The 55,363-nt window shown below is 74.2% G+C and carries 57 protein-coding genes (1 of these 57 only partly in view); 34 read left to right on the top strand and 23 right to left on the bottom strand.

Annotation, left to right across the window (positions count from 1 at the left end):
• The 5 genes from Q1A09_RS02735 to Q1A09_RS02715 all read left to right on the top strand — a co-directional run.
• A protein-coding gene (locus Q1A09_RS02735; RefSeq protein WP_299951803.1) for an AraC family transcriptional regulator crosses the window boundary here: on the top strand, positions 1-306 show its end. Its footprint begins 492 nt before the window's first position; 306 of the gene's 798 nt are visible here — the last part of the coding sequence; the start codon falls outside the window, past its left edge; the stop codon is at positions 304-306.
• A gap of 159 nt (positions 307-465) precedes the next feature.
• On the top strand, positions 466-1,488 hold the full coding sequence (locus Q1A09_RS02730) for an iron-siderophore ABC transporter substrate-binding protein (protein WP_299951801.1): 1,023 nt from the start codon (positions 466-468) through the stop codon (positions 1,486-1,488).
• Between the two features lie 13 nt (positions 1,489-1,501).
• A complete protein-coding gene (locus Q1A09_RS02725) occupies positions 1,502-2,548 on the top strand; it encodes an iron ABC transporter permease (protein ID WP_299951799.1) in 1,047 nt (348 codons plus the stop codon).
• Complete coding sequence (locus Q1A09_RS02720) at positions 2,545-3,597, top strand: iron chelate uptake ABC transporter family permease subunit (protein WP_299951798.1); 1,053 nt, start codon at positions 2,545-2,547, stop codon at positions 3,595-3,597. Before Q1A09_RS02725 ends, Q1A09_RS02720 begins: the two co-directional genes overlap by 4 nt.
• Before the next feature lie 34 nt (positions 3,598-3,631).
• Entirely contained in the window at positions 3,632-4,567 is a 936-nt protein-coding gene (locus Q1A09_RS02715) for an ABC transporter ATP-binding protein (protein ID WP_299951797.1), read from the top strand.
• On the opposite strand, the gene Q1A09_RS02710 is transcribed toward Q1A09_RS02715, so the two are convergent.
• Positions 4,560-4,847, bottom strand: a complete 288-nt coding sequence (locus tag Q1A09_RS02710) for a hypothetical protein (RefSeq protein ID WP_299951795.1) — start codon at positions 4,845-4,847, stop codon at positions 4,560-4,562. The genes Q1A09_RS02715 and Q1A09_RS02710 overlap by 8 nt on opposite strands.
• Positions 4,848-4,980: 133 nt before the next feature.
• On the opposite strand from Q1A09_RS02710, the gene fabG reads away from it, so the two are divergent.
• Genes fabG through Q1A09_RS02695 form a run of 3 tightly spaced genes read left to right on the top strand, consistent with a single transcriptional unit; the run spans position 4,981 to position 7,644 of the window.
• Positions 4,981-5,685: a 3-oxoacyl-ACP reductase FabG gene (gene fabG, locus Q1A09_RS02705; RefSeq protein WP_299951793.1), complete on the top strand. Its 705-nt coding sequence runs from the start codon at positions 4,981-4,983 to the stop codon at positions 5,683-5,685.
• Position 5,686: 1 nt separating this feature from the next.
• Positions 5,687-6,454: an enoyl-ACP reductase FabI gene (gene fabI, locus Q1A09_RS02700; RefSeq protein WP_299951791.1), complete on the top strand. Its 768-nt coding sequence runs from the start codon at positions 5,687-5,689 to the stop codon at positions 6,452-6,454.
• Positions 6,451-7,644: a ferrochelatase gene (locus Q1A09_RS02695; protein WP_299951789.1), complete on the top strand. Its 1,194-nt coding sequence runs from the start codon at positions 6,451-6,453 to the stop codon at positions 7,642-7,644. Before fabI ends, Q1A09_RS02695 begins: the two co-directional genes overlap by 4 nt.
• Before the next feature lie 88 nt (positions 7,645-7,732).
• On the opposite strand, the gene Q1A09_RS02690 is transcribed toward Q1A09_RS02695, so the two are convergent.
• From Q1A09_RS02690 to Q1A09_RS02680, 3 genes are read right to left on the bottom strand one after another with little or no spacing between them, the layout of a single operon-like run.
• On the bottom strand, positions 7,733-8,197 hold the full coding sequence (locus Q1A09_RS02690) for a hypothetical protein (RefSeq protein WP_299951787.1): 465 nt from the start codon (positions 8,195-8,197) through the stop codon (positions 7,733-7,735).
• 20 nt (positions 8,198-8,217) lie between these two features.
• Positions 8,218-9,285 (bottom strand): MerR family transcriptional regulator, encoded by a 1,068-nt coding sequence (locus Q1A09_RS02685; RefSeq protein ID WP_299951785.1) that lies wholly within the window; start codon positions 9,283-9,285, stop codon positions 8,218-8,220.
• 47 nt (positions 9,286-9,332) lie between these two features.
• Complete coding sequence (locus tag Q1A09_RS02680; protein ID WP_299951783.1) at positions 9,333-10,073, bottom strand: hypothetical protein; 741 nt, start codon at positions 10,071-10,073, stop codon at positions 9,333-9,335.
• A 136-nt stretch (positions 10,074-10,209) separates the two neighbouring features.
• Here Q1A09_RS02680 and Q1A09_RS02675 point away from each other — a divergent pair, with 136 nt between their 5' ends.
• A complete protein-coding gene (locus tag Q1A09_RS02675) occupies positions 10,210-10,641 on the top strand; it encodes an NfeD family protein (RefSeq protein ID WP_299951781.1) in 432 nt (143 codons plus the stop codon).
• A gap of 102 nt (positions 10,642-10,743) precedes the next feature.
• Positions 10,744-11,991, top strand: coding sequence for an SPFH domain-containing protein (locus Q1A09_RS02670; RefSeq protein WP_299951779.1), 1,248 nt, complete (start codon positions 10,744-10,746; stop codon positions 11,989-11,991).
• Between the two features lie 109 nt (positions 11,992-12,100).
• On the opposite strand, the gene Q1A09_RS02665 is transcribed toward Q1A09_RS02670, so the two are convergent.
• Together Q1A09_RS02665 and Q1A09_RS02660 are read right to left on the bottom strand one after the other, a co-directional pair.
• Positions 12,101-12,967, bottom strand: coding sequence for an RNA polymerase sigma factor SigF (locus tag Q1A09_RS02665; protein ID WP_299951777.1), 867 nt, complete (start codon positions 12,965-12,967; stop codon positions 12,101-12,103).
• A gap of 122 nt (positions 12,968-13,089) precedes the next feature.
• A complete protein-coding gene (locus tag Q1A09_RS02660; protein WP_299951775.1) occupies positions 13,090-13,587 on the bottom strand; it encodes an ATP-binding protein in 498 nt (165 codons plus the stop codon).
• Positions 13,588-13,886: 299 nt separating this feature from the next.
• Between Q1A09_RS02660 and Q1A09_RS02655 the strand changes: the two genes are divergently transcribed.
• On the top strand, positions 13,887-14,894 hold the full coding sequence (locus tag Q1A09_RS02655) for a DNA topoisomerase IB (protein ID WP_299951773.1): 1,008 nt from the start codon (positions 13,887-13,889) through the stop codon (positions 14,892-14,894).
• 213 nt (positions 14,895-15,107) lie between these two features.
• Here Q1A09_RS02655 and Q1A09_RS02650 read toward each other — a convergent pair whose 3' ends face one another.
• Both Q1A09_RS02650 and Q1A09_RS02645 read right to left on the bottom strand, forming a co-directional pair.
• Positions 15,108-15,467 carry an STAS domain-containing protein gene (locus tag Q1A09_RS02650; RefSeq protein ID WP_299951771.1) on the bottom strand — a complete coding sequence of 120 codons (360 nt, stop codon included), beginning with the start codon at positions 15,465-15,467 and terminating at the stop codon, positions 15,108-15,110.
• A gap of 272 nt (positions 15,468-15,739) precedes the next feature.
• Positions 15,740-16,261, bottom strand: a complete 522-nt coding sequence (locus tag Q1A09_RS02645) for a hypothetical protein (protein ID WP_299951769.1) — start codon at positions 16,259-16,261, stop codon at positions 15,740-15,742.
• A 179-nt stretch (positions 16,262-16,440) separates the two neighbouring features.
• On the opposite strand from Q1A09_RS02645, the gene Q1A09_RS02640 reads away from it, so the two are divergent.
• The 8 genes from Q1A09_RS02640 (at position 16,441) to Q1A09_RS02605 (ending at position 24,717) form a co-directional block, all read left to right on the top strand.
• A complete protein-coding gene (locus Q1A09_RS02640; protein WP_299951767.1) occupies positions 16,441-17,028 on the top strand; it encodes a DUF1360 domain-containing protein in 588 nt (195 codons plus the stop codon).
• 196 nt (positions 17,029-17,224) lie between these two features.
• On the top strand, positions 17,225-18,286 hold the full coding sequence (locus tag Q1A09_RS02635; RefSeq protein WP_299951765.1) for a Ku protein: 1,062 nt from the start codon (positions 17,225-17,227) through the stop codon (positions 18,284-18,286).
• Positions 18,287-18,292: 6 nt separating this feature from the next.
• Positions 18,293-19,777, top strand: a complete 1,485-nt coding sequence (gene ligD, locus Q1A09_RS02630; RefSeq protein WP_299951763.1) for a non-homologous end-joining DNA ligase — start codon at positions 18,293-18,295, stop codon at positions 19,775-19,777.
• A 61-nt stretch (positions 19,778-19,838) separates the two neighbouring features.
• The gene (ligD, locus tag Q1A09_RS02625) at positions 19,839-20,756 is read left to right on the top strand and encodes a non-homologous end-joining DNA ligase (RefSeq protein ID WP_299951761.1); all 918 of its coding nucleotides are present in this window, start codon (positions 19,839-19,841) and stop codon (positions 20,754-20,756) included.
• A 157-nt stretch (positions 20,757-20,913) separates the two neighbouring features.
• Entirely contained in the window at positions 20,914-21,549 is a 636-nt protein-coding gene (locus Q1A09_RS02620) for a DUF6518 family protein (protein ID WP_299951759.1), read from the top strand.
• Between the two features lie 42 nt (positions 21,550-21,591).
• Positions 21,592-22,467: a formyltetrahydrofolate deformylase gene (gene purU, locus Q1A09_RS02615; protein WP_299951757.1), complete on the top strand. Its 876-nt coding sequence runs from the start codon at positions 21,592-21,594 to the stop codon at positions 22,465-22,467.
• 103 nt (positions 22,468-22,570) lie between these two features.
• Positions 22,571-23,056: a Fur family transcriptional regulator gene (locus tag Q1A09_RS02610; protein ID WP_299951755.1), complete on the top strand. Its 486-nt coding sequence runs from the start codon at positions 22,571-22,573 to the stop codon at positions 23,054-23,056.
• Complete coding sequence (locus tag Q1A09_RS02605; RefSeq protein ID WP_299951753.1) at positions 23,053-24,717, top strand: catalase; 1,665 nt, start codon at positions 23,053-23,055, stop codon at positions 24,715-24,717. Before Q1A09_RS02610 ends, Q1A09_RS02605 begins: the two co-directional genes overlap by 4 nt.
• Before the next feature lie 131 nt (positions 24,718-24,848).
• Here Q1A09_RS02605 and Q1A09_RS02600 read toward each other — a convergent pair whose 3' ends face one another.
• Both Q1A09_RS02600 and Q1A09_RS02595 read right to left on the bottom strand, forming a co-directional pair.
• Positions 24,849-25,802 carry a proteasome assembly chaperone family protein gene (locus tag Q1A09_RS02600; RefSeq protein ID WP_299951751.1) on the bottom strand — a complete coding sequence of 318 codons (954 nt, stop codon included), beginning with the start codon at positions 25,800-25,802 and terminating at the stop codon, positions 24,849-24,851.
• A gap of 124 nt (positions 25,803-25,926) precedes the next feature.
• Positions 25,927-27,204, bottom strand: a complete 1,278-nt coding sequence (locus Q1A09_RS02595) for an AI-2E family transporter (protein ID WP_299951749.1) — start codon at positions 27,202-27,204, stop codon at positions 25,927-25,929.
• Positions 27,205-27,321: 117 nt separating this feature from the next.
• On the opposite strand from Q1A09_RS02595, the gene Q1A09_RS02590 reads away from it, so the two are divergent.
• From Q1A09_RS02590 to Q1A09_RS02580, 3 genes are all read left to right on the top strand, one after another.
• On the top strand, positions 27,322-27,789 hold the full coding sequence (locus Q1A09_RS02590) for a PPOX class F420-dependent oxidoreductase (RefSeq protein WP_299951748.1): 468 nt from the start codon (positions 27,322-27,324) through the stop codon (positions 27,787-27,789).
• Positions 27,786-28,346, top strand: coding sequence for a hypothetical protein (locus Q1A09_RS02585; RefSeq protein WP_299951746.1), 561 nt, complete (start codon positions 27,786-27,788; stop codon positions 28,344-28,346). Before Q1A09_RS02590 ends, Q1A09_RS02585 begins: the two co-directional genes overlap by 4 nt.
• 67 nt (positions 28,347-28,413) lie before the next feature.
• Positions 28,414-29,064, top strand: a complete 651-nt coding sequence (locus tag Q1A09_RS02580; RefSeq protein ID WP_299951743.1) for a hypothetical protein — start codon at positions 28,414-28,416, stop codon at positions 29,062-29,064.
• Here the strand turns inward: Q1A09_RS02580 and Q1A09_RS02575 are convergent.
• Positions 29,054-30,598, bottom strand: a complete 1,545-nt coding sequence (locus Q1A09_RS02575) for a UDP-N-acetylglucosamine 1-carboxyvinyltransferase (protein WP_299951741.1) — start codon at positions 30,596-30,598, stop codon at positions 29,054-29,056. The genes Q1A09_RS02580 and Q1A09_RS02575 overlap by 11 nt on opposite strands.
• A gap of 75 nt (positions 30,599-30,673) precedes the next feature.
• Between Q1A09_RS02575 and Q1A09_RS02570 the strand changes: the two genes are divergently transcribed.
• The 4 genes from Q1A09_RS02570 (at position 30,674) to Q1A09_RS02555 (ending at position 32,849) form a co-directional block, all read left to right on the top strand.
• Positions 30,674-30,889, top strand: a complete 216-nt coding sequence (locus tag Q1A09_RS02570) for a hypothetical protein (RefSeq protein WP_299951739.1) — start codon at positions 30,674-30,676, stop codon at positions 30,887-30,889.
• Positions 30,890-30,972: 83 nt separating this feature from the next.
• The gene (locus Q1A09_RS02565) at positions 30,973-31,554 is read left to right on the top strand and encodes a hypothetical protein (protein ID WP_299951737.1); all 582 of its coding nucleotides are present in this window, start codon (positions 30,973-30,975) and stop codon (positions 31,552-31,554) included.
• 48 nt (positions 31,555-31,602) lie between these two features.
• A complete protein-coding gene (locus Q1A09_RS02560) occupies positions 31,603-32,355 on the top strand; it encodes a dienelactone hydrolase family protein (protein ID WP_299951735.1) in 753 nt (250 codons plus the stop codon).
• A 62-nt stretch (positions 32,356-32,417) separates the two neighbouring features.
• Positions 32,418-32,849 (top strand): ankyrin repeat domain-containing protein, encoded by a 432-nt coding sequence (locus tag Q1A09_RS02555; RefSeq protein WP_299951733.1) that lies wholly within the window; start codon positions 32,418-32,420, stop codon positions 32,847-32,849.
• Positions 32,850-32,866: 17 nt separating this feature from the next.
• Here the strand turns inward: Q1A09_RS02555 and Q1A09_RS02550 are convergent, their stop codons facing one another.
• Positions 32,867-33,439 (bottom strand): MarR family winged helix-turn-helix transcriptional regulator, encoded by a 573-nt coding sequence (locus tag Q1A09_RS02550; protein ID WP_299951731.1) that lies wholly within the window; start codon positions 33,437-33,439, stop codon positions 32,867-32,869.
• Between the two features lie 91 nt (positions 33,440-33,530).
• Between Q1A09_RS02550 and Q1A09_RS02545 the strand changes: the two genes are divergently transcribed.
• Positions 33,531-36,635: an efflux RND transporter permease subunit gene (locus Q1A09_RS02545; protein ID WP_299951729.1), complete on the top strand. Its 3,105-nt coding sequence runs from the start codon at positions 33,531-33,533 to the stop codon at positions 36,633-36,635.
• 64 nt (positions 36,636-36,699) lie between these two features.
• Here Q1A09_RS02545 and Q1A09_RS02540 read toward each other — a convergent pair whose 3' ends face one another.
• The gene (locus tag Q1A09_RS02540; RefSeq protein WP_299951727.1) at positions 36,700-38,112 is read right to left on the bottom strand and encodes an MFS transporter; all 1,413 of its coding nucleotides are present in this window, start codon (positions 38,110-38,112) and stop codon (positions 36,700-36,702) included.
• 108 nt (positions 38,113-38,220) lie between these two features.
• Between Q1A09_RS02540 and Q1A09_RS02535 the strand changes: the two genes are divergently transcribed.
• Entirely contained in the window at positions 38,221-39,543 is a 1,323-nt protein-coding gene (locus tag Q1A09_RS02535) for an alpha-amylase family glycosyl hydrolase (RefSeq protein WP_299951725.1), read from the top strand.
• Between the two features lie 148 nt (positions 39,544-39,691).
• Positions 39,692-41,041 carry a nitrate/nitrite transporter gene (locus Q1A09_RS02530; protein WP_299951723.1) on the top strand — a complete coding sequence of 450 codons (1,350 nt, stop codon included), beginning with the start codon at positions 39,692-39,694 and terminating at the stop codon, positions 41,039-41,041.
• Between the two features lie 103 nt (positions 41,042-41,144).
• On the opposite strand, the gene Q1A09_RS02525 is transcribed toward Q1A09_RS02530, so the two are convergent.
• The 5 genes from Q1A09_RS02525 to Q1A09_RS02505 all read right to left on the bottom strand — a co-directional run bounded on the left by Q1A09_RS02525 (position 41,145) and on the right by Q1A09_RS02505 (position 45,420).
• Positions 41,145-41,831, bottom strand: a complete 687-nt coding sequence (locus Q1A09_RS02525; protein ID WP_299951721.1) for a spermidine synthase — start codon at positions 41,829-41,831, stop codon at positions 41,145-41,147.
• Positions 41,832-41,961: 130 nt separating this feature from the next.
• Entirely contained in the window at positions 41,962-42,798 is an 837-nt protein-coding gene (locus tag Q1A09_RS02520; protein ID WP_299951720.1) for a biotin-dependent carboxyltransferase family protein, read from the bottom strand.
• Positions 42,795-43,409: an allophanate hydrolase subunit 1 gene (locus Q1A09_RS02515; RefSeq protein WP_299951718.1), complete on the bottom strand. Its 615-nt coding sequence runs from the start codon at positions 43,407-43,409 to the stop codon at positions 42,795-42,797. The genes Q1A09_RS02520 and Q1A09_RS02515 overlap by 4 nt, the downstream gene beginning before the upstream one ends.
• Complete coding sequence (locus Q1A09_RS02510) at positions 43,409-44,161, bottom strand: LamB/YcsF family protein (protein ID WP_299951716.1); 753 nt, start codon at positions 44,159-44,161, stop codon at positions 43,409-43,411. Before Q1A09_RS02510 ends, Q1A09_RS02515 begins: the two co-directional genes overlap by 1 nt.
• 14 nt (positions 44,162-44,175) lie before the next feature.
• A complete protein-coding gene (locus tag Q1A09_RS02505; RefSeq protein WP_299951714.1) occupies positions 44,176-45,420 on the bottom strand; it encodes an NRAMP family divalent metal transporter in 1,245 nt (414 codons plus the stop codon).
• Positions 45,421-45,561: 141 nt separating this feature from the next.
• Here Q1A09_RS02505 and Q1A09_RS02500 point away from each other — a divergent pair, with 141 nt between their 5' ends.
• Both Q1A09_RS02500 and Q1A09_RS02495 read left to right on the top strand, forming a co-directional pair.
• Positions 45,562-46,269: a GntR family transcriptional regulator gene (locus tag Q1A09_RS02500; RefSeq protein ID WP_299951712.1), complete on the top strand. Its 708-nt coding sequence runs from the start codon at positions 45,562-45,564 to the stop codon at positions 46,267-46,269.
• A 2-nt stretch (positions 46,270-46,271) separates the two neighbouring features.
• On the top strand, positions 46,272-47,060 hold the full coding sequence (locus Q1A09_RS02495) for a putative hydro-lyase (RefSeq protein WP_299951710.1): 789 nt from the start codon (positions 46,272-46,274) through the stop codon (positions 47,058-47,060).
• A 6-nt stretch (positions 47,061-47,066) separates the two neighbouring features.
• Here Q1A09_RS02495 and Q1A09_RS02490 read toward each other — a convergent pair whose 3' ends face one another.
• Positions 47,067-48,110: a hypothetical protein gene (locus Q1A09_RS02490; RefSeq protein WP_299951708.1), complete on the bottom strand. Its 1,044-nt coding sequence runs from the start codon at positions 48,108-48,110 to the stop codon at positions 47,067-47,069.
• A complete protein-coding gene (locus Q1A09_RS02485; RefSeq protein ID WP_299951706.1) occupies positions 48,107-48,958 on the bottom strand; it encodes a sigma factor in 852 nt (283 codons plus the stop codon). Before Q1A09_RS02485 ends, Q1A09_RS02490 begins: the two co-directional genes overlap by 4 nt.
• An 84-nt stretch (positions 48,959-49,042) precedes the next feature.
• Between Q1A09_RS02485 and Q1A09_RS02480 the strand changes: the two genes are divergently transcribed.
• Entirely contained in the window at positions 49,043-49,825 is a 783-nt protein-coding gene (locus tag Q1A09_RS02480) for a putative protein N(5)-glutamine methyltransferase (RefSeq protein ID WP_299951704.1), read from the top strand.
• Between the two features lie 108 nt (positions 49,826-49,933).
• Here the strand turns inward: Q1A09_RS02480 and Q1A09_RS02475 are convergent, their stop codons facing one another.
• On the bottom strand, positions 49,934-50,770 hold the full coding sequence (locus Q1A09_RS02475; RefSeq protein WP_299951702.1) for a CoA ester lyase: 837 nt from the start codon (positions 50,768-50,770) through the stop codon (positions 49,934-49,936).
• Between the two features lie 84 nt (positions 50,771-50,854).
• A complete protein-coding gene (locus Q1A09_RS02470) occupies positions 50,855-51,451 on the bottom strand; it encodes a hypothetical protein (RefSeq protein WP_299951700.1) in 597 nt (198 codons plus the stop codon).
• A gap of 60 nt (positions 51,452-51,511) precedes the next feature.
• Here Q1A09_RS02470 and Q1A09_RS02465 point away from each other — a divergent pair, with 60 nt between their 5' ends.
• Entirely contained in the window at positions 51,512-52,288 is a 777-nt protein-coding gene (locus Q1A09_RS02465) for an SDR family oxidoreductase (protein WP_299951698.1), read from the top strand.
• A gap of 1 nt (position 52,289) precedes the next feature.
• On the opposite strand, the gene Q1A09_RS02460 is transcribed toward Q1A09_RS02465, so the two are convergent.
• Complete coding sequence (locus tag Q1A09_RS02460) at positions 52,290-52,712, bottom strand: glyoxalase (RefSeq protein ID WP_299951696.1); 423 nt, start codon at positions 52,710-52,712, stop codon at positions 52,290-52,292.
• Positions 52,713-53,607: 895 nt separating this feature from the next.
• Here Q1A09_RS02460 and Q1A09_RS02455 point away from each other — a divergent pair.
• Positions 53,608-55,212 (top strand): HNH endonuclease signature motif containing protein, encoded by a 1,605-nt coding sequence (locus Q1A09_RS02455; protein WP_299951694.1) that lies wholly within the window; start codon positions 53,608-53,610, stop codon positions 55,210-55,212.
• The last annotated feature ends 151 nt before the right edge of the window (positions 55,213-55,363 follow it).

Raw genomic sequence — 55,363 nt, 5'->3', positions numbered from 1 at the left:
GCGCTGCTCGCGCCGGTGGTGGCCGCACTGCGCGCGGACCCGGCCGATCCCCGGACGCTGGCGGAGTGGGCCACCCAGTTGCAGGTGAGCGCCCGGACGGTCACCCGGGCGTTCCAGGCCGAGACCGGGCTCGGGTTCGGCCGGTGGGTCGCCGCCGCCCGGGTGCAGCACGCCATCGCCCTGCTCGCCCAGGGGGAGGGGATCGAGGAGATCGCCGGCCGCACCGGCTTCGGGTCGGTGAGCGCGTTCGGCGCCGCCTTCCGCCGGGTCACCGGGACCAGCCCCGGACGGTTCCGCGCGCAGTGACCGCGCCAGGGCTCGTCGTCGTGTCCGTTCTGCGACAGCGGCTGTCCTGATCGCGGGATTGCTTCCACATCGGCCCTGACCGTAGGTTAGCCAAGCCTTACCCCGCCCGGTCGGGCGTCGTCGTGCCCGCGTCCCGCGAGCACACCCCGGAAGGAAGTCATGACCCGCGCATCGACCCTGGCCGCAGCCTCTGCGGTCGCCCTGCTCTCCGTCGCGCTGAGTGCGTGCTCGTCGTCGGAGGCGGGGGAGACCACCGAGGCCTCGGCCGAGTGGACGCCGATCACCATCGAGCACGCCCTGGGCACCACCACGATCCCGGAGCAGCCCGAGCGGGTGGCCACGGTGGCCTGGGCCAACCACGAGGTGCCCCTGGCGCTGGGCGTCGTCCCGGTCGGCATGGCCGCGGCCAACTTCGGCGACGACGACGGCAACGGCCTGCTGCCCTGGGTCGAGGAGCGGCTGGCGGAACTCGACGCCGAGACGCCGGTGCTGTTCGACGAGACCGATGGCATCGACTTCGAGGCCGTCGCCGACACCGACCCCGACGTGATCCTGGCCGGCTACTCCGGGCTGACCCAGGAGGACTACGACACCCTCAGCGAGATCGCCCCGGTGGTCGCCTACCCGGAGGCGCCCTGGGCGACGTCCTGGCGGGACATGATCGAGGTCAACGCGGCCGGGATGGGCATGGCCGAGGAGGGCGCGGAGCTGCTCGCCAGCACCGAGCAGGACATCGCCGACGCCGTCGCGGAGCACCCCGAGCTCGAGGGCAAGGCGACGATGTTCCTGACCCACGTCGACACCACCGACCTCAGCGAGGTCAGCTTCTACACCCCGTTCGACACCCGCAGCGCGTTCTTCACCGACCTCGGGCTGTCCACCCCGGAGAGCGTCACCGCCGCCTCCACCGAGGAGGGGTCGTTCTCCGGCACGGTCAGCGCCGAGCAGGTCGACCTCTTCGACGACGTCGACGTCATCGTGACCTACGGCGACCAGGCGCTGGTCGATGCGCTGAATGCCGACCCGCTGCTGTCCCGGATCCCGGCGGTGCGCAACGGCGCGATCGTGCTGCTGCCGGACACCCCGCTGGGCACCGCGGCCAACCCCACGCCGCTGGCGATCTCCTGGGTGCTCGACGACTACGTCGCGATGCTCGCCGAGGCCGCTGACAAGGCCTCGTGACGTCGGTCCACCCGTGACGTCGGTCCTCTCCCCGGCGCCGGCCCCGGTCACCGCCCCCGTGCGGCGACCGGGGCCGGTCCGGCTGCTGTGGCTGCTGGTGGTCGTGGCCGTCCTGGTGCTGCTGCTGGCCGCCTCCGTGGCGATCGGGTCGCGGGGCGTCGGCTGGTCCGACATCGTCGCCGCGCTCGGTGGCTCGACCGACAACCTCGGTCAGGCCGCAGTGACCAAGCGCGTCCCGCGCACGCTGCTGGCCGTGCTCGTCGGGGCGGCGCTGGGGCTCTCCGGCGCGGTCATGCAGGGCGTGACCCGCAACCCGCTGGCCGACCCGGGCGTCCTCGGCATCAACATGGGCGCGTCGCTGGCCGTGGTCACCGGCCTGGCCTGGTTCGGCCTGTTCTCGGCGACCAGCATCATCTGGACGGCGATCGGCGGTGCCGCGGTGGCGGCGCTGTTCGTCTACGCCGTCGGGTCGCTGGGCCGCGGCGGGGCCACCCCGCTCAAGCTGGCCCTGGCCGGCGCAGCGACGTCGGCCGCGCTGACCTCCTTCATCACCGCGGTGGCCCTGCCTCGCGGCGACATCGCCGGCAGCGTCCAGTCGTGGCAGATCGGCGGCGTCGGCGGGGCCGGTTTCGACAGCATCCGCCAGGTGCTGCCCTTCCTGGCCGTGGGCCTGGCGGTCAGCCTGCTGTCGGCCCGCAGCCTCAACTCCCTCGCCCTCGGCGACGAGCTCGCCGCCGGGCTGGGCGAGCGGGTGGCCCTGGTCCGCGGGGTGGCCGCCGGCGGGTCGGTGCTGCTGTGCGGCGCCGCCACGGCCGTCGCCGGGCCGATCGGGTTCGTCGGGCTCGTCGTGCCGCACCTGTGCCGGCTGCTGGTGGGGGTCGACCACCGGTGGCTGCTGCCGTTCTCCGCCCTGACCGGCGCCTGCCTGCTCACCGCCGCGGACGTGCTCGGCCGGGTCGTCGCCCGCCCCGCCGAGATCGACGTCGGCATCATCACCGCGCTGATCGGTGCGCCCTTCTTCATCGCCATCGTGCGCCGGCAGAAGGTGCGTGAGCTGTGACCGCGGGACTGGTCGCCGCCCCCTCGGCCGTGGACGACGTCGCCCGGGGCCGGGTGCGCCGCGCCGTCCGGTGGCGCGCCGTCGTCACCGTGCTCGCGGTGCTCGTGGTGCTGACCTACGTGCTCACGCTGATGGTCGGGCGCACCTTCTACCCGCCGGGCGACGTCGTCCGGGTGGTCCTCGGGCAGGACGTGCCCGGCGCGTCGTTCACCGTCGGGCGGCTCCGGTTGCCGCGCGCCACGCTGGCGGTCGTCGCCGGGCTGAGCTTCGGCCTGGCCGGGGTCACGTTCCAGACGATGCTGCGCAACCCGCTGGCCAGCCCCGACGTCATCGGCATCAGCACCGGTGCGAGCGCGGCGGCGGCCGTGGCGATCGTGCTCCTCGGCCTGGGCGGGACGGCGGTGTCGGTGTTCGCGATCGTCGCCGGGCTGGTCGTGGCGGTGCTGATCTACCTGCTGGCCTACAAGGACGGCGGCGCGGGCACCCGGTTCATCCTGATCGGCATCGGGATGGCGGCGATGCTGCACAGCGTCATCGCCTACGTGCTGTCCCGCGCCAGCCAGTGGGACTACCAGGAGGCGCTGCGCTGGCTCAGCGGCAGCCTCAACGGGGTGACCTGGGACCGGACGGTGCCGGCCCTGGTGGTGCTGGTCGTGCTCGGGCCGGTGCTGCTGACCCAGACCCGGGCGCTGGAGGCGATCCAGCTGGGCGACGACACGGCGTCGGCCCTCGGCGTCCGGGTCGAGCGCACCCGGCTCCTGGCGATGGTGGCCGCGGTCGGTGTGCTCGCCTTCGCCACGGCCGCCTGCGGGCCGATCGCCTTCGTGGCGTTCCTGGCCGGGCCGATCGCCGCCCGCGTCGTCGGGCCGAACGGCTCCCTGCTGCTGCCGGCCGCGCTGGTCGGGGCCCTGCTGGTGCTCGTCGCCGACCTCTGCGGCCAGTTCGCCTTCGGCACCCGCTTCCCGGTGGGCGTGGTCACCGGTGTGCTCGGCGCGCCCTACCTCATCTACCTGATCGTGCGGTCCAACCGCGTAGGAGGCTCACTGTGACGAGCACGCCCGCGGACGGCGAACGGAGAGCTCAGTGACCCTCGACCACGCGTTGACGGCCGACGCCCTGACCCTGGGCTACGGCGAGCGCACCGTCATCGACGGCCTGGACCTGGTCGTGCCGCCCGGGCGGATCACCGCGATCGTCGGGGCCAACGCGTGCGGCAAGTCCACGCTGCTGCGGTCGATGTCCCGGCTGCTGGCGCCGCGCAGCGGGCAGGTGCTGCTGGACGGCAAGGCGGTGCACCGGATGCCGGCCAAGGAGCTGGCCCGCACCCTCGGCCTGCTGCCCCAGTCGCCGATCGCCCCGGAGGGCATCACGGTCAGCGACCTCGTCGGCCGCGGCCGCCACCCGCACCAGAAGCTGCTCGCCCGGTGGAGCCGGGAGGACGACGAGGCGGTCGCCGAGGCGCTGGCCGCCACCCAGACGGCGGAGCTGGCCGACCGGTCGGTGGACGAGCTGTCCGGCGGCCAGCGTCAGCGGGTGTGGATCGCCCTGGCGCTCGCCCAGCGGACCGACGTCCTGCTGCTCGACGAGCCGACCACGTTCCTGGACGTCAGCCACCAGATCGACGTGCTCGACCTGCTGACCACGCTGAACCACACCCGCGGCACGACGATCGTGATGGTGCTGCACGACCTGAACCTCGCCGCGCGCTACGCCGACCACCTGATCGCCCTCGCCGCCGGGCGGCTGCACGCGGCGGGCCCGCCGGAGCAGGTGCTCACCCCGCAGACGGTCCAGGCCGTGTTCGGGCTGTCGAGCGAGATCATCACCGACCCCGTCTCCGGCAAGCCGCTGATGGTGCCCCGCGGCCGGCACCACGACCTGGCGCGTCAGGACCTGGCGCGTCAGGACCTGGCGCGTCAGGACCTGGCTCGCGAGGACCCGGTTCGCGAGGACCTGGTTCCTGAGGAACCGGCTCGCGAGGCCATGGAGCGGGAGGTCGGGGTGGGCCGGCTCAGCTGACCAGGAGCCGGCCGAACGCGGGGGAGCGCCGGAGCGGGACCGTCCGCCCGCCCAGCGCGGCGACGTCCAGGTGGTCCCGGACCAGCTCCAGGGCGGCGCCGGACAGCGAGGTCACCGACCCGGCGTCGATCACGTCCACCCGCACCGGCTCCCGGCCGTAGCGACGCCGGAAGGCCAGGACGGCGTCGGCGTCCACTGCGCCGGCCAGGCACAGCGCCCGCCCGTCGGCGGTGTTGAGCAGCCGGACCAGACCGCGCTGGACAGGCGTGGACGACGTCACCCGGCCAGTGTCCCGCCGACCCCGGCCGGCCGCCGGGTCGGTGCCCGGTGACCACCTCGCCCGGGTGTGACCTGAGCCCACCGACTAGGTTCACGTCGACGAAACGCACGGTCGGCTCGATGAGGTGGGCGCAGTGGGCAGGTCGGTGCTGGTGACCGGTGGCAACCGGGGGATCGGGCTGGCGATCGCCCGCTCGTTCGCCGAGGCGGGTGACTCCGTGGCGGTGACCCACCGCGGCAGCGGCGCCCCCGACGGGCTGTTCGGGGTGCAGTGCGACGTCACCGACTCCGCCGCCGTCGACCGCGCGTTCACCGAGGTCGAGGAGCACCAGGGCCCGGTCGAGGTGCTGGTCAGCAACGCCGGCATCACCCGCGACGGGCTGCTGCTGCGGATGGGCGAGGACGCGTTCACCGACGTCGTCGACGCCAACCTGACCGCGGCCTACCGCGTCGCCAAGCGGGCGGCGCCGAAGATGGTGCGCGCCCGGGCCGGGCGGATGGTCTTCATCTCCTCGGTGGTCGGGCTGCTGGGCTCGGCCGGGCAGGTCAACTACGCGGCGAGCAAGTCCGGCCTGGTCGGGCTGGCCCGCTCGATCGCCCGCGAGCTGGGCACCCGCAACATCACCGCGAACGTGGTGGCGCCGGGGTTCGTGTCCACCGACATGACCGCGGAGCTGCCGGAGAAGCGGCAGCAGGAGATCCTCGGGCAGGTGCCGCTGGGCCGGCTCGCCGAGGCAGACGAGATCGCCGGCGTCGTCCGCTTCCTGGCGAGCGACGCGGCTGGGTACATCACCGGGGCGGTCGTCCCGGTCGACGGCGGACTGGGGATGGGGCACTGACATGGGCATTCTGGACGGCAAGAAGATCCTCGTCGCGGGTGTGCTGACCGAGGCCTCGATCGCCTTCTCGGCGGCGCGGATCGCTCAGGAGCAGGGCGCCACCGTCGTCCTGTCGAACTTCGGGCGGGCGTTCTCGCTGTGCCAGCGGATCGCCAAGCGGCTGCCGCAGGAGGCGCCGGTGGTCGAGCTCGACGTGACGAACACCGAGCACCTGGACACGCTGGCCGAGCGGCTGCGCGAGCACGTCGACTCCCTGGACGGCGTGGTGCACTCGATCGGCTTCGCCCCGCAGGAGGCGATGGGGGAGGGCTTCCCCGAGGTCGCGTGGGAGCACGCGGCGACGGCGTTCCAGGTGTCGTCCTGGTCGCTGGCCTCGCTCACCCAGGCCTGCCGCCCGCTGTTCGGCGAGACCGCCTCGGTGGTCGGGCTGACCTTCGACGCCACCGTCGCGTGGCCGGTCTACGGCTGGATGGGCGCGGCCAAGGCGGCGCTGGAGTCCACCTCCCGCTACCTGGCCCGGGAGATGGGCCCCGAGGGCGTGCGGGTGAACCTGGTCGCCGCCGGCCCGCTGCGCACGATGGCGATGAAGTCGATCCCCGGCTCCCAGCAGTTCGAGGAGGCCTGGGAGGGCCGGGCGCCGCTGGGCTGGTCGGTCACCGACACCGAGCCCGCCGGCAAGGCCGTCGCGGCCCTGCTGTCGGACTGGTTCCCCGCCACCACCGGGGAGATCGTGCACGTCGACGGCGGCTTCCACGCGGTGGGCGTGTGACCACGGTGCCCACGCCGGACCTGTCCCGCCCGAGGTACCCGCTGCCGGAGGGTGCCTCGATCACCCCGGCCGGCCAGCAGCCCGACCAGGAGCCCTCGCTCGCCGTCCGCAACAACGGCGGTGTCGCCCCGTCGGCCGCGCCGGCACCGGCCGGGCGCCGGGAGGCGCTGCTGGTGCTGGGCTTCGGCGGCCCCGAGGGTCATGACGACGTGATGCCGTTCCTGCTCAACGTCACCCGCGGCCGCGGCATCCCGCCGGAGCGGCTGGAGGCCGTCGCCGAGCACTACCACCACTTCGACGGCGTCAGCCCGATCAACGACCAGAACAAGGCGCTCGTGGCCGCGCTGGAGGCCGAGCTCGCCGCCGCCGGCATCGACCTGCCGGTGTACTGGGGCAACCGCAACTGGGCGCCCTACGTCGAGGACGTGTGGCGGCAGATGGCCACCGACGGCATCGAGCACGCCTACGTGCTCGCGACGTCGGCCTACGCGTCGTTCTCCGGCTGCCGGCAGTACCACGAGGACGTCGCCCGGGCCCGGGTCGCGCTGGAGCTGGACCCCACGGGTCCGGCCGGCCCGACCGCGGAGAAGCTGCCGCACTACTTCGACGCCCCGGGCTTCGTGCAGGCCAACGCCGACGCGCTGGCCGCCGCGATCGCCTCGCTGCCCGAGGAGGTCCGCGGCTCCGCGCGGCTGGTCGCGACCGCGCACAGCATCCCGAACGCGATGGCCGCGGTCGCCGGGCCGCAGGGCGGCGCCTACGAGGCCGAGCTGCAGGCCGCGGCGCAGGCCGTCGTGGACGCCGCCGCCCCGTGTCGGCCGTTCGACCTGGTCTGGCAGAGCCGCAGCGGGCCGCCGTCCGTGCCGTGGCTCGAGCCCGACGTCAACGACCACCTGCGGGCGCTGGCCGAGTCGGGGGAGCAGGCCGTCGTCGTCTTCCCGGTCGGCTTCATCAGCGACCACCTCGAGGTCATCTGGGACCTGGACAACGAGGCGGAGGAGACCGCCGGCGAGCTCGGCCTGGCCTTCGCCCGCGCGGCGACGGCGGGCACGCACCCGGCGTTCGTGACCTCGCTCCGCGAGGTGCTCGCCGAGCGCCGCGCCGGCGGCGAGCCTCGGCTGGGCACCAACTGCCCGGCCTCCTGCTGCTTCGTCCAGCGCCCCACCCGCCCGGCGTCCGCCAGGAGCTGAGGCCCGCGCACGTCGACCGTCGGGGAACGGCTGGCCCGACCGTCGTGTCGGGCGACCGTCCGCCGATGGTCGACGGGGCCCGGGGCGTTCAGGGTGCGGTGGGGAGCGGGTCGGTCGACCCGGCGTCGAGGGCGTCGCGGACGTGGTCGACCGCGGCCCGCATCAAGCGGCCGTAGGCGTCGTCGGCCAGCGCGTCGAGGAGCGACACCGCCTCGGCCAGATGACGCCGGGCCTCGGTCGCCGCACCGAGACGACGGTGGCAGTCGGCGAGGTTGAGGTGCAGCGACGGCAGGAACCCGCGGACCGTCAGGCCGGCGGTGTGCTGCTCCGTCCGCCGGTCGGTGAGCTCCCCGACCGCGGCCAGCGCGCGTTCGTCCCAGGCGAGCTCCGCCCGCACGTCGTCCTGCAGGTCGGCCAGGAAGTGGGCGATCGACACCCGGTGCAACGGGTCCCCGGCCGGGCCGACGCGCTCCCACAGCGCCGCCAGTTGGGTCCGCGCCTCGTCCGGGTGCCCGGCCTTTCCTCGGGTCACCGCCTGGGTCACTGCGGTCATGGTCGGGTCCGGCGCGCTCGTCACGCTGCCCTCCGATCCCGTGCCGGGTGGCGGACCGGCATCGCGAGCGTCGTGAACGTGCCGTCGTCGGCGGAGCGGACCACCGCCGGGGCCTCCGGTCCGGTGAGCTCCAGGAGCACGTCCGGCCCGACCGATGCGCGCACCGCCGGCCACAGGGTGCTCCGCTGGAATGCCATCGACACCGGGGTGCCCTGGACCGATGCAGCCACCGGCCGGGCGGTGGTGTCGGTGCCCTCGATCTGGAGACCACCCGCGGGGTCGGCGCTCAGCCGGCTGACCGCCGAGCCCGACAGTGCCGCCAGCAGGTCATCTCGGGCGGCGGTGACCCGGGTGACCGGACGGCCGAGCCCGTCCAGCAGCAGCCGGTGGTCCGGGTACTGGCCGGGCAGCGACCGCACCCCCCGGACCGCGCCGTCGTCACGGCGGGCGGTGAGCCGACCATTCTCCGTCCGCAACCCGACCAGCTCGGCGCCGGCTGCCCAGCCGGAGAGCGCCTCGGCGTCCTCGACCGGGACGACCACCCGCATCGCCGCATCCGGGCCCGTCACCGGCAGGTTGTGCACGGCCAACCGGTGACGGTCCGTGGCCACCAGTTGCAGCTCGCCGGGTGAGGAGCACAGCAGCACACCGGCCAGCACGGGAGCCTGGGGACAGCCCGCGGCCGCCGGGGCCACCCGCTCGAGCGCGGCAGCCAGCGCACCGCCGGTCACCGACACCCATCCGCTCCGCTCCCCGAGCAGCCGGGAGACGGCGCGTGCGCTGACCCGTGCCGCGGCCAGCTCGCGCTCGAGCTGCTCGAGCCGGTGCCGGACCACCGCTTCGGCCTCGGCGAGCGGTGCCTCCAGCGTTCGGGACACCACGGGCAGGGGCAGCCCCAGCTCGCGCAACCGCCGTACCAACCGCACCCGGTCGACCTGGTCGGCGGAGTAGCGGCGGTAGCCGGACACCGGGTCGACGTGGGCCGGTGTGACGAGGCCGCAGTCGGCGTAGAAGCGCAGCATGCTGGGCGTCACCCCGGTCAGCCGGGCGAAGGCGCCGATCTGCAGCAGCGGGTGGGAGGAGGCCATGCCGGAGATGGTGGGCTCTCGACCGGCTCGAAGGTCAACCCCTCGGCTCAGCCGCGCGGCACCCAGTTGTAGGCGGCGACGGTCGCCTCTCGGACGGCGGTGGCCAGCGGGCGCAGCGCCTCGTCCCGGGCGGCCGCCTGGGCGTGGGTGACCGCAGCGCCGGGGGCGTCGGCCATCGCGAGGTCCAGCACCTGGCGCAGTCGCTGCGCGCGCCCGAGCACCGAGACGGCCAGCGGGTCGTGGTCCTCGGGCAGCCCGGGCGCCCGCACGCCCTTTGCCAGCCCCGCGAGCAGCGACGGCACCTCGGGGTGCCAGCGGGCCAGGTCGAGGGAGGCCAGCGTGCGCGCCGCGTCCCCGACGGCGAGGTCCAGCGCCCCGGACGCCGCCCGCAGCGTCCCCTCCACGGCCGGTGCCGCCGGCGGGACGCCGTCCAGCGGCACCGCCGTCCAGGCCACCATCTCCGTGCCCAGCTCCTCGGGCACGAGCGCGACACGCGCGCCGACGGCCACCTGACCCGACTCCAGGGTGAGCGCGGTCAGCGCGGGGACAGCGGGGACCCCGCGCGTGTCACCGGGCGCGGGGAGCACCAGGCGCAGCCGTTGCTCCCCGAGCCCGCGCAGGGCGCTCAGCGCCGAGCCCAGGGGCACCGCTTCGTCGGTGCCGGGCATGCCGACGACCCGGTGGGCGGTGACCCCGGTCGTGGTGTCCAGCGCGTCGTCGTAGGAGCAGCGGCCGGAGAGCCAGGCGGTGGCCCAGACGGCGAAGCGGCCGGCGGCGAGATCGTGCACGGTTGTCGAGGCTACGACGGCCCCGCCACCCACCGTCGCCACCCACCGTCGCAGGGGTCGCCGACGCGGGCCGTCGTGCCGGACGCGAGCCCGGGCAGACCGCCCGCGGGAGCCCGTCCGTGCCAGACTGCGGAGCGTGCCTGCCTGGTTGCTCTGGTTGATCGCCTCCGGCCTGTTCGCCGCGGGCGAGGTCGCCAGCCTGGACCTGGTGCTGCTGATGTTCGCCGGCGGCGCACTCGGCGGGATGAGCGTCGCCCTGCTCGGCGGGGAGGTGTGGCTGCAGCTGGTGGCGTTCATCGTCGTCTCGACCGCGCTGCTCGTCGTCGTCCGGCCGATCGCCAAGCGGCAACTGCTGGACCGGACCCCGGAGCAGATCGACGGGGTCGCCAGTTACGTGGGCCGCACCGCGGTGGTCAGCGAGCGGGTCGACGAGCACGCCGGCCGGGTCCGGCTGGGGCACGACGAGTGGACGGCGCGCACCCAGCTCGACGGCGAGGCCTACGACGTGGGCGACGAGGTGCGGATCGTGCAGATCGAGGGCCCGATCGCCTACGTCAGCCACACCTGAGATCGCGATCGGGTGACGGGCACCTGCCGGGCGTGACCCACCGTTCCGAACGAGGCAGGATCGGTGGCACGCACCACCTCCTAGGAACGGAGCACCTCCCTCGTGGAACCCGCCCTGATCGCGCTGATCGTGATCGCCGTCCTCGTGGTCTTCGTGTTGGCCAAGAGCGTGACGATCGTCCCGCAGGCGCAGGCCAAGGTCGTCGAGCGTCTCGGTCGTTACAGCCGCACCCTCTCCCCGGGACTGGCCCTGCTGGTCCCCTTCGTCGACCGGGTGCGGGCGACGATCGACCTGCGTGAGCAGGTCATCTCCTTCCCGCCGCAGCCGGTGATCACCGCCGACAACCTGCAGGTGGGCATCGACACCGTCGTCTACTTCCAGGTCACCGACCCGCGGCTGGCCGTCTACGGCATCGCGAACTACATCACCGGCATGGAGCAGCTCACGACCACGACGCTGCGCAACGTCGTGGGTGGGCTCAACCTCGAGGGCGCGCTGACCGGCCGGGACGGCATCAACTCCCAGCTGCGCACCGTGCTCGACGGCACCACCGGCCCGTGGGGCCTGCGCGTCGCCCGGGTGGAGATCAAGGCCATCGACCCGCCGCCCTCGATCCAGGACTCCATGGAGAAGCAGATGCGCGCCGACCGCGACAAGCGCGCGGTCATCCTCACCGCCGAGGGCCAGCGCCACGCGGCGATCACCACCGCCGAGGGGCAGAAGGCGGCCTCGATCCTGTCGGCCGAGGGCAAGAAGCAGGCGGCCATCCTGGACGCCGAGGCCGAGCGGCAGAGCCGGATCCTGCGCGCCGAGGGTGAGCGCGCCGCGCTGTTCCTCCAGGCACAGGGCCAGGCGAAGTCGATCGAGACGGTCTTCCAGGCCATCCACGACGGCAAGCCCGACCAGGGACTGCTGGCCTACCAGTACCTGCAGACGCTGCCGAAGATCGCGCAGGGCGACGCCAACAAGATGTGGATCGTGCCCAGCGAGTTCAGCAAGGCGCTGGAGGGGCTGTCCAAGCTCGGTGGTGGCGAGGACGGCGACGGGGCGCGGAACTGGATGGACGTCGACGCCCCCGCCGGCGGTCAGCAGGCAGCCCCGGCCGCGCCTGCGGCGTCCTCGCTGGACACCAGCAGCTGGTTCGACTCGAACCTGCCTCCGGCCGCCGAGCAGCCCGAGGCGAAGATGACACTGTCGAGCATCGCCGACCAGGCGGTGGAGACGGGGCCGCAGATCCCGAAGCCGCCGCCGCTGTCGCAGGTCAAGCAGGACGTGCAGGAGAGCGGCCCGGCCGCCGACCCGCGCAACCGCCGCGAGGACGACGCCCCGCCGCAGCTGCCGGCCGGCTGACCCACGGGACGCCAGTGGCCCAGGACCCGACGGGTCCTGGGCCACTGGCGTCTCCGGCCCTCTTCAGGGGCCCACCCTGAGCGTGCGAAGGGTGGAGGGAAGAGGGTCCCTAGTCCTTGAGCAGCCCCTCGCGGAGCTTGGCCAACGTCTGGGACAGCAGCCGGGAGACGTGCATCTGGGAGATGCCGATGTCCGCGGCGATCTGCGACTGGGTCATGTTGCCGAAGAACCGCAGGATCAGGATGCGCCGCTCGCGGGCCGGGATGGTGGCCAGCAACGGCTGCAGCGACTCGCGGTACTCCACGCCCTCCAGCGCGGCGTCCTCCTCGCCCAGCGTCGCCGCCAGGGTGGGGGAGTCCTCCTCGCCCGACAGCCGCTCGTCCAGCGAGCTGCTGCGGTAGGCGTTCGCCACCGCCAGCCCCTCGAGGACCTCGGCGCGCGGGATGCCCAGGTGCTCGGCCAGCTCCGACGGCGTCGGGGCGTGACCGTTCTTCTGGGACAGCTCGCTCACCGCGGCGTTCAGCGACAGGTGCAGCTCCTGCAGCCTCCGCGGCACCCGTACCGACCAGCCCTGGTCGCGGAAGTGCCGCTTGATCTCACCGGTGATCGTCGGGACGGCGAAGGAGAGGAACTCCACCCCGCGGGTCGGGTCGAACCGGTCGATCGCCGCGATGAGCCCCAGCGTGCCGACCTGGAGCAGGTCGTCGAAGGGCTCGCCGCGGTTGCTGAACCGGCGCGCGAAGTGCCGGACCAGCGGCAGGTGCTCCTCGACCAGGATCTCCCGCAGCCGCTCCCGGCGCGGGTCGCCCTTGTCCAGGGTGGCGAGCTCGGCGAACAGCGGCGCGGTCCGTTCGGCCCGCTTCCGGTTGTCCGACATCGGCACCGGGTCGGCGGCCGGCTCACTGACAGCCGGCTCGGCGGGCTCGGGCGCGGCCGTCCCGGCCGGTGCGGTCTCCGGGGAGGACTCGGTCGTCATCGGGGTCACCTCCGTGGCAGCGTCGCCCGCCGGGGCGGTGTCTCCGGCGACGGCGCCGGTGGGCTCACCGGCGCCCAGGACGGTGTCGTGGGCGGGCGGCTGGTCCGTGGCAGCCGACCGGGTCACCGTGCGACCGACACGTCGCTGTCGGGCCGCTCGGTCAGGGCGTCGAGCGCGCTGTACCGGCGCAGCTGCTTGACCAGCGAGATGCAGGCCACCGGGGCGGCGGAGCCGTCGCCGGCGAGCACGGTCGCCTGGGTGCTGGGGCCGGCCTCGACGGTGTCGACCAGGGTGTGCAGCACCGCCCAGCCGAAGCCGTCGCGGGGCACGTCGACGCCGGCGGCCGTGGGCACCCAGGCGTCGATCCGCAGGCCGTCGCGGCTGGCCTCGAAGACCACGGTCAGGGGCGCGTCGCCGAGCACCACGGAGGACAGCGTGGCGCAGGCCTCGTCCACCGCGAGGCGGAGGTCCTCCACCGCGTCGAGGTCGAAGTCCATCCGCAGCGCCAGGTCAGCGGCCATCGCGCGCACCGCGGGCAGCTGGGTCGGCGAGGTGGGCACCCGCAGCTCCAGCCGCTCGGTGCGCCGTTCGCCGGTGGCGGCGGCCGAAGTGTCGCCCATGCGTCGTTCGCTCCTTCGTCGTCCGCACGCTCCCGGACGGGAGCGCGGTGGTCCATCATCGCGCACCCGTCCGCGGCTGCGTGCGGCTGCGTGCGGCAGCGCGAGCGACGAGGCGGTCGGTGTGCGGTGGTGCCCCGGGCCGAGCCCGGTTCCCCGACGACCGACCGACCGGTGTGCCATGCCCCGTGCCCAGCTGGGGCAAACACGGAACGGTGAATCGTCGGCGGCGCGGTCACCGTGCCTGGTGACCCGGGTCGTACTCGGGTTTGAGGCCACCTGGTGGTGCCCATCTCAAGGCCGTGAGACTCCGGCGCAGTGACGTGCACTCCCCGGGCTGGACCCGGCGCCGCGCCGGGCGCGGCTTCGCCTACCACGACAGCGACGGGGTGCTGATCAAGGACGACCGGCTCGACCGGCTGCGGTCCCTGGCGATCCCGCCGGCCTGGAAGGACGTGTGGATCTGCCCGTGGCCCAACGGCCACATCCAGGCGGTCGGCACCGATGCGGCCGGCCGGCGGCAGTACCGCTACCACGACGAGTGGCGGGTCAAGCGGGACGCGGCCAAGCACGAGCGGGTGCTGGAGATCTCCCACCAGCTGCCCGACGTCCGCGACGAGGTGGTCGCCGCGCTGCGCACCCGCGGCCTGAACCGGGAGCGGGTGCTGGCCTGCGCCGTCCGGCTGCTGGACCTCGGCGCCTTCCGGGTCGGCAGCGAGCAGTACGCCGAGGACAACGGCACGTACGGCCTGGCCACGCTGCGCCGGGAGCACGTCTCGGTCCGTGGCGAGCGGGTGTTCTTCCACTACACCGCCAAGGGCGGCATCGATCGCGAGGTCGAGCTGCTCGACCGGCCCACCGCCACCGTCGTCCGGCAGCTGCTGGAGCGCCCGGTCGAGGAGGGGGGCGAACTGCTGGGCTATCGCCTCGCCGACGGCAGCTGGCACGACGTCACCAGCGACGAGATCAACGCCTACCTCAAGGAGGTCAGCGGCGCGGAGATCACCGCCAAGGACTTCCGCACCTGGACGGCGACGGTGATGATGGCCGCCACCCTGGCCGAGGCCTCGCCGCCGACGAGCAAGACGGCGCGGCAGAAGCTGGTCCGGCAGGCCTACGTCAAGGTCTCCGAGCAGCTGGGCAACACCCCCACGGTGTGCAAGAACAGCTACGTCGACCCGCGGGTGGTCGACCGGTACGAGCACGGCGAGACCGTCGTCGAGGCGCTGGCCGAGGCCGCGAAGGCGCCCGACGACCGGACGGCGCAGCGGACCATCGAGCAGGCGGTCTGCCAGCTGCTCAGCGCCTGAGAGGACCCCGTCGCCCCTCACGCCTCGCAGGCTCGGCGCGGGCCCCTGCGACGGGGCCGCTGACGGCACGTCACCAACGACGACGGCGCCCCACCTCCGAGGAGGTGGGGCGCCGTCGTCACATGCTGGAACGGTCTCGCTGCAGTGGCCCGCCGCGGGCTCGCGAGCGGTGGGGGGCAGCGAGGCCCTTCCTCAGGCCTTCGAGGCCCTTCCTCAGGCCTTCTCGGCGATCGTGAAGAGGTCGATCAGGCCGGTGACCTCCAGCGGACGGGTCACGGCGCGGGTGTTGGCCACCAGCCGCAGCCCGACGTCGCGGGAGCGCGCCGACTTCTGGGTCTCCACCAGCACGGCCAGGCCGGCCGAACCGAGGAACTGGACGCCGCACAGGTCGATGACCAGCGCGGTCGGCTGCTGCTCGAGCTGGGTGTCCAGGGACGCCCGCAGGACGGGGGCGGTGAAGGTGTCGACCTCGCCGACGACCGTCACGGTGACCGTGCCGTCGTCGTCGGTGGACGTCGACAGCGTGATCACGTCGTCGAAGGGCGCCTCGTTGGCGTCGGCCGGGGCCGACACGTCAGAGCCTCCGGCGGGTGAGTCGGATGAGGTCACGGACTGCAGCTCCTCTCAGCGGCGGTGCCCGTCGGGCATGCATTCGCCCGGACAACGTACCGCTGTACGTCGTCCGGGCCCATGCGACCCGGGACACCGAGGTTCCGGACACGCCTCCCCGGGACATCCGGGCAAGCGACGGCTGGCTGCTCAACCGTGGTGTCCAACCTAGTGCCGCCATGATCGCCGCACCAATCCAGCGCCGGGCGGCACGGCCCGCCCGGCGCCGGTGCTGCTCAGGTGCCCTCGACCGCGTGCACCGCGCTCTCCTCGGGGCCTTCGCCGCCCACCGGGGCGTCGGCGAAGGCCTCCACGTCGTCCCCGGTGCGGTTGGTGCCGGAGTCGCTGAGCCGGTCGGTGTCCTCGTCCTGGTCCAGCTGGGCGGAGGCGCGGTCCGGGTCCTCGGCGGGGCGGACGTCGGGGGCGTCCTCGGGGACCTCGCGGTCCAGCCGGCCCGACAGCGACTCGCCCTCGGACTGCTCGTAGGCGGTGGTGCCGAAGTCGACGGTCTGGTGGTCGTCGCGCCCGCCGGGCTCGGGGGCGAACTCCGGGTCCTCGGCGCGGGCCATCGTGGGGCTGTCGTCCTGGGACACCTCGGGCACGCCGTTGTCCTCGGGGAAGACGTCACGGGCGGTCTGGCCCTCCGGGCCGACGTCGCCGCGCGGGCCGTCGGTGGTGCCGGTGAGGCCACGCTCGTCGTCGGGGAACTCGGCGTCGTTGAGTGCGGAGTCGCGGGCGGCGCGGTCCGGGTCGGTCATCGTGGTGCCTCCGTTCTGCGTGCCTCCGTGCGGGCACGCGCGTCCGTCCGGGTGGACGGGGGGAGCCGGTCGGGTGACCGGCGTCGTGAGCACGCCCTACCCGCGCACCTGTCGGGCATGCGTGACCCCGGTCGCCGCCGCGCCCGCATGGCGGCGGTCGGCCGGGGTACGGGCGGCAGATGGCGATCGCAGACGACGTGCAGCGGATCGGTGCGCCGGTCCGCCGGTGGGCCCGCACCCAGAAGCAGGAGTACACCCGGGGAGAGGCCCGTCCGCTGGGGGCGGACCTGGGCGCGATGGGCGTGTACGCCGGTCTGGTGGGCGCCGCGGCGGCCGCCGTCCGGGCGTCCGGGCGGGAGCTGCCCAGCCGCATCCCCATCGGGGACGCCGTCCTGCTGACCGTCGGCACGTTCCGGCTGGCCCGGCGGATCGCCAAGGACCCGGTCACCGCCCCGGTGCGGGCCCCCTTCGTGAGCTACCAGGGCACGTCGGGGGAGGCGGAGGTCGCCGAGGAGGTGCGCGAGCACGGCGGGGTGAAGCACGCCGTCGGGGAGCTGCTCACCTGTCCGTTCTGCATGGCGCAGTGGGTCGGCACCGGCTTCGTCTTCGGCTACGTCACCGCCCCGCGGGCCACCCGGCTGGCGGCGCTGACCATGACGATGGTGGCCGGCTCCGACGTCCTGCAGTTCGTCTACGACGCCATCCAGAACGGCGCGCTGAGGCCGGAGGACGAGGGGCCGGGCAGTGTCACCGGCCAGGAGGTCTGACCGCGACGCTGCGGTGACGCTGCGTCGCTGGGTACCGGTCCGGTGGCCGGGCGGCGCGGGCGGGGTCGGTCACCCGTCGGGGTGGACGACTACGCGGAGTGGCGGTCTCGAGCTGCCGGGGAGGGGTCGCAGCGCCTATCCTGCGATCTTGTGCGGGACGCGGTCGTCGCGTGCCCTGCGGCCCAGGAGGTACGTCGTGCGGTCCATCTGGCGTGGCGCGGTCTCCTTCGGGCTGGTCAGCATCGCGGTGAAGCTCTACTCGGCCACCGAGGACCACGACATCCGGTTCCACCAGGTGCACAAGGCCGACGGCGGGCGGGTGAAGTACCGCCGGGTCTGCTCGGTGGACGGCGAGGAGCTCGAGTACGGCGACATCGCCAAGGGCTACGAGCTGCCCGACGGCCAGCTGGTCGTGCTGACCGACGCGGACTTCGACGAGCTGCCCCTGGTGACCACCCGGGAGATCGAGGTCCTCCAGTTCGTCGACCAGGAGCAGATCGACCCGATCCACTTCGAGAAGACCTACTACCTGGAGCCCGACGGGGTGGCCACCCGCCCGTACGTGCTGCTGCGCACCGCGCTGGAGAACGCCGGCCAGGTGGCGATCACCAAGATCGCCATCCGGCAGCGGGAGTCGCTGGCCGCACTGCGGGTGCGCGACGGCGTGCTGGTGCTGCACACCATGCGCTGGCCGGACGAGATCCGGCGTCCCTCCTTCGGCTTCCTCGACGAGGAGGTGCCGGTGCGGCCGCAGGAGCTGGCGATGGCCGAGTCGCTGATCTCCACGATGGCCGGTGACTTCGACCCGGCGCAGTTCACCGACGACTACCGCGAGGCGATGACCGCGCTGCTGGAGGCCAAGCAGTCCGGCGGCGACGTGCAGCCCGCGCCCGAGGCCGAGGACGACGGCGGTGGCGCGGTGGTCGACCTGATGAGCGCGCTGCGGCGCAGCGTCGAGCGGGCCGGCGGCAGCGCTCCCGCCGCCGGGTCCGACGACGGGGCCGCGGACGACACCACCGCGGACGACGGGGCCCCGGCGAAGAAGGGGACGGCCCGCAAGGCGCCGGCGAAGAAGGCCGCTGCGGACATGGCCCCGGCGGACAAGGCCGCTGCGGACAAGGCCCCGGCGGACAAGGCCCCGGCGAAGAAGGCCCCGGCCCGGAAGGCGGCGCCGGCGAAGAAGGCCGCCGCGGCCGCGGAGGACGACGCGCCGGCGAAGCCGGCCAAGCGCGCGTCCCGCCCCCGCAAGACCGCCTGACCCGGCGTGCCCGCCACCGACCCGCTGGCCTCCTACCGGGCCAAGCGGGACTCCACCCGCACCGTCGAGCCGGTGCCACCGGCCGGGCAGCCGCTGCCGGCCGGGGACGACGACACCTTCGTCGTGCACGAGCACCACACCCCCCGCGGCCGCACCGGCGAGCGGGTGCACTGGGACCTGCGCCTGGAACGCGGCGGGGTCCTGAAGAGCTGGGCGGTGCCCAAGGGCCCGCCGACCGAGCCCGGCGTCAACCGGCTCGCCGTGCCCACCGAGGACCACCCGCTGGAGTACGCCGCGTTCTCCGGCACGATCCCGGCCGGCGAGTACGGCGGCGGGGTGTCGACGATCTGGGACGCCGGCCGGTACGCCACCGAGACCTGGACCGACGACCACGTCACCGTCGCCTTCGACGGGCAGCGGCTGTCCGGCCGCTTCGTGCTCTTCCGGCTGCCCGACGGCAGCTGGGCGCTGCGCAAGCTCGACGCCGACCCGCTCACCGACGCCCCGGTCGCCGACGGGGTGCCGGAGGACCTCGCCCCCATGCTCGCGGCGATCGGCGAGCTGCCCCGGGACGACGACCTGCGCTGGGGCTACGAGTTCAAGTGGGACGGCGTCCGGGTGCTGGCGCACGTGCGCGGTGGCCGGGTGCGGCTGCGGGCGCGCAGCGGCAACGACGTGACCGCGACCTACCCGGAGCTGCACGCCCTGCCCGCGGCGCTCGCCGGCCACGATGCGGTGCTCGACGGGGAGGTGGTGGCGCTGGACGCCCGCGGCCGGCCGGACTTCGGGCTGCTGCAGGGGCGGATGCACCGCACCGGCCCCGAGGTGGCCCGCCGGGCCTCTGCCGCACCGGTCAGCTACCTGCTGTTCGACCTGCTCGCGCTGGACGGGGAGAGCCTGCTCGGCCTGCCCTACCGCGAGCGACGGGCGCGGCTGGACGCCGTCGCCCCCGCCTCCGACCGCTGGGTCACCACTCCCTGGTTCCCCGGCGACGCCCCGGGCGTCGGGGCACAGGTGCAGGCGGCCAGCCGGGAGAACGGGCTGGAGGGCATCGTGGTCAAGCGACTGGACGCGCCCTACCGCCCCGGGGGACGCGGGCCGGACTGGCGCAAGGTGAAGAACCTGCGCACCCAGGCGGTCGTCGTCGGCGGCTGGCGGCCGGGGGAGGGCCGGCGGGCCGGCGGGATCGGCTCGCTGCTGCTCGGGGTGCACGACGAGCACGGGGCGTTCGTCTTCGCCGGGCACGTCGGCACCGGCTTCACCGCGCGGGCGCTGGCCGACCTGGAGCCGCTGCTCACCCCACGGTCCACCTCGCCGTTCGCCGGCGCGCTGCCCCGCGAGGTCACCCGGGACGCGCACTGGGTCGAGCCCGAGCTGGTCGGCGAGGTGCGCTACGGCGAGTGGACCCGCGAGGGCCGGCTGCGGCACCCGTCCTGGCGCGGCCTGCGCGATGACGTCCGGCCGGCGGACGTCGTGGCGGAGCCCTCGTGAGCCGGCGTGCGGGCGAGGCGGCCTGCCGGCGGTCCCCGATGAGCGCCGGCGAGGAGATCGCGTGAGGCAGCGGGTGCAGATCGAGGGCCGCCAGCTGGAGGTCAGCAACCTGGACAAGGTGCTGTTCCCCGAGGTCGCGTTCACCAAGGCCCAGGTCATCGACTACTACGTGCGGATCGCCCCGGTGCTGCTGCCGCACGTCGCCCAGCGCCCGGTCACCTTCACCCGCTGGCCCTCCGGCGTGGACGGCACGGCCTTCTTCGAGAAGAACAGCGCCCGGCACGCCCCGGAGTGGGTCCGTTCGGTGACCGTGCCCTCGCCCGGCTCCTCGCGGGGCCGGGAGACGCTGGACATGGTGCTGCTGTCCGCCGTCCCGGACCTGGCCTGGTCGGCGAACCTGGCCGCGCTGGAGGTGCACGTGCCGCAGTGGCAGGTGGACGACGCCGGTGTCGCGCAGCTGCCCGACCTGCTGGTGCTCGACCTGGACCCGGGCCCGGGCACCGGGGTCGTCGAGTGCGCGCACGTGGCGCACCGGCTGCGGGAGCGGCTGGTGGCCGACGGTCTGGACCCGGTGGTCAAGACGTCGGGCTCCAAGGGGCTGCAGGTCTACGCGCCGATCGAGTGCGCGGACAAGGACCACCCGAGCCGCTACGCCAAGTCCCTCGCCCAGCAGCTGACCCGGGAGACACCCGAGGACGTCGTCTGGCGGATGGAGAAGGCGCTGCGACCGGGCAAGGTGCTGGTCGACTGGAGCCAGAACAGCACCGCGAAGACGACGGTCGCGCCCTACTCGCTGCGCGCCCGGCCACTGGCCACCGTCTCCACGCCGTTGCAGTGGGCGGAGGTCGACGAACTGCGCGACGGCGGCGACCCGGAGTCGGTCCGGTTCCGCACCGACGACGTCCTGGCCCGGGTGGCCGAGCTCGGCGACCTGTTCGACGTCGCCGACCGCTCCCGCGCCGTCCTGCCCGACGCCTGACCCTGCCCGAGGCCTGCCCGTGCCGGCCATGTTGGCCAACATGGCCGTACGTGGTGGGGTCGGCCGACACGGCTGAGCAGGTCGTCCTGGGGGCGGACGGCGGGATCAGACCGCGGGCCGATGTGCCCGGGCACCTCGCCCCGCCACGATCGACGGCGTGATCGACACCGCTGCCCGTCCCGTCCCGGCGCCCGCTGCGCCCGTCCGCTGGTGGCTGCCGCTGGCCGTCCTGGTGCTCGGCATCGGCGGCGGCGTGCTGACCGAGTGGGCGCAGGGCGTGCTGCCCGACCCGTGGGGGGCCTGGGCCAACTCGGTGGCCACCTGGTGCCTGGTCGCCTTCCTCGTCGGGGCGATCAGCGGGGGAGTGCGGACCGCGATCGCCGCCGCGGTCGCCACCGAGCTGCTGCTGGTGGGCGGCTACTACGCCGCGCAGGCGGTGCAGCTGCTGCCGGTCAACCGGGTCACGGTGGTCGAGTGGCTGGTGGCCGGGGTGGTGGCCGGCGTCGTCTTCGGGACGGCCGGGCGCTGGTGGCGGCAGGGCAGCGGCCGGCAGGCGGCGGTCGCGGTGGCGGTGGTCGGTGGGGTGCTGGTCATGGAGGGCGGCTACCGGGCGGTCCGCTTCCCGTGGCAGGGCAGCTCCGGGGTGGTCATGGTCGTGGCCGGCGCGCTCCTCGCGCTGCTGCTGGCCCGGTCGTGGCGTCAGCGGGCGCTGGTGGCGGGGCTGCTGGTCGCCGTCGTCCCGCTCGGCTGGCTGGCGATCGAGCTGGTCAACGCGGCGCTGGCCGCGAACTGACACCCCGCGGGCGGGGCCGGGCCGCTCTGGGACGATCTGCCCATGTCAGCGCCTCGTGACCCCCGCACCGCCGACCTGGGGCGGCTGGTCGTCCGCTGCCCCGACCGGCCGGGGATCGTCGCGGTGCTCTCCGGGCTGATGGCCCGGGTGGGGGCCAACATCACCGAGTCCCAGCAGCACTCCTCCGACCCGTCGGGGGGCACCTTCACGCTGCGGCTGGAGTTCGTCCTCGACGACCTGGCCGGGCGCCGCGCCGAGCTGGAGGCGGCGCTGGCCGCGCTGGCGGGGGAGTGGCAGCTCACCTGGCGGCTGACCGAGGCCGCGCGCACCCCGCGGCTGGCGGTGTTCGTCTCGCGCACCGACCACGTGCTGCAGGAGCTGCTCTACCGGGTGGGCTCGGGCGACCTGCGGGCGGAGATCGCCGCCGTCGTCTCCAACCACCCCGACCTGGCGCAGGTCGCCGCCGTGCACGGCGTGCCGTTCCACCACGTCCCGGTCACCCCGGACACCAAGGACGCCGCCGAGGCCCGGGCGCTGGAGCTGATCGGCGACGTGGACCTGGTGGTGCTGGCCCGCTACATGCAGATCGTCTCGCCGGACTTCTGCAGCCGGTTCCCCGAGCGGCTGATCAACATCCACCACAGCTTCCTGCCGGCGTTCGTGGGCGCGAACCCCTACCAGGCCGCGCACGACCGGGGGGTGAAGCTGATCGGGGCGACCGCGCACTACGTGACCGCGGAGCTGGACGCCGGCCCGATCATCGAGCAGGAGGTGGCCCGGGTCGACCACCGCGCCACCGTGGAGGACATGCGCCGGATCGGCCGCTACGTCGAGCGCCAGGTGCTGGCCCAGGCGGTGACCTGGCACGTGGAGGACCGGGTGGTCGTCGAGGGCGACCGCACCATCGTCTTCGGGTAGCTCGTCCGGCCCCGTGCAGGGTCCCGCCGCGAGCGTGCGAGTGGTGGGGGGCACGGGGTCCTTCTATTGACTGGATCAAAACAACGGGGTTGAGTGGTCGGCGATGGAGACGACCTGGGAGACCGAGCTGCGCACGGCGGGGCTGCGTGTCACGCGGCCCCGGCTGTCGGTGCTCGGGGTGCTCGCCGAGCACCCGCACGTCGACGCCGACACCATCGCCACCGCTGCCCGCGCCGTCCACCCCTCGATCTCGCCGCAGGCGGTCTACGGGGTGCTCAAGGCGCTGGTCGGTGGCGGTCTCGCCCGCCGCATCGAACCGGCCGGTGGGCCGGCGCTGTACGAGCTGCGGGTCGGCGACAACCACCACCACCTGGTCTGCCGGGGGTGCGGAGCGGTCGCCGACGTCGACTGCGTCGTGGGGCAGGCGCCCTGCCTGTCGCCCTCGGAGACGGCGGGCTTCGCCGTGGACGAGGCCGAGGTCGTCTTCTGGGGACTCTGCGCCGACTGCCAGGTCGCGCGCAGGACGCACGGGTACGGAACGACCAGCAGCACCGAGAACAGTGCCATCGAAGAGGGAGTGACAGCATGACCGACGTCGCATCGCAGGGCCCCGCAGCCAGTGAGGCCGACCGGCCCGTCCTGACCAACCGTCAGGGCCACCCGGTCTACGACAACCAGAACCAGCGCACGGTGGGCTCGCGTGGCCCGGCCACGCTGGAGAACTACCAGTTCCTCGAGAAGATCAGCCACTTCGACCGGGAGCGCATCCCGGAGCGCGTGGTGCACGCCCGCGGCGCCACCGCCTTCGGCGTCTTCGTCGCCGACGGCACCGTCGGCGACGAGCCGATCGCGGAGTACACCCGGGCCAAGCTGTTCCAGGAGAAGGGCAAGGAGACCCCGGTCGCCCTGCGCTTCTCCACCGTCGCCGGTGGGCGCGACTCCTCCGAGGCGGCGCGTGACCCGCGCGGCTTCGCGGTGAAGTTCTACACCGAGGACGGCAACTGGGACCTCGTCGGCAACAACCTGGGCGTCTTCTTCATCCGGGACGCCATCAAGTTCCCCGACTTCATCCACTCGCAGAAGCCCGACCCGGTCAACTTCGACCGCCAGGTGCCCAACCGGGTGTTCGACTTCTGGTCGCAGTCGCCCGAGGCGATGCACATGATCACCCTGGTCCTCGGCCCGCGCGGCCTGCCGACCAGCTACCGCTTCATGCAGGGCTTCGGCGTGAACACCTACAAGTGGGTCAACGCCGCCGGTGAGACCAAGCTGGTCAAGTACCACTGGCTCCCGAAGCAGGGCGTGAAGTCCTGGACGGCGGCCGACGCCGAGGTGGCCCAGGGCAAGGAGCTGGGCGTCCACACCAAGGACCTCTACGAGGCCATCGAGCGCGGCGAGTTCCCCTCCTGGGACCTGCACGTCCAGCTGATGGACGACCACGAGCACCCGGAGCTGGACTTCGACCCGCTGGACGACACCAAGACCTGGCCGGAGAACGACTTCCCGCTGCGCAAGGTCGGCACCATGACGCTGAACCGCACGCCGCAGGACTTCTTCACCGAGAGCGAGCAGATCGCCTTCGGCACCGGTGTGCTGGTCGACGGGCTGGACTTCTCCGACGACAAGATGCTGGTCGGCCGGACGTTCTCCTACTCCGACACCCAGCGCTACCGGGTCGGCCCGAACTACCTGCAGCTGCCGGTGAACGCGCCGAAGACCCGGGTCGCCACCAACCAGCGCGACGGTGCGATGGCCTACGGCGTGGACCGCGCCGAGGGCACCAACCCGCACGTCAACTACGAGCCGTCGATCACCGGCGGCCTGCGTGAGGCCGAGTACCCCACGCACGACGAGCAGGGTCCGGAGATCACCGGCCGGCTCACCCGCAAGCGGATCGCCCGCACCGACGACTACACGCAGGCCGGCCAGCGCTACCTGCTGTCGGAGCAGTGGGAGAAGGACGACCTGGTGGCCAACCTGGTCGACGGTCTGTCCCAGTGCGACCGCCCGATCCAGGAGCGGATGCTCTGGCACCTGTTCATGGCCGAGGACGAGCTGGGCCAGCGCGTCGGCGAGGGCCTGGGCATGAGCGCGGACGACGTCCGGCACCTGCCGCCGCTGCAGACCCAGACGCTGACCGAGGCCGAGCTGCAGCGTGCGGCCAACCTCGGGAAGAACGGCCCGCGCGACGTGACCGGTCTGGTCATGACGCACTGCGTGCCCAACGAGCACGTGGTCCTCGCCAAGTGAGCTGAGTAAGGACCTGCTGCCGCGCAGCGGGTCAGAACTGCGGGCCGCGACCGGATCACCGGTCGCGGCCCGCAGTGCTGTCCGGGGGGCAGCTCTGTGCGGACCCCGGTGGGGCGCACCCGCGAGAGCCGTCAGTCGGTGGGGCGGTCGCCGTCCTGCTCGGCCAGGAACTGCTCGATCTGCGCGCCGAGCTCCTCGCCGCTGGGCATCTGGCCGCCGAAGCCCAGCAGGCCGGTGTCGTCGCGCGCAGCGGTGAAGGAGTCGAACTGCTCCTCCAGCCGGGCCACGACTGCGGTGTTCTCGGTGCTGCGGGCGATCTGCTCGTCGACCTCGGTGCGGTGCGCCTCGGCGGCCTCCCGCAGCGTCTCGGTGGGCACGTGCAGCCCGGTCAGCCGCTCCAGGTGCTCCAGCAGGGTCAGCGAGGCGGCCGGGTAGGTGGCCTGCGCCAGGTAGTGCGGCACGTGGGCGGCCACGCCGAGGGCGTCGACGCCGGCCTCGCCCAGCCGCAGCTCCAGCAGGGCGCCGACGCTGCCGGGGATGCGCATCTCGCCCCAGTAGACCGGGTAGGACTCGATCAGCTGACGGCGCGTGGCGTGTGCGGTGACCGTCACCGGCCGGGTGTGCGGCACCGGCATGCCGATGGCGTGCAGCGCGACCACCGAGGTGACACCGAGCCGCTCGACCAGCTGGATGACCGCGGCCACGAACCGCTCCCAGGCGTGGTCGGGCTCGGCGCCGTGCAGCAGCAGGAACGGCGTGCCGGCGTCGTCCTCCAGCAGGTGCAGGGCGATCTCGGGAGAGCTGATCGACTCGTACCGGTCGCCGGAGAAGACCATCCGCGGCCGGTGGCCCCGGTAGTCGACCAGGGCGTCGACGTCGAAGCGGGCGATCGGCCGTCCGGGCAGGGCGTCCAAGAGGTGTGCACCGGTGAGGGCGCCGGCGTGCGCGGCATCGAACTCCCCGGCCAGGTCGTGCACGAGCACCAGGCCGCGGCGGTCCTCCGGTGACTCGACCGCTGCCTCGCGGGCGAGCAGCTGGTCGGCTGCGGGGAGCAGCTCGACCAGGTCCTCCGGTCGCTGCGGCACGGGGCGTCCTCCTGGTGACGGGTCGGGCTGCACACGACCACCAGCTCCGCCGGGGGCCGGTGCATTCCCATCGTCCCCCGGCCGGGGGAGGCCGGTCGGCGCGATCGTCCCCCGGCAGGGGGGCTCAATCGGCGCGCTGCTCCCCGGCCGCCTCGCGCACCAGCTGGGTGCCCGCGCCGTCCGGGGCCAGCTGGCGGCGGGTCCCGTCCTCGTCCACCTCGGGGTGGTTGCCGTCGAGCACGTCGCGGCCGTAGCGGTAGGCGACCGCGATCAGCGCGGCCACCGGCACGGCGAGGAAGGCGCCGATGATGCCGGCCAGGCTGGCGCCGGCGGTCACCGCGAGGATGACGACGGCGGCGTGCAGGTTGAGCCCGCGCCCCTGCAGGATCGGCTGCAGCACGTTCCCCTCGATCTGCTGCACCACGATGATGATGCCGAGCACGATCAGGGCCGTGGTCAGGCCGCTGTCCACCAGGGCGATCAGGACGGCGAAGCCACCGGCCACGAAGGCGCCGATGATCGGGATGAACGCGCCGAAGAAGGTGAGCACCGCCAGGGGCAGCACCAGCGGCACGCCCAGGATCAACAGCCCGACGCCGATGAAGAAGGCATCCACGAACCCGACGATGGCCTGCTGACGGATGAACTCCGACAGTGTCCGCCAGGTCTTCTGGGACAGCGCAGCGACGTGCGGTGCGGCCTGCGGGCCGGTCTGCGCCGCGAGCCACGGCACCCACTTCGGGCCGTCCTTGAGGAAGAAGAAGGTGAGCACCAGGGCCAGGACGAGGTTGATCAGCAGGTTGCCGATCGTGGTCGCCGTGGTCACCGCGTAGCCGGCGATGTTCTGCGCGTTGTTCTGCACCGAGTCGATGACCGAGTCGACGGCGCTGCCGATCTGGTCGTCGTCGATGTTGAACGGCGGGCCCGCCAGGTACTCCTGGACCTGCTCCAGCCCCTGCGTGACGCCGTCGGCGACCTCCTCGACCTGGCCGACCACCTGCGGCGCGATGGCCGCGATGATGCCGCCGAACGCGCCCAGGAAGAGCAGCAGGACGACGAGCGCGGCCAGCGCCGGCGGCCAGGAGTGGTGCCGCAGGAAGCGGGTGACCGGCCACAGCACGGTGGTGAACAGCAGCCCGAGGACCACCGGGAGCAGCACCATCCACAGGATGCCCAGAACGCGCCCGATGATGATCACGGCGATGACGATCAGGATCAGCTCGGCGGAGGCGATCGCCACCCGCCGGCTCGCGGTCTGCAGCCGCTGGGCGCGCTCCGGGCCGGGCACCGGTGCGTGGGTGACGCCGGTGCTCGGGTCGGGGCCGCCGGTCACGGCTGTGCTCGCGCCGGAGCTCTCGTCGGCAGTGTCGTCGGCGGTCTCGGCCGGGCGTTCGTCGGGCATGGGGTGATCCCAACACACCCGGCGGTCCCGCACCGACCGGCAGCTGGGGAGCGAGCCGTCGGGTGTGTCACGGTTTCACCTCCGACGCCTGTCGCCGGGGCGTCGTAGGTTTCGGGCATGCCGAAGACCGCCACCGCTGACCGGGTCGACCGCGACCAGCTGATCGAGTTCCTCCGCCCCCGGCACAAGGCCCTGCTGCAGACGCGGCGGGGGGACGGCAGCCCGCAGCTGTCGCCGGTGACCTGCGGGGTGGACGAGCAGGGCCGCATCGTCGTCTCCACGTACCCGCAGCGGGCGAAGGCGGTCAACGCCCGCCGGGACCCCCGGGTGTCGCTGTGCGTGCTCTCCGACGACTTCGACGGGCCCTGGGTGCAGGTCGACGGCCAGGCCGAGGTGCTCGACCTGCCGGCCGCGCTGGACCCGCTGGTCGACTACTTCCGGTCGATCAGCGGGGAGCACCCCGACTGGGACGAGTACCGCGCCGCGATGCAGCGGCAGGGCAAGTCGCTGGTGCGCGTCACCATCGAGCGCTGGGGGCCGGTCGCCACCGGCGGGTTCCCGCCGGAGCTGGCGCACGGTCAGTGACGCTCGTCGTCGTCCTCCTGGCAGTCAGCGTTGTCCTGTCACTCACGCTGTTCCCCCGAGCGCGCGCTGGCTTCACCAGCCGTCGGTCGACCCGGACGGCTGCGCTGGCGGTGGAAGTGCTCGTCCTCGGCGCCCTCGGTGGATCGCTCGCTGCCCTGGCCGTCACCGGTGCCCTGAGGAGCGGGCTCGGGTCGGACTGGATGCTCGCGGTCGTCATCTGCCTCGGGGTGGTCGCGGCACTGGGTGGTGCTCCGGTGGCCACAGCGGTACTCCGCCTCGCAGACCCGGCATGGGCCACGAGCTCGGCTGGAATGGCTCACCCGTCGACCCTGCCGGGTGGTGAGTGGCTGGGGCTGTTGGAACGCCTGGTCACGTTCGCATGCCTGGCTCTGGGCTGGCCTGAAGGAGTAGCAGCACTCCTGCTGCTCAAGAGCTGGGGGCGCCAGGAAGACCTCAAGAAGTCCTCAGAGGTAGGGCAGCGGTTCATGGTCGGCACGCTCGCGAGCGTGCTGTGGGCAGCAGCGTGCGCCGGAGTGTTTTGGGCGGCGAGAACGTGAGGCCGGCCGCAGCGAGCAAGGCGATGCGCTTGCGAACCCGCTTCTAGTGCGGCCGTAAGGTGCGTCCGTGCCGTTCGTCCTGACCGTGGATCAGCGGGCCAGCAGGGTTGGGGAAGACCAAGTTCCTCGGGCACTCGCTGCTTTGGTCGATGTCCCGGTGCTGCTTGGCTTCGAACGCACCGCCGGAGACGAGTTCCAGGGGGTGGTCACCGAGTCGGTCGTCGTCGTTGATGTCGTGCGTCAGTTGGTCCGTGACGGGAGCTGGAGCATCGGGGTGGGCGCCGGGCCGGTCCACGAGCCCCTCCCCGCGAGCACCCGGGCGGCTTCCGGACCCGCGTTCCTGGCAGCCCGTGCGGCGGTGGTCGCCGCGAAGAAGCGCTCCGTACGGGTGGCCGTCCGGGGGGCGGCCCCCGAGGCGGCCGCGGACGCTCAGGCCGTGCTCGCGGCCCTTGCCGTGCTCGTCTCTCGGCGCAGTGTCCAGGCGTGGGAGGCAGTTGACCTCGTCGAAGCTGGAAAAACTCAGGCTCAGGCGGCGGCTGAACTGGGCATATCGCGGCAGGCGGTCGGTCAGCGACTGGCGGCCGGACTGTGGGAGGTCGAGAGCGATCTGCTGCCGACCGCCTCGCGACTGCTGGCGCGCGTTGTTGGCGAGAGCTGTCCATCGCCAACTGGCACCCCGCACGCCCAGCCGCCGCGCAGACCTGGGATCAGTCGGTGAAGACCTCGATCTGGGCGCCCATCTCCACCAGGCGCTCGTAGAGCTGCTCGTAGCCGCGGGCGATGATGTCGACGTTGCGCAGCACCGAGGAGCCCTTGGCCGCGAGCATGGCCAGCAGGATGACCACGGCCGGGCGCAGGGCGGGCGGGCAGACGATCTCCGCGCCCGACCAGCGGGTCGGCCCGGAGACCAGCACGCGGTGGGGGTCCAGCAGCCGGACGTCGGCGCCCAGCCGGGTCAGGTCGGACAGGTGGATCGCCCGGTTGTCGTAGACCCAGTCGTGGATCACCGTCTCGCCGGTCGCGGTCGCCGCGATCACCGCGAAGAACGGCAGGTTGTCGATGTTCAGCCCCGGGAACGGCATCGGGTGCACCTTGTCGATCGGTGCCCGCAGCTGGGAGGGGTGGATCGTGATGTCCACCAGCCGGGTGCGGCCGTTGTCGGCGGGGTACTCCGCGGAGAGCTCGTAGCGCAGGCCCATCTCGGTGAGGGTCGCCAGCTCGATCTCCAGGAACTCGATCGGCGCGCGGCGCACGGTCAGCTCCGAGCTGGTCACGATGCCGGCGGTCAGCAGGCTCATCGCCTCGACCGGGTCCTCGCTGATCGTGTAGTCGACGTCGGCGTCGAGCACCGGCCGCCCGGTGACCACCAGGGTCGTCGTCCCGAAGCCCTCGATGCGGACGCCGAGCAGCTCCAGGTACAGGCACAGGTCCTGGACCATGTAGTTCGGGCTGGCGTTGCGGATCGTGGTCGTGCCGTCGTGCCGGGCGGCGGCCAGCAGGGCGTTCTCGGTGACGGTGTCGCCGCGCTCGGTCAGCACGATCGTGCGGTCGCGGCCGACGGCCCGGGTGACGGTCGCCTGGTAGGCGCCGGCGTGCGCCTCGATCTCCAGGCCGAAGGGGCGCAGCGCGATCATGTGCGGCTGCACGGTGCGGGTGCCGAGGTTGCAGCCGCCGGCGTAGGGCAGCTCGAAGGTGTCCGCCCGGTGCAGCAGCGGGCCCAGGAACATGATGATGCTGCGGGTGCGCCGGGCGGCGTCGGCGTTGATCGCGGTGAGGTCCAGCTCGTCGGGGACCAGCAGGGTGAGGTCCCGGCCGGCCTCGTCCCAGGTCGCCGAGACCCCGATCGAGGTCAGGACGTCGAGGATCCGGTCGACCTCCACGATCCGGGAGACGTTGCGCAGCGTCGTACGGCCGCGGTTGAGCAGCGAGGCGCACAGCAGGGCGACGGCGGCGTTCTTCGACGACTTCACGGTCACGCTGCCCGACAGCGGGGTGCCGCCGCTGACCCGCAGGTGGGTGGGGCCGGTGCGGCCGACGGTGATCAGCTCGCTCTCCAGCGCGGCGGACAGCCGGCCGAGCAGCTCCAGGGTCAGGTTCTGGTTGCCCTGCTCGATGCGGGCGATCGCACTCTGGCTGGTGCCCAGCCGTTCGGCGAGCTGGGTCTGGGTGAGGCCGTGGTGTCGGCGCGCGTCGCGAACCAGGCCGCCGATCTGGCGGAGGGACTGGCCGGTGGCTTCCTCGGTGAGCGTCATCGCCGGGCAGGTTATCTCACAGATGAGATGCGGACGGAACTGGCGCGGACGGTCGACGCCCCGCCACCATGCGGCATGGGGATCTTCTGGGCGGCGATCGGGCTCCTGCTGGCCGGCCTGCTCGTCGCCGGCTGGGTGATGGACCGCGCCGTCCGTCGGCGGGGCTCCCGGGTGGTGCACCACTCGGACATCTGGCGGGAGGTGCGGGAGGGCAACCGCGATGCCCGGGTCGCCGATCCCCGGGTGCGGGACAACTCCTGGACCAGCTGGAACCGTCGCAACCGCAGCTGATCGTCGGGCCGCCCGGGTGCCGGTGCGGAGGACAACCGACATGATGGTCGGGCCGTTCCCGGCCCCGTCTGCGAGGAGAACCCGTGTCCGACACCTCGGCACCCACCGGTGCCGTCGCCCATCCCGAGCTGCTGGCCGTCTACCTCAACGACCACCTGGCCTCCTCCACCGGCGGCATCGAGCTGGTCAGCCGGATGATCGGGGTGCACCGCGGTGGCCCGCACGAGGCGGGACTGCGGCAGCTGCTCGAGGAGCTCCGCGAGGAGAAGTCCGCGCTCGACGGGCAGATGCGCGCGCTGGGCATCGCCGTCCGGCAGTACAAGCAGGCCGGGGTCTGGCTGGCCGAGAAGGCCAGCCGGCTCAAGTTCAACGGCCACCTGCTCAGCCGGTCACCGCTGAGCGACCTGGTCGAGTTCGAGTTCCTGGCCTCGGCCGTGCGCGGCAAGCGCAGCGGCTTCGAGACCCTGCGGATCGCCGCGACCGTGGACGGCCGGATCGACGCCGACCTGCTCGACGGGCTGATCCGGCAGGCCAACCGGCAGCACGACTGGCTGACCGAGGTGCGCCGGGACGTCGCGGCCGGCGTCTTCGGCGGTGACCCCGGTGCGCCGGACTTCGCCGCCGACAACGGCAAGGGGGACGGCGGGGGCGGCGACGCCGGCTGAGCACGCCCGGGGCTGCGGCTCGGGCGGTGCGGCGGTAGACACGTGGACATGTGCCACGACCACGACAGCCGCCCGCCCGCCCCGCCGCGTTCCGGGGACGTCGCCGAGCGGGGCACGCTGACGCTCACCGCACCAGACGGCAACCGGCTGTCCGCCGCCTACGCCGCGCCGGCCACCGAGCCGCGGGCCGGCGTGGTACTGCTGCCGGACATCCGTGGGCTGCACCCCTACTACGTGGCCCTGGCCGAGCGGTTCGCCGAGGCCGGCCTGCCCGCGGTGGCGATCGACTGGTTCGGCCGGACGGCGGGGATCGCCGAGACCGGCACCCGCGAGGAGGACTTCGACTGGCAGTCGCACATCCCGCAGACCACCCCGGCCGGTGTGGACGCCGACACCACCGCCGCGATCGACTACCTGCGCAGCCGCACCCGGCCGGACCTGCCGGTGGTCACCGTGGGCTTCTGCTTCGGCGGCAGCCACGCCTGGCGGCAGTCGGCCGGGCCGCTGGACCTCGCCGGCAGCGCCGGCTTCTACGGCCGGCCCAGCCTGGTCGGGGACGCTGCCGCCGGGGCCCACAAGCCGGTCGTGATGATCATCGCGGGCGCGGACAGCGCGACCCCGGTGGAGGAGCAGCTGGAGCTGGCCGCCACGATGCGGGCCGCCGGCGCGGACGTCGACGACGTGGTCTACGAGGGTGCCCCGCACTCCTTCTTCGACCGGGCGTACGGCGAGTGGGCGCAGGCCTGCGACGACGCCTGGCGGCACGTGCTCGCCCTCACCGATCGGGTCGCCGCCGGCTGAGCCCCACCCCTCCGGGGCACTGCCGGGCGGCGCGCGCGACCGGCCGACCTACCCTCGATGTCGTGAGCGAGCAGCAGCAGGGACCAGTCGAGCCCATCGAGCAGAGCTCGGCAGAGCCCATCGAGCAGGGCGTCCTCGACCTGGCCGCGCGGGTGTTCGACCTGGCCCGCGCCGGGGCGACCGCCGAGCTGGTGGAGTACCTGGACGCCGGGGTGCCGGCCAACCTGACCAACCACAAGGGCGACACCCTGCTGATCCTGGCCGCCTACCACGGCCACCCTGAGACGGTCGGCGCCCTGCTGGCGCGCGGCGCCGACCACGGCCGGATCAACGACCGGGGGCAGACCCCGCTGGCCGCCGCCGTCTTCAAGCAGTCGGCCGAGACCGTGCAGGCGCTGGTCGCCGCCGGGGCCGACCCGGACGCCGGGCAGCCCAGCGCGCGGGCCACCGCCCAGTTCTTCGACCTGCCGGAGATGGCCGCGCTGCTGGGCTGACCCGGGAGCTGCGCAGCTCAGCCCTGGCTGCGGAGCACCCGGAGCAGGCCGGTCAGCCCGCGGCGGAGCGCGTCGAGCTCCTCCGGGTACAGCGACTGCACCACCGTGGCGTCGGTCTCCACGTCGGCCGCCATCAGCCGCCGCACCACCCGGACGCCGTCCGGAGTGGGGGAGAGCACCTTGCCGCGGCCGTCCCGGGCGTCCGGTGCCCGGTCGACCATGCCGGCCCGCACCAGCCGGTCGACCAGCCCGGTGGTGGTCGCCGGGCTCACCCCGAGCAGCTCGCTGAGCAGCAGTGGCGTCGCGGAGCCCTCGACGACCAGGAAGGTCAGGCAGCGCAGCTGCTGCAGGGTGAGCGGGGTGTCCAGCAGCGGCGCCAGCCGCCGCCGCATGTCGTGGTCGCCCACCTCCGCACCCAGCCGCAGCACGGCCAGGACGTCGGCGGGCAGGTCACGCCAGTGCGCCGCCCACTCCTCCGGGACGATGCACCCGGGTGCCTCGCCCACCTGAGCGTCGTCCATCGGACCGTCGTCGGGCGTTCGCCCGGACGTCCCGTGCCGGCCCACCTCGTCGTCGGCGTCCGTCGACATGCTGCCTCCCTCCGGGGAACTCTCGACCCCAGCCGGTAGTTTGCTCCACGCAAACTATCCCCCCGACCGGCTCCCGGGCCGTGGAGGAAGCGTGTCCCGTCTCGCCGTCCTGTCCCTGCGCAATCGAGCGCTCGTGGCGCTGGCGACCATCGCCGTGCTCGTCTTCGGGCTGATCTCGGCCGGTTCGCTCAAGCAGGAGCTGATCCCGAGCCTGCAGATCCCCGCGGCCGCGGTGGTCGCCGCCCAGCCCGGCGCCTCGCCCGACGTGGTGGAGCGCCAGGTCGTACAGCCACTGGAACAGGCGATCGCCACCGTGGACGGGGTGGTCGCCACCACCTCCACGGCGAGCACCGGGCTGGCCACCGTCACCGTCGAGCTGGAGTACGGCTCGGACATCGACCGGGCCACCGCCGCGCTGCAGACCGCGGTGAGCCGGGTGCAGGCCCAGCTGCCGGCCGACGTCGAGCCGCAGGTGCTCGCCGGGTCGCTGGCCGACTTCCCGGTGGTCCAGCTGGCGATCGCCGCGCCGGGGGACACCGCCGCGCTCTCCGACCGGATCGACTCAGCCGTCGTCCCGCTGTTCGAGCAGGTCGAGGGCGTGCGCGACGTGACGGTCACCGGCGCCAGCGAGCCCCGGGTGCAGATCACCCTCGACCCGGCCGCGCTCGCCGCCGCCGGGGTCTCGCCGGCGGCGGTCTCGACGGTGCTGGAGGAGAACGGCGTCGTGCTGCCCGCCGGCACGGTGACCGAGGGCGAGCAGTCCCTTCCGGTGCAGGCCGGTGACCGGCTCACCTCGGTCGAGGAGCTACGCGCCCTGCCGCTGACCGGCGCCGCCGTCACGCTGGGCGAGGTCGCCACGGTCGAGCTCGGTGAGGCGCCGGCGACGTCCTACTCGCGGGTCGACGGCCAGCCGGCGCTGTCGGTCGGGCTGACCCAGACCCCCGACGGCAACACCGTCGACATCTCGCACGCCGTGGAGGACCTGCTGCCCCAGGTGCGGGAGCTGCTGGGTGAGGGCAGCACGGTGGCCGTGGTGTTCGACCAGGCACCGTTCATCGAGGAGTCGATCGAGGGCCTGGCCACCGAGGGCGGGCTCGGGCTGCTGTTCGCGCTGATCGTGATCCTGGTGTTCCTGGCCTCGGTGCGCTCGACGCTGATCTCGGCGGTGTCGATCCCGGTGTCGCTGTGCGTCACGTTCATCGGCCTGCAGGTGGCCGGCTTCTCGCTCAACATCCTCACCCTGGGCGCGCTCACCGTCTCGATCGGCCGCGTCGTCGACGACTCGATCGTGGTCATCGAGAACATCAAGCGGCACCTGTCCTACGGCGAGGCGCGGACCAAGGCGATCCTCGGCGGGGTGCGCGAGGTGGCCGGGGCGATCACCTCCTCGACCATCGCCACCGCCGCGGTGTTCCTGCCGATCGCACTGGTCGGCGGCCTGGTGGGCGAGCTGTTCCGGCCGTTCGCGCTCACCGTCGCGATCGCCCTGCTCGCCTCGCTGGTCGTCTCGCTGACCATCGTCCCGGTGATCGCCTCGGCGTTCCTGAAGGCGCCGGACACCGACCGGGAGGACACCGCGGAGGTGGCCCGCGAGCGCGAGGCGGCCGAGGTCGCCGAGCGGCGCACCTGGTTGCAGCGGCTGTACGTACCTGCGCTGCGCGGCGTGCTGGCCCACCGCCGCTGGACCGTGGCCGGGGCGCTGGCGGTCTTCGTCGGCACCCTGGCGCTCACCCCGCTGCTGCAGACCAACTTCATCGGTGACGCCGGCGAGGACACCGTCACCGTGACCGCCGCCTACCCGGCCGGCACCAGCCTGGCTGCCCAGGACGAGCGGGCCCGGGTGCTGGAGAGCGCGCTGGGCGAGGTCGCCGGGGTGGCGACCGTGCAGACCACGGTCGGCTCGGCCGGCGGGTTCGCCGCGTTCAACGGCGGTGGCGGCACGCCCACCGCGACGTTCGCGCTGACCCTGGCCGAGGACGGCGACCCCGAGGAGACCCGCGCGGAGATCCGGGACGTCGCCCAGGAGCTCGAGGACGTCGGTGAGGTGACCGTGGCCGCCGCCGGCTCCGGGTTCGGCAGCTCGACGGTCGACGTCCTGGTGCAGGCGGCCGACGCCGACGTGCTGGCCGAGGCCGCCGACCAGGTGCAGCAGGCCGTCTCCGAGGTGGAGGGCGCGACCGACGTGACCAACGACCTGTCCGCCGGGCTGCCGGTGGTGCAGGTGGACGTCGACCCCGTCGCCGCCGCGGCCGCCGGGCTGACCGAGGCGCAGGTGACCCGGACGCTGGCCGGGCTGACCAGCGCCGTCCCGCTGGGCGAGATCGACGTCGACGACGCGAGCACGCCGGTCTACCTGGACCCGGTGCAGGCACCGGAGACCGTCGAGCAGCTGCGTGCGGTGGTGCTGCCGACGGCCACCGGGCCGGTGCCGCTGACCTCGCTGGCGACCGTGGAGCAGGTGCAGGCACCCAGCTCGATCAGCCGGGTCGACGGCGAGCGCAGCGCCACCGTGTCGGCGACCCCGGCCGATGCCGACCTCGGCGCGCTGACCACCCAGCTGCAGGCGGCGATCGACGGGCTGGACCTGCCGGCCGGCGCCGAGGTCTCCATCGGTGGCGTCGCGGCCGACCAGGGCGAGGCCTTCGCCGACCTGGGCCTGGCCCTGGTGATCGCCATCGTGATCGTCTACCTGGTCATGGTGGCGACCTTCCGCAGCCTGGCCCAGCCGTTCATCCTGCTGGTCTCGGTGCCCTTCGCCGCGACCGGTGCGCTGCTGATGCTGCTGGTCACCGGCACCCCGCTGGGGGTGCCGGCGTTGATCGGCGTGCTGATGCTGATCGGCATCGTGGTGACCAACGCGATCGTGCTGATCGACCTGGTCAACCAGTACCGCGAGCAGGGCCTGCCGCTGGCCGAGGCGGTCAGCGAGGGCGCCCGCAAGCGGCTGCGACCGATCGTGATGACCGCGGCGGCCACCGTGCTGGCGCTCACCCCGATGGCGTTCGGGCTGACCGGCGGCGGGGTGTTCATCTCCCAGCCGCTGGCCCTGGTGGTGATCGGCGGGCTGATCAGCTCCACGGTGCTCACCCTGCTGCTGGTGCCGGTGCTCTACACCGCGCTGGAGAGCCGCCGGGAGCGCCGGGCGGCCAAGCGGGCAGGCACGCAGCAGCGTCCGGTCGCGCCGCAGCCCGCCTGAGGTCGAGTGCGCAGTTCCGGTCGTCCGGTGCGGCGGGTCCGCCCGTGTCGGCGACCGGAACTGCTCACCCGGCGGCGACGGGCGCCCGCCGCGAGGCGCGGCGGGTGGGCAGCAGGGCGGTGAGCAGCCCCAGCGCCAGGCAGGCGACGGCGCCGATCAGGCCGATCGCGGTGTAGCCGCTGCTCGGCGGGAACGCCTCGCCCGCCCGGGTCTGCGCCTCCAGCACGGTGGCGCTCAGCGCGCTGCCGAGGGCGAAGCCGATGTAGCGCAGCACCTGGTTCAGGCTCATCGCGCTGCCGGTCTCCCCCGCCGGGACGGCGGCGACGATCAGCCCGGGCAGCGCGGCGAACACCGTGCCGACGCCGAAGCCGGCCACCGCCATCGCCGCGAACAGCTGCCACAGGTCCGCGCGCACGAAGGCGAACAGGAGCTCCCCGGCACCGAGCACGGCGGCGCCGACCGGCAGCACCAGCCGTGGCCCGCCGAACCGGTCGAGCCGGCGGGCGACCCGGCTGGCGGTGAAGCTGGCCAGCGAGAACGGCAGCAGCACCAGGCCGGCGACGACGATCGAGGTGCCGAACCCGTGGCCGGTCGACGCCGGCTCCTGGGCCAGCCGGGGCACCGAGGAGAGCAGCAGGTAGTTCGCCAGCCCGACCAGCAGGGCGGCGCCGTGTGCGGTGGCGGCGTCCCGCCCGCGGGCCAGCCGCAGGTCCACCAGCGGCGCCGCAGCGCGCAGCTGCCACGCCGCCCAGGCGACCAGGCTCACCAGCGCGACCGCGGACAGGCCGAGCACGCCGGCCGACGTCCAGCCCCACGTCTCGCCCTCACCGAGAGCCAGCAGCCCGGTGGCCAGGGCCGTACCCAGCAGGACGGCGCCGGCGACGTCGAGCCGGCGGGGCGGCACCTCGGGCGAGGGCGGGTACACCAGCGCGGCCGCCGCCAGGGCCACCGCGCTGGCCCCGGCGCCGAACCAGAACGCCGCGTGCACCCCGCCGAGCTCGGCGATCGCGCCGGTGAGCGGGTAGCCCAGCCCCACCCCGGCGGCGACGGTGACCGACAGTGCGGCCACCGTGGAGCGGGACCGCTCACCGGCCAGCGCGGTGCGCGCGGTGGCGATGGCCAGCGGGGTCAGCCCCAGGCCCAGCCCCTGCAGCGCCCGGCCGGCGACCAGCCAGCCCAGCCCCAGCGGCAGCGCGGCCAGCAGGTTGCCCAGCAGCACCACCCCCAGGACCACCAGGACGACGGTGCGCCGGTGCCGGCCGTCGCCGAGCCGGCCGATCACCGGGGTGGCGACCGCGCCGACGAGCAGGGTCACCGTCAGCGACCACTGCGCGCTGCTCACCGGAACGTCGTTGGCCGCTGCGATCGCCGGGATCAGCGGGGCGCCCAGGCTGCTGATGACCGCGACCAGCATGGCCAGGAAGAGCAGCACCGGCACCAGCGCGGGCCGGGCCGGGGGAGGGGGAGGCGTGGTCACGTCGTCCCACGGTAGTTGCAAGCTGCACCATCCACGGGGTGGAACTCCCGTCCAGCGGACGGTGGGTAGCGTCGCCGTCGTCGGGGACGTCGAGCACGAGGGAGCGGGATGCCGGACTGGGTGCAGGACGCGGTGTGGTGGCACGTCTACCCGCTGGGCTTCGTGGGCGCCGAACGCGAGGCGACCGAGGTCGTCACGCACCGGCTGGACCGGTTGACCGGCTGGCTGGACTACGCGGTCGAGCTGGGCGCGAACGGCCTGGCCCTGGGCCCGGTGTTCGCCTCCAGCACGCACGGCTACGACACCGTCGACCACGGCCGGATCGACCCGCGGCTCGGCGACGACGACGACTTCGACGAGCTGGTCGACGCCGCCCATGAGCGCGGCCTGCGGGTGCTGCTGGACGGGGTGTTCAACCACGTCGGCCGCGAGCACCCGGCGTTCCAGGCGGTCGTCGACCGGGGACCCGACGCGCCGTCGGCGGCCTGGTTCCGGCTGCGCTGGCCGGAGGCCTGGCAGCCCGGGGTCGTCCCGGAGTACGACACCTTCGAGGGCCACGGCCAGCTGGTCGCCCTCGACCACTCCGCGCCCGTGGTCGCGGACTGGGTGGCCGAGGTGATGACGCACTGGCTGGACCGCGGCGCCGACGGCTGGCGGCTGGACGCGGCCTACGCCGTCCCGTCGTCGTTCTGGGCGACCGTGCTGCCCCGGGTGCGCGAGCAGCACCCGGACGCCTACCTGGTCGGCGAGGTGATCCACGGCGACTACGCGCAGGTGGTGCGGGAGTCGACGATGGACGCGGTCACCCAGTACGAGCTGTGGAAGGCGATCTGGAGCTCGCTCAACGACGGCAACCTGCACGAGCTCGCCCACGCCCTCGGCCGGCACGACGGCTTCCTGGACACGTTCGTGCCGCTGACCTTCGTCGGCAACCACGACGTCACCCGGATCGCCAGCCGGCTGGACGACGTCGCGCACCTGCCGCACGCGCTGGTGGTGCTGTTCACCGTCGGTGGCACCCCGTCGGTCTACGCCGGCGACGAGCAGGCGTTCACCGGCGTCAAGGAGGACCGGGCCGGAGGGGACGACGCCGTCCGGCCGGCGTTCCCCGACTCCCCGGAGGAGCTGGCCCCCTTCGGGGAGCCCACCCACCGGCTGCACCAGCAGCTGATCGGGCTGCGCCGCCGGCACCGCTGGCTGCACACCGCCCGCACCACCCCGCTGCACCGGGACAACCGGCAGCTCAGCTATGCGGTCGCCGGTGACGGGCAGCGGCTGGTCGTCGCCCTGAACGTGGCCGACGGCGAGGCGACTCTGCCGGCCGGTGGGGCGGGCGAGCTGCTCGCCGGAGAGGGCTCGGTGCGCGACCGGGGCACCGACCGCGCGACCGTCGTCCTGCCGCCGCACGGCTGGGCCGTCCTCGCCGGCTGACCACCTCCCGCCGGCCAAGTTCGCCAACATGGCCGGGTGGACGATCAGGGACGGGGCCGGCGGCGTGGCGGGTGGGACGCGCCGTCGGTGAGGGAACTCACCGGCGGCTGCGGGAAGAGCTGACGCGCGGGGGACGTCGTCCCTGTACGTGACCGAACCAGCGATCCGGACGCCGTCCCGCGCCTACGTGATCTGGCTGATCGGCCTGGTGGCCTACGCCGTGGCGATCTTCCACCGCGCCTCCCTCGGCGTGGCCGGGGTGGAGGCGCAGGAGCGGTTCTCCGCCGGGGCGTCGGCGATCTCGCTGTTCCTGGTGCTGCAGCTGGTGGTCTACGCCGGGCTGCAGGTGCCGGTCGGGGTGGCGCTGGACCGGTTCGGCTCCCGGAAGATGATCGTCGCGGGTGCGGCGACCATGGCGGTGGGCCAGCTGGTGCTGGCGCTGGCCGACAGCGTGCCCACCGCGATCGCCGCCCGGGTGCTCGTCGGCGCCGGCGACGCGATGACCTTCATCAGCGTGCTCCGGCTGGTGCCGCTGTGGTTCCCCGGCCGTACCGTCCCGGTCGTCACCCAGCTGACCGGCATCCTCGGCCAGGTCGGGCAGATCGTTGCCGCCTACCCGCTGGTCGCGCTGCTGCACACGGCCGGCTGGACGCCGACGTTCCTCGGCGCCGCCGGGGTCGGGGTGCTCGTCGGCGTCCTGGTGCTGGTCGCGCTGCGGGACGCCCCGCCCGGCACGCCGGCGCCGTCGGTGGCCGGGATGGACGCGGTCCGGGAGAACCTGACGGCCGCCTGGCGGGAGCCGGGCACCCGGATCGGCCTCTACACCCACCTGGTCACCCAGTTCTCCGGCACCGTCTTCGCACTGCTGTGGGGCTACCCGTTCCTGACCGTGGGCCAGGGCCTGTCCGCGGGGACGGCGGCGGGGCTGCTGACCCTGCTGGTGCTGGTCGGGATGGCCTTCGGCCCGCTGCTGGGCCGGCTGGTGGGCCGCTGGCCGCTGCGCCGGTCCAACCTGGTGTTCGGCATCCTCGCCGTCACCGCCGCCATCTGGACGGTCGTGCTGCTGTGGCCGGGCCGGGCGCCCCTGTGGCTGCTCGTGGTGCTCGTGCTGGTGCTGGGCACGAACGGCCCCGGGTCGATGATCGGCTTCGACTACGCGCGCACCGAGAACCCGGTGGAGCGCTCCGGCAGCGCCACCGGGGTGGTCAACGTCGGGGGCTTCTTCGCCTCGCTGTGCACCATCCTGGCGATCGGCTTCGTGCTCGACGCGCTGACCCCGGGCAGCTCGACCGACTACTCACTGGACGCCTTCCGTGCCGCGTTCGCCGTGCAGTACGTGTTCTGGGCGATCGGGCTGGTCGGCGTGGTCCGCCACCGCCGGCAGCTGCGGGCGCGGATGGCCCGCGACGGCGTCGTCCTCGTCCCGCTGGTGACCGCCGCCCGCGCCCGGCTGCGCGGTGGATCGGCCTACCCGACGACGCCCCGCCAGGACGACTGACCGCGCTGCCCGGCCGTCCGCCGGTGGCCTGCGGCGGGTGGACCGCTCGGTCCGAGCCACCGCGGGAGCCGGGGACGCCCGGCGCTCTCCCCGGGCCGGCCCGTCAGGGCTCGGCCGGTGCGCGCCGGCCGAGCACGATCGCGTACTCGTACCGGCGGCCGTCGCGCTCGACCGGCAGCACCAGGTGCTCGACGCCGACGACGCCGGGCAGGCCGGTGAGCCGGGCCGCGAGCTCGGGTGCGGGGTCGCTGGACCAGATCGCCAGCACGCCCCCGGGACGCAGCGCGGCGAGCGCGGCGGCCAGCCCGGCGTCGGAGTACAGGCCGGCGTTGGTCTCGTGCACCAGGAAGGCCGGGCCGTTGTCGACGTCGAGCAGCACCGCGTCGTAGTGGCCGGGGGAGGCGGTGAGGTGGTCGGCCACGTCGGTGACGTGCAGCGCCAGCCGGGCGTCCTCGTGCGGCAGCGCGGGCAGCAGGCCGCGGCCGGCCCACTCCACCAGCGGGCCCTGCAGCTCGGCCACGTCCACCGCGGCCACCCGGGGGTCGGCGAGCGCGGTGGCCGCCGTCCAGCCCAGGCCCAGCCCGCCGACCAGCACCCGCAAGCCGTCACCGGGGCAGCGGGCCAGCGCCTCGGTGGCCAGCGCCTGCTCGGTGGAGGTGTCCACGTCGTCCATCGCGAAGACGCCGTCCACGACCAGCTCGAGGTGCACTGCGCCGTGCTCGGTGGTGCGCCGGCGCAGCACCACCTCGCCGTGCGGGCCACTGGCCCGGCCGAGCTCGGTGACGGTCATCGCGCGCAGCGCCGGTCGGGCGAGGGGGCGGGGCGGGCGGACAACGGGGCCTCCGGGTGGTCGCGCAGCGGCGGGGCGGGCGCCGACTCTGCCACGACCGCGATCACCGCACCCACCGGACCCGGGCGGCTCAGCGGCTGGAGAAGCGGAGGGTCTGCCCGGGCCGCAGTTGGGCGCACCGGTCGACGTCGGTGTCGGTCACGTAGCCGATCACCGGGTAGCCGCCGGTCACCGGGTGGTCGGCGAGGAAGAGCACCGGCAGCCCGGACGGCGGCACCTGCAGCGCCCCGCGGACCATCCCCTCACTGGGCAGCTCGCCGGCCCGCAGCCGCTCCAGCGGGGCGCCGTCCAGCCGCAGGCCGACCCGGTTGCTCTCGCTGGTGACCGCCCACGCCTGGTCGGTGAGCCCGGTCCACCCGGCGTCGCCGAACCAGTCGGCGCGTGGCCCGGGCAGCACGGTGACGGTGAGCTCCCCGGCGGCCGGTTCGGGCACCGGGGCGAGGTCCACCCCGGGCGCTGGGTCGACCGGCGGGCCGACCGGCAGCACGTCCCCGGCGGCGACCACCGCGGGGCCGAGGCCGGCGAGCACGTCGGTGGCCCGGGAGCCGAGCACCGGCTCGACGGCGATGCCGCCACGCACGGCCAGGTAGCTGCGCAGCCCGCTGGCCGGCGGGCCCAGCCGCAGCTCCTGACCGCGGCGGAGCACCACCGGGGCGGCGTGCGGGGCGCCGGGGCAGCGCGCGCCGGTGCTGACCACCAGCACGTCGGCCTCGGCGCGGACGGCGAGCCCGCCGAAGGTCACCTCCAGCACCGCGGCGTCCGCGGGGTTGCCGACCAGCCGGTTGGCCAGCGCCGCCGACGCCCGGTCGCACACCCCGGACCGGCCGATCCCCAGCGCGGCCTGCCCCGGCCGGCCGAGGTCCTGGACGGTGGTCAGCGGCCCGGTGGCGAGCACGGTGAGGCTCATCGGGGCACCGCCGTGAACCGCACCCGGGTGCCCGGCCGGAGCAGTGCGGCCGGGTCGCGGTCGAGGTCGAACACGGCCACGTCGGTGCGGCCGATCAGTTGCCAGCCGCCCGGGGACTCGCGCGGGTAGACGCCGCTGAACTCCCCGGCCAGCGCCACCGAACCGGGCGGCACCTTGGTGCGCGGGGTCGACCGGCGGGGCACGTCCCACTGGCCGCCGGGTTCGGTGAGGTAGCCGAAGCCGGGGGCGAAGCCGCAGAAGGCCACCGTCCACTCGGCGGCGGTGTGCCGCTCGACCAGCCCGGCCGGGGTGAGGCCGAGCAGCTCGGCGGCGTCGGCCAGGTCGGCGCCGTCGTAGTGCACCGGCAGCTCGACGCTGTCGCCGACGGCCTGCGCGTCCGGGCGCGGGGTCGTCGCCCGGACCGTGTCGGCGACCGCGGCCAGGGTGGTGGCGGCGGGGTCGGTCACCAGCAGCACGGTGCGGGCGGCCGGGACGACGTCGACCACGCCGAACGGTGGGTCGGCGCTGAGCGCGGCGTAGAGCGCCAGCACGTCGTCCAGCCCGTCGAGTTCGACCAGCAGGGCGGCGCTCCCGCTGGGGAGCAGCCGCATCAGCCGGCGAAGGGGGCCAGCTCGACCCCCGCCGTGGTCAGTGCCGTGCGCACCTGCCGGGCGATCTCCACCGCGCCCGGGGTGTCGCCGTGCACGCAGATCGACCCGGGCTGCAGCGTGAGCTCGCCGCCCTCGACGTCCCGGATCGGCTCGCCGGCGGCCATGGCCACGCAGCGGGCGGCGATCTCGGCCGGGTCGTGCAGCACCGCGCCGGGCAGCCGCCGGGAGACCAGCGTGCCCTCCGGTGTGTAGGCGCGGTCGGCGAACGCCTCGTGCACCACGGTCAGCCCGGCCTCGGCGGCCAGCCGCAGCCACACCGAGCCCGGCAGGCCGAGCACCGGCAGCGTCCGGTCGTAGGCGACGACGGCAGCGACCACCGCGGCCGCCTGCTCCTCGTGGTGCACGATCGCGTTGTAGAGGGCGCCGTGCGGCTTGACGTAGCGCACCCGGTCGCCGGCGATCCGGGCGAAGCCCTCCAGCGCACCGATCTGGTAGACCACGTCGGCGGTCAGCGCTTCCGGCTCGACGTCGATGAACCGGCGGCCGAAGCCGGGCAGGTCGCGGTAGCCGACCTGCGCGCCGATCGCCACGCCGGACTCGACGGCCTTCGCCGCCACCCGCCGCATGATCGAGGCGTCGGAGGCGTGGAAGCCGCAGGCGACGTTCGCGCTGGTGACCACGCCCAGCAGGGCGTCGTCGTCACCGAGGGTCCACTGGCCGAAGCCCTCACCGAGGTCGGAGTTGAGGTCCATGCCGACAGCCTCTCTCACGAGAACAGGTCGATGACGGGCTGGATCGACCGCACCGCCAGGTACAGGGTCAGCAGCCAGGCGACCCAGCCGATCGCGAGCAGCCAGCGCGGGTACCGGTAGCCGTTCAGCAGGTCGGTCCGGCGGGTGGCCACCCACAGCAGGACGGCGATCCCGATCGGCAGCAGCAGGCCGTTGAACGCCCCGGCGAACACCAGCAGCGTGGTCGGTGCGGTGCCGATCAGCACGTAGACCAGCGAGGTGAACGCGATGAAGCCGACGACCAGCCAGGTGCGGGTGCGGTCCGACGTCGCCCGGGTCGTCACGAAGGACACCGTCGTGTACGAGGCGCCGATGACGCTGGTGATCGCCGCCGCCCACAGCACGATGCCGAACACCCGCAGGCCCACCTCGCCGGCGGCCTGCTCGAAGGCCGAGGCCGCCTGGTTGGTCGGATCGAGGGCGGCGCCACCGGTGACCACGCCGAGGATGGCCAGGAAGAGCACCACCCGCATGACCGCGGTGATCAGGATGCCGGTGACCGACCCGCGGGTGATGTCCCGCACCCGGCCGGGGCCGGAGACGCCGGAGTCGAGCAGCCGGTGCGCGCCGGCGTAGACGATGTAGCCACCGATGGTGCCGCCGACCAGGGTCGTGATCGCCAGGACGTCGATGTCCTCGGGAAGCACCACGTTGCGCAGCGCCTGGCCCACCGGGGGGCCGGAGGTGATCGCGACGTAGGTGGTCAGCACGATCATCACCAGGCCGAGGACGACGACGATCCGGTCGACCGCCACCCCGGCCCGCTTGCTCAGGAAGATGCCGATGGCGATCAGCGCCGAGAGCGCGCCGCCGATCTTCGGGTCCAGGCCGAGCATCGCGTCGGTGCCCAGGCCCGCGCCGCTGACGTTGCCGATGTTGAACACCAGCCCGCCGATCAGCAGGAAGGCGGCCATCACCCAGCCCAGGCCCGGGGCGACCAGGTTGCCCAGCTCCTGCGCCCGCCGGCCGCTGACGCCGATGACCCGCCAGACGTTCAGCTGCAGCGCGATGTCGATCAGGATCGAGATGACGATCGCGAAGGCGAACGCGGCGCCCAGCTGCACGGTGAAGGTCGTGGTCTGGGTGATGAAGCCGGGCCCGATGGCCGAGGTGGCCATCAGGAACATCGCGCCCAGCAGGGTGGAGCGGGTGCTGGAGGCCAGCCGCCCGCCGGGTGCGGTGGACGGCTCGGCGGGCGTGCGGTGCGGTTCGGCGGCCATGGCTGCTCCCGGCTCGGGGTGGCGCCACCTGGCGGTGGCGTCCTGTTGGCGACCGAACCTAGAGAGTTGTTGAACAATCCCTCAAGAGGATCGCGGAACATTTAACTGCGCGGACACAACAGGAGACGGCAGGATGACGGCATGCCCGAGCCCGCCGACACCACCTGGCTGCGCACCGTCGCGCACGAGGTGCGCAGCTTCGACCGGTCCAGCACCGCCGAACGGGTCGCCGAGCTGCTCCGCTCCCGGGTGATCGAGGGCGACCTGCCGCCGGGCACCCGGCTGTCGGAGGAGCAGCTGGTCGAGGTGCTGCACGTCAGCCGCAACACGCTGCGCGAGGCGTTCCGGCTGCTCACCCACGAGGGCCTGCTGGTGCACCGGCTGCACCGCGGCGTCTTCGTGCCCGAGTTGGCCGAGGACGACCTGGTCGACCTGTACCGGCTGCGGCGGACGATCGAGTGCGACGTCGTCCGCCGGCTCGACACCCTGGACGCCGTCCGGCTGCGGCCGCTGCACGACGCGGTCGCCGCCGGCGAGGACGCCGCCCGGCGCGGCGACTGGGTCGCCGCCGGCACCGCGAACATGCGCTTCCACCAGCAGCTGGTGGCGCTGGCCGGCAGCCGGCGGATCGACGAGACCACGGCCCGGCTGCTCGCCGAGCTCCGGCTCGCCTTCCACGCCATCGCTGTTCCGCAGCGGCTGCACGAGCCCTACGTCAGCCGCAACCGCGCCCTGCTGGACCTGCTGGCCGGCGGGGAGGTCGAGCAGGCGGCCAAGGAGCTCGAGGCCTACCTGCACGACTCCGAGGCCGAGCTGCTGGCCGCCCACCGCGAACGCCCGAGGAGCTGACCGTGACCACGATCGTCCCCGCCGCCGATCCCGCCGCCGCCCGTGCCGCGTTCCGCGCCGGGCTGGCCGGGCCCTCCTCGGGCTGGGCACCCGGGCACACCCAGGCCAACCTCGTCGTCCTGCCCCGGGAGTGGGCCTGGGACATGTTGCTGTTCGGCCAGCGCAACCCCCAGCCGGTGCCACTGCTCGACGTGACCGACGCCGGCTCGTGGGAGACCGCGCTGGCCCCCGGCGCCGACCTGCGCACCGACCTGCCCCGCTACCGGGTGTGGCGGGACGGCGAGCTGGCGGGCGAGCCCACCGACGTGAACGACCTCTGGCACGACGACCTGGTCGCCTTCCTGATCGGCTGCAGCTTCAGCTTCGAGACCGCCCTGCTGGACGCCGGGGTGCCGGTGCGCAACATCGAGCAGGGCCGCAACGTGTCGATGTACCGCACCGACCGGCAGTGCCGGCCGGCCGGGCGGCTGTCCGGGCCGCTGGTGGTCTCGATGCGCCCGGTGCCCGGGCACCTGGTCGCCACCGCGGTGCAGGTGACCGCCCGGATGCCGCAGGTGCACGGGGCGCCGGTGCACGTCGGGTCACCGGCCGCACTCGGGATCGCCGACCTGGCCCGCCCCGACTTCGGCGACCCGGTCGAGCTCGCCGACGGCGACGTCCCGGTGTTCTGGGCCTGCGGGGTGACGCCGCAGGCGGCGCTGATGGCCTCGCGCCCGCCGTTCGCGATCACCCACGCCCCGGGGCACATGTTCGTCACCGACGTCCCGGACGCGGTGTACCGGCAGCTCTGAGCCGGCTCAGCGCTCGGCGGCGCGGAAGCAGGCCGCGATGGCCTCCTCGTGGGCGAACTCCTCCGCGCTGGACATCTCGCCCGTCGCCGTGCCGGAGCTCAGGCCGTAGCCGTCGTCGTAGAACTCCACGGTGACCCCGATGGCCTCCAGGCAGGGGGCGGCCAGGGCCGGGTCGACCTCTCCGGACGGGTACTCCGGCCACGCCGTCGGCTGCCGGGCCAGCGTCGGGAAGAGCGGCAGCTGGCCGTCGTCCGGCGTGGTCACCCGGACCAGTCCGGCGGTCCAGGTGAGCGGAGCCGGCACCACGTCCAGGGGCACCCCGTCGACCGTGGGCAGGCGGTCGTGGTCCCGGACCAGCTGGCCGCTGGGCGCACGGTCCAGGCTGGGGGAGTACTCGGCCGTGCTGCCCGGCTCGGCCAGCACGACCAGCGTGCCGGTCTCGCCGGGAGCGTCCAGCAGCGCCAGCCGATCGCGTCCGCTGACCGGCATCGAGCTGATCAGCGGGGTCATCTCCGCCGGCTCTCCGCCGCGGGGCCCGGTGAACCAGGCGTAGACCCACTCGGCGCCGGACTGCGCGATGACCACGGCCCAGCGCTGGTCACCGGGCACGTCGGCGGCGTAGACCACCCGCTGGGTCCCTGGCACCGGCGCCGGCATGCCCCAGTCCGGCACGGGCCCGTCCGGCCCGGTCGGGTCCGTCCAGCTGGTCTCCGCCATCGCTGCGAGGAACTCCTCGTCGCCGGCGAGGGAGCCCCGCGTCGGCACGTCGTACAGCGTCGGTGGTGGCGTGACGAACGGCGCCCAGGTCGCGGTGGCGGTGGCGATGACGGTGGCCCGGTCGGTGGGGGCCTCGGCCACGGCCGAGCGGGCGAGCGACGCCCCGGTGCCCAGCAGGACGACGGCCAGGGCGCCGGCCACCCAGCGCCCGGCGCGGCGCCGCCGGTGACGGTCCACCGCGAGGGCGCGGGCGGCGGTGTCGTCCCCGGTCCCGGCCCGGGCGGCGAGCTGCTCGAGCCGGGCGGCCACCGCCCCGGCCACGTCGTCGGTCACGTCGGCCGCCGGTAGATGGCGTCGGGGTCGCTGTCCCGGCCGACGTCGGGGACGGGGACGGCCGGTGACTCCGGTCGCGATGGCCGTGCGTCCGGCCGGCGGTACGCGGCGTGGGGGTCGTCGTCTCCGGCGGGGGCGGCGGGTGTCGCCGGCCGGGCTGCTGGTGTGCCCGGTCGGCGGTAGGCGGCGTGGGGGTCGTGGTCCCCGGTGGGGGCGGCCGGCGTCTGCGGTCGGGGCGTGGGTGCGCCCGGTCTGCGGTAGGCGGCGTCGGGGTGCGCGCTTGTGGCGTGCGCGACCGGCGTGGGCAGGGGGCCTGCGGTTTCGGGCCCGGGGGAGTGCCCGTTCTCGTGGGCCGCCTGCGCGGCGGGCTCGGGGTGGTGGAGGAGGCCTCTGGACGGGCCCTCCGACAGCAGCGGCGCCAGGACGTCCAGGGCGTCGGCCAGCGCGGCGCCGACCTCGGCGGGGGAGCAGCCCAGCAGCGCGGCGGTGGCGTCCTCGTCCTGCCCCTCGTGCAGGCGGAGCACGGTTGCGGCCCGGGTGCGGGGGTCCAGCTCGGCCAGCGCCTGCAGCCACCGGTCGTCGTCGTCCGGCTGCTGCTGGTCGGTGACGAGCCCGCCGGCGGGGAGCCCGGCGCCGCCCAGGGCGCCGGCGACCAGAGAGTCCCGGGCGTGGGCCAGTGCGGCGGCCGGTGAGTCGAGCCGGCGCCAGCGGCGGTGCACCCCGGCGAGCGCGGCGACCAGCAGGTCCTCGGCGTCGACCGGGTCGGCGGTGAGCAGCAGGGCGGTGCCGCGCAGCTGCGGCTCGTGCTCGGCGACGAACGCCGGGAACGCCGTACCGCGCTGGTCCACGCCCACCTCCTCGGGTCCAACTGTCGTTGGCGGCACCGTATCGGTGTGATCCCGTTCCGTCAGCCAGGCGGCACACTGGCCCCGATGACCGCCGACCTGCCCGTCCGGGATCCGGCGGTGGTCGGGCGGCTGCGGGCGGCGGGCTGCGTGTTCGCCGAGGAGGAGGCGGCGCTGCTGGCGGAGGCGGCGTCGTCGTCGTCGGCCGAGCTCGCCGACCTGGTCGCGCGGCGGGTGGCGGGGGAGCCGCTGGAGCAGGTGCTCGGCTGGGCGGAGTTCTGCGGCCTGCGGTTCGTCGTGGAGCCCGGGGTGTTCGTGCCCCGGCAGCGCACCCGGCTGCTGGTGCGGGAGGCTGCGGCACTCGCCGCGCCGGGCGACGTCGTCCTGGACCTGTGCTGCGGTGTCGGGGCCGTCGGGACGGCGGTCGCGGTGGCCGTCGGGTCGGTGGAGCTGCACGCCGCCGACGTCGACCCGGTCGCCGTCCGCTGCGCACGGCGCAACGTGCCCGGCGCCGTCCACTGCGGGGACCTGTACGACGCGCTGCCCGACGAGCTGCGCGGCCGGGTCGATGTGCTGGTGGTGAACGCGCCCTACGTGCCCACCGAGGCGATCGCGCTGATGCCACCGGAGGCCCGCGACCACGAGGCGCGGGCAGCGCTGGACGGCGGTCCCGACGGGCTGGACGTCCAGCGCCGGGTGGCCGCGGGCGCGCCCGACTGGCTGGCGCCGGGCGGTGCGCTGCTGATCGAGACCAGCCGGCAGCAGGCGGACCGGACGCTGGCCTTGTGCACCGCCGCGGGACTGGCCGCCCGGGTGGTCACCGACGACGACCTCGCGGCGACCGTGGTCGTGGCCGTCCGCGAGGCCTGAGACGCGAACGGCCCCCTCCCCGGTCGGGGAGGGGGCCGTTGGCAGTTCGGCCCTCCTGCAGGGGCCCGCCGCGAGCGTGCGAGTGGTGGGGGGCAGGAGGGTCCTTCTTCAGGAGGGCTGGACGCCGAACGCCGTGGCCAGCTTCTCGATCTTGCGGGCCCGGCCGAGGCGGGGCAGGTCGCTGCCGTCGCGGATGACCTGGCCGCGGGCCTCGAAGTCAGCCAGGAAGTCCCGGGCCCAGGCGACGTCGGAGGGGGCCGGGCTGATGACCTCGTTGATCACCGGCAGCTGGTCCAGCTGCAGACAGAGCTTGCCGGTCAGGCCCAGGGAGACGGTCAGCGCCGACTGCTCGCGCAGGATCGGGTGGCTGGTGCCCACGGTCGGGCCGTCGATCGGGCCCGGCAGGCCACCGACCCGGCTGGCGATGACCAGGCGGGAGCGGGGGTAGGCCATCGCCAGGTCGTCGGCGCTGGTGCCGGTGTCGCGGCGGTAGTCACCGCTACCGAAGGCCAGCCGGAAGGCACCGCGGGCCTTCGCGATGTGCACCGCCTCCTCGATGCCGAGCGCCGACTCGACCAGGGCCAGCACCGGGGTGGCACCGCCGAGCCGGTCGTAGGTCTCGGTCACGTGCTCGGCGGCCTCGGTCTTGGCGAGCATGACGCCGGCGAGGCCGGGCATCCCCTTGAGCGCGTCGACGTCGTCGGACCAGAACTCCGTCGAGCGGTCGTTGATCCGCACCCAGGCCCGCTTCGCGGGGTCGCCCAGGTACTGGGCGACGTCCGCCCGGGCGCCGGGCTTGCGGGCCGGGTCGACGGCGTCCTCGATGTCGAGCACGACCTGGTCGGCGCGCGACTCGATCGCCTCGTCGAAGAGCTCCGTGCGGGCGCCGTTGACCAGTAGCCACGACCGCGCGATACCGGGATCTACGTTCCGTCCTCTGTGCACCGGGCCATTGTGGTGTCCGGGGTCACGGTCGCGCCGCCCGGGGGGCCCGTCGGGGTGTCGCGGGCGGTGGCCGGTGCGCCACGGTCAGGCCGCGCGCCGGCCGAGCAGGTCGAGCAGGCCCACCCGCCAGTCGACCTCCACCCGGCGCCCGGCCCAGTCGCGCGGACGGACGAGGTCGAACCGGACCAGTTCCGGTTCCCGGCCGGGCGTGCGGGCATCGGCCCACAGCAGCGCCAGGTGGTCCCGCCGGCGCAGGTCGGGGGCGCCGTCGATCGCCAGCTGCAGGCGCTGCTGGGCGACCGGCGCCTGCCGGTAGAAATCGCGCAGGCCCTGGGTGTCGGCAGCCGGCAGCTCACCGTCGTCGGAGTGCCAGACCCGGAGCACCTCGGTGGGGGTGCGCAGGATCAGCCCGCTCATCGGCAGCCCGAGGTTCTCGTTGCCCGGGTCGAGCAGCTCCAGCTGCGTGCCGAACGGGTGGTCGTCGTGCTCGGCGTAGGGGCGCAGCCGCTCCATCGCCTCCCGGCGGACCAGCTGGTGGTCCAGGTGCCGGTCGGCTGCCGGCTGCCAGCCGTGCGTCGCGTGGATCTCCCGGCTGACGGTCAGGCCGCCGAGCAGCGCGTCGCGCACCTCGACCAGCAGCGGCTGCAGTCGCCGGAAGGCGGCCTCGGGGCTGTTGTCCACGTCGGGCAGTCTGCCGGGCGGGGGTGACGGTCCGGGGGCGCGGCGCGGCAGGATCACCGCGTGTCCACCCCGCAGACCGCGCCGTCCACGCCGTCCCGACCGGTCACCGTGGTGACCGGCGGCAGCCGCGGCATCGGTGCGGCCACCGCCGTCCACCTCGCCCGGCAGGGCCACGACCTGGTCGTCGGCTACCGGTCGGGCCGGGTCGAGGCCACGGAGGTGGCCGCCGCCGCGCGCGACCTCGGCGTGCGGGCGGTCGCCGTGCGCGCCGATGTCGTCGACCCGGGGGACGTCGACGCGCTCTTCGCCGCAGCGGCCGACCTCGGCCCGGTGACCGGGCTGGTCGCCAACGCCGGGCTGACCGCGCACCTCGGCGACCTCGCCGACACCCCGGTCGACGTCGTCCGTCAGGTGCTGGACGTCAACCTGCTGGGCGTCGTGCTGTGCGTCCGGCGGGCGGCGCAGCTGATGTCGCGGCGCCGCGGCGGGCCCGGCGGGGCGATCGTCACCGTCTCCTCCAGCGCCGCGACGCTCGGGTCGGCGCACGAGTACGTGCACTACGCGGCCGCCAAGGCCGGGGTGGACGCGCTGACCGTCGGGCTGGCCAAGGAGCTCGCCGACGACGGGGTGCGGGTCAACGCCGTCGCCCCCGGCCTCGTGCGCACCGGCATCCACGCCGGAGCCGGGGACGCCGGCCGGCTCGACCGGGTGACCGCCCGGGTGCCGATGGGGCGCCCGGGGGAACCGGCGGAGATCGCCCCGGCGATCGCCTGGCTGCTCGGCGACGAGGCGGCCTACTGCACGGGCGCGGTGCTGCGGGTGGCCGGCGGGCTCTGACTCACCAGGTGGGCACCGTGGGGTCGCGCTCGATGAACTCCAGCCGGTTGCCGACCGGGTCGTCGGCGTAGCAGCGGCGGTGGCCGGGGAAGCCCTCGGTGTCCCAGCTGACCTCGACGCCGGCGCCGGTGAGCACCGCGGCCAGCCGGTCGAGGCCGGTCACCCGGATGCCCGGATGGGCCTTCCTGGCCGGGCGGAAGTCCGCCTCCACGCCGAGGTGCAGCTCGAGGGCGTCGCCGCGGACCCAGAGGCCACCCCGCGCGGCGAGGACCGGCGGCTTGGGCAGCTCGACCAGGCCGAGGAGGTCGACCCAGAACGCGCGGCACCTGTCCTCGCTGCCGGCCGGGATGGCGAGCATGACGTGGTGCGGGCTGAGGCCGAAGGCGGTGGCGTGGTCGGGGCCGTAGCCCTGGGCAGAGGACACGGCTGCAGTCTGTCGGAGGCCGACGGGGGCGACGTCTCGGCCGACGGTGGGGAGTCCCACGTCTGGTCGCCTTGTGGACATGTCGGCATGTCGCCTTGTCGGGAGGTCGTCTTGTCGGCAGGTCGTCTTGTCGGGACGGCGGGGGGCGCCTTCTCGGGAAGTCGTCTTGTCGAGAAGGCGGGAGGTCGTCTTGTCTCGATGTCGTCTTGTCGGGATGTCGGCCGGTTGGGCTGTCTGCACGTTCAGCCCGGCTGTCCACTCTGGGCGGTCGTCCTCGCCGGCTGGTCACCTCGTCAGTGGCGATTCGCACGCACACCCTCGGGACGCCGCCTGGCCGGGACGCCGTCTGGCCGGGACGCCGTCTGGCCGGGACGCCGTCTGGCCGGGACGCCGTCTGGCCGGGACACGGGCTCGCCCGGTCGTCGACCCAGCCGAACGGTCGTCGCCTGAGTGGGAGGTCGTCGCCGGAAGGGCGTGTGCTCCCTGCGGGGTGGCCGGCGGCGTCGTCGATGCGGCGGTGGCGTTGGGCAGCGGGCCGCGTTCACGAGCTGCTGTCCCCGGCCTGCCGACGATGCTGCGGGAGGGTCGAACCTCCCGTCGGTCGGGAGGGGCCGATGCCCGGCGCCGTCTCAGCGGGGAGCATCCGGAGCGCGAGCTCGGACTGCCGCGATGAGCTGCGGAAACTGTCGTACCCCGGTCGTAGGTTCGGGGTGTGTTCGAGGCCGGTGGGTTCGGGGTGGGGGTGACGGTGTCGCGTGCCCGCCGGTCGGCGCCGGCTTCGTTGCCACCATTGCCGCCGGGGGTGACGCGGCGTCGGAGCCGGTTGTCGGAGGTGTTGGAGCCGGCGGGGTTCTCTGACGCTGGTCTGGCTGATGAGCTGGCCTCGATCGGGGACGTGCGGGCGCAGTTGGCGGCGTATGAGGCGGCGGTGGTGGCGGAGTTGGCCCGCCGTCGTCCGGTGGAGTCGGATCTGACCGAGGAGGAGCCCGGGCACGGGGTGGCGGGCTGGGTGCCGGATCGGGTGCCGGTGGGGGTGAGCGAGTTCCTTGCCGATGAGCTGGCCGTGATCGGCGGGGTGTCGCGGACGGCGGCGACGGTGCTGGCTGAGCGGTCGCTGGTGCTGGTGCGCGAGCTGCCGGCGACGTGGGCTGCGTTGGCCGATTCGTTGATCGACCCGCCGCGGGCGAATGCGATCGTCAAGGCGTTGGGTGGGCAGTCGGTGGATGCCGGTGGGGTGGTCGCGCCGGGTGTGGTGGCGGAGGTGGAGGCGCAGGCGCTGGGATGGGCGCGGGCGGGGGAGACCCCGCGTCGGCTGCAGGAGCGGGCGGCGGCGGCGTTGATCGCGGTGGATGAGGCGGCGGCGGATCGGCGGCGGAAGAAGGCCGAGCGGCTGGCCGACGTGGTGGTGCGCGGGCTCCCGGACGGGATGTCGGAGCTGACCGCGACGCTGCCGGCTCCGGTGGCCGCGGCATGCCGCGAGGCGGTGGACTGCTACGCCCGGATGGCGAAGGCCGACGGTGACGCGCGGCCGGTCGGGCAGCTGCGCACCCAGGTGATGGCGGATCTGATCCTGCGCCCCTGGGACACATCCCGGGAACCGGTCACCGCGCACCTGACCGTCCTCGCGCCCCTGCCAGGGCTCCCCACCGGCCCGACTGCGTCTGGCGGCCCGACTGCGCCCGCCGGCCCGACTGCGCCCGCCGGCCCGACTGCGCCTGGCGGCACGATTGCGCCCGGCGGCACGATTGCGCCCGGTGGCACGGCTGCGTATGCCGGCCCGGCCGCCTACGACGATGCGGATGCTGCGACGGTAGATGGGGCGCCTATCACCGCCGCCCAGCTGCGGGAACTGCTCGAGCAGCTGGACGCGCTCTGTCCGGGTGGGTTGCAGGCCCCGGCCGGTGGCACCTTGGGCATCTCGCTGGTCGATCCGGTCACCGGCGCACTCCGCGCGACCGTCAGCCGCCCAGAACTCGAACGGCTGGTCCGCCGCGGCTGCCCCGCCCACCCGCCGCCATCGACCACGGATCCGCTCATCGATCGGGGCAGGAGACTCGGTCCAGGACCTGGAGTCGGCGCGGCCAGCCCAACGGCGACGGGCACCGACTGCGGGTGCGCCGTGCTGGACCGTCCACCACCAGTGGACCGGTACACGCCCACGCCGGCGCAGCGCCGGTTCGTCCAGGCCCGCGACCGCACCTGTCGGCATCCCGGCTGCCGCCGGCCGGCCGCCCGCACGGACCTGGACCACGTGTGTGCCCACCGCGACGGCGGCGCCACCGACTGCACCAACCTGTGCTGCCTGTGCCGCCGCCACCACCGGCTCAAGACCCACGCCCCGGGCTGGCGGTACCGGATGACCCCCGACGGCACCCTGCACGTCACCACGCCCTCCGGTGTCACCCGCACCACCCGGCCACCCGGCCTCCGACTCCCCGCCCTCGCCCAGCTGATCGGCACCGGGACACCACCGGACGCCGACGACCCGCCACCGTTCTGACCGGCTCGCCGCAGGCTGCCGACACGGTCCTTCGGCCCGGTCGGGGCTCCGAGCAGTCGACAGCACCTGTCACCGTCGAGACCAACGATGCGGGTGTGACTGGTGTGGCGATCGGCCGGCTGGGGCTGCCGTCGAGTCGCAGCGGGGTCAG

Origin of the sequence: uncultured Modestobacter sp. (genome assembly GCF_947486615.1) — a bacterium.
Classification (GTDB): domain Bacteria; phylum Actinomycetota; class Actinomycetes; order Mycobacteriales; family Geodermatophilaceae; genus Modestobacter.
The sequence above is the reverse complement of the archived record's forward strand: the minus strand, read 5'-3'. Positions and strand labels throughout refer to the sequence as shown.

What these genes read in the sequence shown, in the direction of transcription:
- Q1A09_RS02730 (WP_299951801.1), top strand. Translation starts at nt 466, where the DNA reads ATGACCCGCGCATCGACCCTGGCCGCAGCCTCTGCGGTCGCCCTGCTC.
- fabI (WP_299951791.1), top strand. Translation starts at nt 5,687, where the DNA reads ATGGGCATTCTGGACGGCAAGAAGATCCTCGTCGCGGGTGTGCTGACC.
- Q1A09_RS02690 (WP_299951787.1), bottom strand. Translation starts at nt 8,197, where the DNA reads ATGACCGCAGTGACCCAGGCGGTGACCCGAGGAAAGGCCGGGCACCCG.
- Q1A09_RS02685 (WP_299951785.1), bottom strand. Translation starts at nt 9,285, where the DNA reads ATGGCCTCCTCCCACCCGCTGCTGCAGATCGGCGCCTTCGCCCGGCTG.
- Q1A09_RS02665 (WP_299951777.1), bottom strand. Translation starts at nt 12,967, where the DNA reads ATGACGACCGAGTCCTCCCCGGAGACCGCACCGGCCGGGACGGCCGCG.
- Q1A09_RS02660 (WP_299951775.1), bottom strand. Translation starts at nt 13,587, where the DNA reads ATGGGCGACACTTCGGCCGCCGCCACCGGCGAACGGCGCACCGAGCGG.
- Q1A09_RS02645 (WP_299951769.1), bottom strand. Translation starts at nt 16,261, where the DNA reads ATGACCGACCCGGACCGCGCCGCCCGCGACTCCGCACTCAACGACGCC.
- Q1A09_RS02640 (WP_299951767.1), top strand. Translation starts at nt 16,441, where the DNA reads ATGGCGATCGCAGACGACGTGCAGCGGATCGGTGCGCCGGTCCGCCGG.
- purU (WP_299951757.1), top strand. Translation starts at nt 21,592, where the DNA reads ATGTCAGCGCCTCGTGACCCCCGCACCGCCGACCTGGGGCGGCTGGTC.
- Q1A09_RS02610 (WP_299951755.1), top strand. Translation starts at nt 22,571, where the DNA reads ATGGAGACGACCTGGGAGACCGAGCTGCGCACGGCGGGGCTGCGTGTC.
- Q1A09_RS02605 (WP_299951753.1), top strand. Translation starts at nt 23,053, where the DNA reads ATGACCGACGTCGCATCGCAGGGCCCCGCAGCCAGTGAGGCCGACCGG.
- Q1A09_RS02595 (WP_299951749.1), bottom strand. Translation starts at nt 27,204, where the DNA reads ATGCCCGACGAACGCCCGGCCGAGACCGCCGACGACACTGCCGACGAG.
- Q1A09_RS02590 (WP_299951748.1), top strand. Translation starts at nt 27,322, where the DNA reads ATGCCGAAGACCGCCACCGCTGACCGGGTCGACCGCGACCAGCTGATC.
- Q1A09_RS02575 (WP_299951741.1), bottom strand. Translation starts at nt 30,598, where the DNA reads ATGACGCTCACCGAGGAAGCCACCGGCCAGTCCCTCCGCCAGATCGGC.
- Q1A09_RS02570 (WP_299951739.1), top strand. Translation starts at nt 30,674, where the DNA reads ATGGGGATCTTCTGGGCGGCGATCGGGCTCCTGCTGGCCGGCCTGCTC.
- Q1A09_RS02560 (WP_299951735.1), top strand. Translation starts at nt 31,603, where the DNA reads ATGTGCCACGACCACGACAGCCGCCCGCCCGCCCCGCCGCGTTCCGGG.
- Q1A09_RS02550 (WP_299951731.1), bottom strand. Translation starts at nt 33,439, where the DNA reads ATGTCGACGGACGCCGACGACGAGGTGGGCCGGCACGGGACGTCCGGG.
- Q1A09_RS02535 (WP_299951725.1), top strand. Translation starts at nt 38,221, where the DNA reads ATGCCGGACTGGGTGCAGGACGCGGTGTGGTGGCACGTCTACCCGCTG.
- Q1A09_RS02525 (WP_299951721.1), bottom strand. Translation starts at nt 41,831, where the DNA reads ATGACCGTCACCGAGCTCGGCCGGGCCAGTGGCCCGCACGGCGAGGTG.
- Q1A09_RS02520 (WP_299951720.1), bottom strand. Translation starts at nt 42,798, where the DNA reads ATGAGCCTCACCGTGCTCGCCACCGGGCCGCTGACCACCGTCCAGGAC.
- Q1A09_RS02515 (WP_299951718.1), bottom strand. Translation starts at nt 43,409, where the DNA reads ATGCGGCTGCTCCCCAGCGGGAGCGCCGCCCTGCTGGTCGAACTCGAC.
- Q1A09_RS02510 (WP_299951716.1), bottom strand. Translation starts at nt 44,161, where the DNA reads ATGGACCTCAACTCCGACCTCGGTGAGGGCTTCGGCCAGTGGACCCTC.
- Q1A09_RS02505 (WP_299951714.1), bottom strand. Translation starts at nt 45,420, where the DNA reads ATGGCCGCCGAACCGCACCGCACGCCCGCCGAGCCGTCCACCGCACCC.
- Q1A09_RS02500 (WP_299951712.1), top strand. Translation starts at nt 45,562, where the DNA reads ATGCCCGAGCCCGCCGACACCACCTGGCTGCGCACCGTCGCGCACGAG.
- Q1A09_RS02480 (WP_299951704.1), top strand. Translation starts at nt 49,043, where the DNA reads ATGACCGCCGACCTGCCCGTCCGGGATCCGGCGGTGGTCGGGCGGCTG.